This window comes from Streptomyces longisporoflavus (assembly GCF_014649775.1).
GTDB classification, from domain to species: Bacteria; Actinomycetota; Actinomycetes; order Streptomycetales; family Streptomycetaceae; genus Streptomyces; species Streptomyces longisporoflavus.
In genome coordinates this window covers 1-56,718 of sequence record NZ_BMTR01000032.1, presented here as the reverse complement: position 1 = coordinate 56,718, position 56,718 = coordinate 1, and the positions used below count along the sequence as shown (strand labels likewise).

General features: G+C 69.7%; 53 protein-coding genes. 29 read left to right on the top strand and 24 right to left on the bottom strand.

Annotated features, from left to right (window positions below; genetic code table 11):
- Nucleotides 1-65: 65 nt before the first annotated feature.
- Nucleotides 66-1,031 (bottom strand): esterase/lipase family protein, encoded by a 966-nt coding sequence (locus IE226_RS37805; protein ID WP_190086040.1) that lies wholly within the window; start codon nt 1,029-1,031, stop codon nt 66-68.
- 711 nt (nt 1,032-1,742) lie between these two features.
- Between IE226_RS37805 and IE226_RS37800 the strand changes: the two genes are divergently transcribed.
- Nucleotides 1,743-2,114: a hypothetical protein gene (locus IE226_RS37800; protein WP_190086039.1), complete on the top strand. Its 372-nt coding sequence runs from the start codon at nt 1,743-1,745 to the stop codon at nt 2,112-2,114.
- Nucleotides 2,115-2,785: 671 nt separating this feature from the next.
- Entirely contained in the window at nt 2,786-3,070 is a 285-nt protein-coding gene (locus IE226_RS37795) for a transposase (RefSeq protein ID WP_190086038.1), read from the top strand.
- A gap of 61 nt (nt 3,071-3,131) precedes the next feature.
- On the opposite strand, the gene IE226_RS37790 is transcribed toward IE226_RS37795, so the two are convergent.
- On the bottom strand, nt 3,132-3,605 hold the full coding sequence (locus IE226_RS37790) for a winged helix-turn-helix transcriptional regulator (RefSeq protein WP_190086037.1): 474 nt from the start codon (nt 3,603-3,605) through the stop codon (nt 3,132-3,134).
- A 119-nt stretch (nt 3,606-3,724) separates the two neighbouring features.
- On the opposite strand from IE226_RS37790, the gene IE226_RS37785 reads away from it, so the two are divergent.
- Both IE226_RS37785 and IE226_RS37780 read left to right on the top strand, forming a co-directional pair.
- A complete protein-coding gene (locus tag IE226_RS37785; protein WP_190086036.1) occupies nt 3,725-4,216 on the top strand; it encodes a PaaI family thioesterase in 492 nt (163 codons plus the stop codon).
- 647 nt (nt 4,217-4,863) lie between these two features.
- A complete protein-coding gene (locus tag IE226_RS37780) occupies nt 4,864-5,598 on the top strand; it encodes a dienelactone hydrolase family protein (RefSeq protein WP_190086035.1) in 735 nt (244 codons plus the stop codon).
- Nucleotides 5,599-5,852: 254 nt separating this feature from the next.
- Here IE226_RS37780 and IE226_RS37775 read toward each other — a convergent pair whose 3' ends face one another.
- A complete protein-coding gene (locus IE226_RS37775) occupies nt 5,853-6,254 on the bottom strand; it encodes a hypothetical protein (RefSeq protein WP_190086034.1) in 402 nt (133 codons plus the stop codon).
- 397 nt (nt 6,255-6,651) lie between these two features.
- Nucleotides 6,652-7,101 (bottom strand): hypothetical protein, encoded by a 450-nt coding sequence (locus tag IE226_RS37770; RefSeq protein WP_190086033.1) that lies wholly within the window; start codon nt 7,099-7,101, stop codon nt 6,652-6,654.
- A 188-nt stretch (nt 7,102-7,289) separates the two neighbouring features.
- Between IE226_RS37770 and IE226_RS37765 the strand changes: the two genes are divergently transcribed.
- On the top strand, nt 7,290-8,273 hold the full coding sequence (locus tag IE226_RS37765) for a DUF5937 family protein (RefSeq protein ID WP_190086032.1): 984 nt from the start codon (nt 7,290-7,292) through the stop codon (nt 8,271-8,273).
- Between the two features lie 69 nt (nt 8,274-8,342).
- Here IE226_RS37765 and IE226_RS37760 read toward each other — a convergent pair whose 3' ends face one another.
- A complete protein-coding gene (locus IE226_RS37760) occupies nt 8,343-8,756 on the bottom strand; it encodes a hypothetical protein (protein WP_190086031.1) in 414 nt (137 codons plus the stop codon).
- 173 nt (nt 8,757-8,929) lie between these two features.
- Here IE226_RS37760 and IE226_RS37755 point away from each other — a divergent pair, with 173 nt between their 5' ends.
- The 3 genes from IE226_RS37755 to IE226_RS37745 all read left to right on the top strand — a co-directional run bounded on the left by IE226_RS37755 (nt 8,930) and on the right by IE226_RS37745 (nt 11,790).
- Nucleotides 8,930-9,964, top strand: coding sequence for a LacI family DNA-binding transcriptional regulator (locus IE226_RS37755; RefSeq protein WP_190086030.1), 1,035 nt, complete (start codon nt 8,930-8,932; stop codon nt 9,962-9,964).
- Between the two features lie 322 nt (nt 9,965-10,286).
- The gene (gene xynA / locus IE226_RS37750; protein WP_229871793.1) at nt 10,287-10,970 is read left to right on the top strand and encodes an endo-1,4-beta-xylanase XynA; all 684 of its coding nucleotides are present in this window, start codon (nt 10,287-10,289) and stop codon (nt 10,968-10,970) included.
- A gap of 127 nt (nt 10,971-11,097) precedes the next feature.
- A complete protein-coding gene (locus tag IE226_RS37745) occupies nt 11,098-11,790 on the top strand; it encodes a polysaccharide deacetylase family protein (RefSeq protein WP_373307100.1) in 693 nt (230 codons plus the stop codon).
- Nucleotides 11,791-11,918: 128 nt separating this feature from the next.
- Here IE226_RS37745 and IE226_RS37740 read toward each other — a convergent pair whose 3' ends face one another.
- Both IE226_RS37740 and IE226_RS37735 read right to left on the bottom strand, forming a co-directional pair.
- A complete protein-coding gene (locus IE226_RS37740) occupies nt 11,919-13,037 on the bottom strand; it encodes a Gfo/Idh/MocA family protein (protein WP_190086029.1) in 1,119 nt (372 codons plus the stop codon).
- Nucleotides 13,022-13,699, bottom strand: a complete 678-nt coding sequence (locus IE226_RS37735) for a ThuA domain-containing protein (RefSeq protein WP_190086028.1) — start codon at nt 13,697-13,699, stop codon at nt 13,022-13,024. The genes IE226_RS37740 and IE226_RS37735 overlap by 16 nt, the downstream gene beginning before the upstream one ends.
- Before the next feature lie 486 nt (nt 13,700-14,185).
- Between IE226_RS37735 and IE226_RS37730 the strand changes: the two genes are divergently transcribed.
- The 8 genes from IE226_RS37730 (at nt 14,186) to IE226_RS37695 (ending at nt 24,810) form a co-directional block, all read left to right on the top strand.
- Nucleotides 14,186-15,244: a LacI family DNA-binding transcriptional regulator gene (locus IE226_RS37730; protein ID WP_229871792.1), complete on the top strand. Its 1,059-nt coding sequence runs from the start codon at nt 14,186-14,188 to the stop codon at nt 15,242-15,244.
- A gap of 128 nt (nt 15,245-15,372) precedes the next feature.
- The gene (locus IE226_RS37725; protein ID WP_190086026.1) at nt 15,373-16,671 is read left to right on the top strand and encodes an extracellular solute-binding protein; all 1,299 of its coding nucleotides are present in this window, start codon (nt 15,373-15,375) and stop codon (nt 16,669-16,671) included.
- 6 nt (nt 16,672-16,677) lie between these two features.
- Entirely contained in the window at nt 16,678-17,667 is a 990-nt protein-coding gene (locus tag IE226_RS37720; RefSeq protein WP_190086025.1) for a carbohydrate ABC transporter permease, read from the top strand.
- Entirely contained in the window at nt 17,664-18,500 is an 837-nt protein-coding gene (locus IE226_RS37715; RefSeq protein WP_190086024.1) for a carbohydrate ABC transporter permease, read from the top strand. The genes IE226_RS37720 and IE226_RS37715 overlap by 4 nt, the downstream gene beginning before the upstream one ends.
- Nucleotides 18,501-18,573: 73 nt before the next feature.
- Nucleotides 18,574-20,841 (top strand): glycoside hydrolase family 3 N-terminal domain-containing protein, encoded by a 2,268-nt coding sequence (locus tag IE226_RS37710; protein WP_190086023.1) that lies wholly within the window; start codon nt 18,574-18,576, stop codon nt 20,839-20,841.
- 65 nt (nt 20,842-20,906) lie between these two features.
- Nucleotides 20,907-22,022, top strand: a complete 1,116-nt coding sequence (locus IE226_RS37705) for an endo-1,4-beta-xylanase (protein WP_190086022.1) — start codon at nt 20,907-20,909, stop codon at nt 22,020-22,022.
- 374 nt (nt 22,023-22,396) lie between these two features.
- A complete protein-coding gene (locus IE226_RS37700; protein WP_190086021.1) occupies nt 22,397-23,362 on the top strand; it encodes a glycoside hydrolase family 6 protein in 966 nt (321 codons plus the stop codon).
- 137 nt (nt 23,363-23,499) lie between these two features.
- Nucleotides 23,500-24,810 (top strand): glycoside hydrolase family 6 protein, encoded by a 1,311-nt coding sequence (locus IE226_RS37695; RefSeq protein ID WP_190086020.1) that lies wholly within the window; start codon nt 23,500-23,502, stop codon nt 24,808-24,810.
- A gap of 153 nt (nt 24,811-24,963) precedes the next feature.
- Here IE226_RS37695 and IE226_RS37690 read toward each other — a convergent pair whose 3' ends face one another.
- The 3 genes from IE226_RS37690 to IE226_RS37680 form a co-directional block, all read right to left on the bottom strand.
- Nucleotides 24,964-25,155 carry a DUF4236 domain-containing protein gene (locus IE226_RS37690; RefSeq protein ID WP_190086019.1) on the bottom strand — a complete coding sequence of 64 codons (192 nt, stop codon included), beginning with the start codon at nt 25,153-25,155 and terminating at the stop codon, nt 24,964-24,966.
- Nucleotides 25,156-25,444: 289 nt separating this feature from the next.
- The gene (locus tag IE226_RS37685) at nt 25,445-26,002 is read right to left on the bottom strand and encodes a hypothetical protein (protein WP_229871791.1); all 558 of its coding nucleotides are present in this window, start codon (nt 26,000-26,002) and stop codon (nt 25,445-25,447) included.
- 284 nt (nt 26,003-26,286) lie between these two features.
- Complete coding sequence (locus IE226_RS37680; RefSeq protein WP_190086017.1) at nt 26,287-27,447, bottom strand: alkaline phosphatase PhoX; 1,161 nt, start codon at nt 27,445-27,447, stop codon at nt 26,287-26,289.
- A gap of 387 nt (nt 27,448-27,834) precedes the next feature.
- On the opposite strand from IE226_RS37680, the gene IE226_RS37675 reads away from it, so the two are divergent.
- A complete protein-coding gene (locus tag IE226_RS37675) occupies nt 27,835-28,674 on the top strand; it encodes a glycoside hydrolase family 19 protein (RefSeq protein WP_373307099.1) in 840 nt (279 codons plus the stop codon).
- A gap of 186 nt (nt 28,675-28,860) precedes the next feature.
- Here IE226_RS37675 and IE226_RS37670 read toward each other — a convergent pair whose 3' ends face one another.
- Both IE226_RS37670 and IE226_RS37665 read right to left on the bottom strand, forming a co-directional pair.
- Complete coding sequence (locus tag IE226_RS37670) at nt 28,861-29,850, bottom strand: zinc-binding dehydrogenase (protein ID WP_190086015.1); 990 nt, start codon at nt 29,848-29,850, stop codon at nt 28,861-28,863.
- Nucleotides 29,851-29,870: 20 nt separating this feature from the next.
- A complete protein-coding gene (locus IE226_RS37665) occupies nt 29,871-31,004 on the bottom strand; it encodes a glycosyltransferase (RefSeq protein ID WP_190086014.1) in 1,134 nt (377 codons plus the stop codon).
- A gap of 398 nt (nt 31,005-31,402) precedes the next feature.
- On the opposite strand from IE226_RS37665, the gene IE226_RS37660 reads away from it, so the two are divergent.
- On the top strand, nt 31,403-33,493 hold the full coding sequence (locus IE226_RS37660; protein ID WP_190086013.1) for an AAA family ATPase: 2,091 nt from the start codon (nt 31,403-31,405) through the stop codon (nt 33,491-33,493).
- A gap of 150 nt (nt 33,494-33,643) precedes the next feature.
- Here the strand turns inward: IE226_RS37660 and IE226_RS37655 are convergent, their stop codons facing one another.
- Nucleotides 33,644-34,276, bottom strand: coding sequence for a TetR/AcrR family transcriptional regulator (locus tag IE226_RS37655; RefSeq protein WP_190086012.1), 633 nt, complete (start codon nt 34,274-34,276; stop codon nt 33,644-33,646).
- A gap of 163 nt (nt 34,277-34,439) precedes the next feature.
- Here IE226_RS37655 and IE226_RS37650 point away from each other — a divergent pair, with 163 nt between their 5' ends.
- Nucleotides 34,440-35,171, top strand: coding sequence for an SDR family NAD(P)-dependent oxidoreductase (locus tag IE226_RS37650; protein ID WP_190086011.1), 732 nt, complete (start codon nt 34,440-34,442; stop codon nt 35,169-35,171).
- A 45-nt stretch (nt 35,172-35,216) separates the two neighbouring features.
- On the opposite strand, the gene IE226_RS37645 is transcribed toward IE226_RS37650, so the two are convergent.
- The 3 genes from IE226_RS37645 to IE226_RS45305 form a co-directional block, all read right to left on the bottom strand.
- On the bottom strand, nt 35,217-35,894 hold the full coding sequence (locus tag IE226_RS37645) for a hypothetical protein (protein WP_229871790.1): 678 nt from the start codon (nt 35,892-35,894) through the stop codon (nt 35,217-35,219).
- Between the two features lie 203 nt (nt 35,895-36,097).
- A complete protein-coding gene (locus tag IE226_RS37640) occupies nt 36,098-36,976 on the bottom strand; it encodes a helix-turn-helix transcriptional regulator (protein ID WP_190086010.1) in 879 nt (292 codons plus the stop codon).
- 206 nt (nt 36,977-37,182) lie between these two features.
- Nucleotides 37,183-37,554: a putative quinol monooxygenase gene (locus tag IE226_RS45305; protein WP_190086009.1), complete on the bottom strand. Its 372-nt coding sequence runs from the start codon at nt 37,552-37,554 to the stop codon at nt 37,183-37,185.
- 279 nt (nt 37,555-37,833) lie between these two features.
- Here IE226_RS45305 and IE226_RS37630 point away from each other — a divergent pair, with 279 nt between their 5' ends.
- The 4 genes from IE226_RS37630 (at nt 37,834) to IE226_RS37615 (ending at nt 43,291) form a co-directional block, all read left to right on the top strand.
- Nucleotides 37,834-38,832 carry a LysR family transcriptional regulator gene (locus IE226_RS37630; RefSeq protein WP_229871797.1) on the top strand — a complete coding sequence of 333 codons (999 nt, stop codon included), beginning with the start codon at nt 37,834-37,836 and terminating at the stop codon, nt 38,830-38,832.
- Nucleotides 38,833-39,513: 681 nt separating this feature from the next.
- Nucleotides 39,514-40,212 (top strand): type 1 glutamine amidotransferase domain-containing protein, encoded by a 699-nt coding sequence (locus IE226_RS37625; RefSeq protein ID WP_190086007.1) that lies wholly within the window; start codon nt 39,514-39,516, stop codon nt 40,210-40,212.
- Nucleotides 40,213-40,373: 161 nt separating this feature from the next.
- On the top strand, nt 40,374-41,882 hold the full coding sequence (locus tag IE226_RS37620; RefSeq protein ID WP_190086006.1) for an NAD-dependent succinate-semialdehyde dehydrogenase: 1,509 nt from the start codon (nt 40,374-40,376) through the stop codon (nt 41,880-41,882).
- Entirely contained in the window at nt 41,879-43,291 is a 1,413-nt protein-coding gene (locus IE226_RS37615; RefSeq protein ID WP_190086005.1) for a lyase family protein, read from the top strand. The genes IE226_RS37620 and IE226_RS37615 overlap by 4 nt, the downstream gene beginning before the upstream one ends.
- A gap of 303 nt (nt 43,292-43,594) precedes the next feature.
- On the opposite strand, the gene IE226_RS37610 is transcribed toward IE226_RS37615, so the two are convergent.
- Nucleotides 43,595-44,779, bottom strand: coding sequence for an MFS transporter (locus tag IE226_RS37610; RefSeq protein WP_229871796.1), 1,185 nt, complete (start codon nt 44,777-44,779; stop codon nt 43,595-43,597).
- A 150-nt stretch (nt 44,780-44,929) separates the two neighbouring features.
- On the opposite strand from IE226_RS37610, the gene IE226_RS37605 reads away from it, so the two are divergent.
- Together IE226_RS37605 and IE226_RS37600 are read left to right on the top strand one after the other, a co-directional pair.
- Nucleotides 44,930-45,256: an ArsR/SmtB family transcription factor gene (locus IE226_RS37605; RefSeq protein WP_190086003.1), complete on the top strand. Its 327-nt coding sequence runs from the start codon at nt 44,930-44,932 to the stop codon at nt 45,254-45,256.
- Between the two features lie 297 nt (nt 45,257-45,553).
- The gene (locus tag IE226_RS37600; protein WP_190086002.1) at nt 45,554-46,567 is read left to right on the top strand and encodes an NADPH:quinone reductase; all 1,014 of its coding nucleotides are present in this window, start codon (nt 45,554-45,556) and stop codon (nt 46,565-46,567) included.
- Between the two features lie 104 nt (nt 46,568-46,671).
- On the opposite strand, the gene IE226_RS37595 is transcribed toward IE226_RS37600, so the two are convergent.
- From IE226_RS37595 to IE226_RS37570, 6 genes are all read right to left on the bottom strand, one after another.
- On the bottom strand, nt 46,672-47,397 hold the full coding sequence (locus tag IE226_RS37595; RefSeq protein WP_190086001.1) for a dienelactone hydrolase family protein: 726 nt from the start codon (nt 47,395-47,397) through the stop codon (nt 46,672-46,674).
- Nucleotides 47,398-47,634: 237 nt separating this feature from the next.
- Complete coding sequence (locus IE226_RS37590; protein WP_190086000.1) at nt 47,635-47,856, bottom strand: hypothetical protein; 222 nt, start codon at nt 47,854-47,856, stop codon at nt 47,635-47,637.
- A 144-nt stretch (nt 47,857-48,000) separates the two neighbouring features.
- Nucleotides 48,001-48,438 (bottom strand): hypothetical protein, encoded by a 438-nt coding sequence (locus tag IE226_RS37585; protein ID WP_190085999.1) that lies wholly within the window; start codon nt 48,436-48,438, stop codon nt 48,001-48,003.
- A gap of 402 nt (nt 48,439-48,840) precedes the next feature.
- A complete protein-coding gene (locus tag IE226_RS37580) occupies nt 48,841-49,836 on the bottom strand; it encodes a bacteriocin fulvocin C-related protein (protein WP_190085998.1) in 996 nt (331 codons plus the stop codon).
- A gap of 135 nt (nt 49,837-49,971) precedes the next feature.
- Nucleotides 49,972-50,997, bottom strand: a complete 1,026-nt coding sequence (locus tag IE226_RS37575; RefSeq protein ID WP_190085997.1) for an ArsR/SmtB family transcription factor — start codon at nt 50,995-50,997, stop codon at nt 49,972-49,974.
- Nucleotides 50,998-51,800: 803 nt separating this feature from the next.
- The gene (locus IE226_RS37570; protein WP_190085996.1) at nt 51,801-52,352 is read right to left on the bottom strand and encodes a MarR family winged helix-turn-helix transcriptional regulator; all 552 of its coding nucleotides are present in this window, start codon (nt 52,350-52,352) and stop codon (nt 51,801-51,803) included.
- A 147-nt stretch (nt 52,353-52,499) separates the two neighbouring features.
- On the opposite strand from IE226_RS37570, the gene IE226_RS37565 reads away from it, so the two are divergent.
- From IE226_RS37565 to IE226_RS37550, 4 genes are all read left to right on the top strand, one after another.
- A complete protein-coding gene (locus tag IE226_RS37565) occupies nt 52,500-53,039 on the top strand; it encodes a phenolic acid decarboxylase (protein WP_268251311.1) in 540 nt (179 codons plus the stop codon).
- Between the two features lie 1,214 nt (nt 53,040-54,253).
- Complete coding sequence (locus tag IE226_RS37560) at nt 54,254-54,469, top strand: hypothetical protein (RefSeq protein ID WP_190085995.1); 216 nt, start codon at nt 54,254-54,256, stop codon at nt 54,467-54,469.
- Between the two features lie 2 nt (nt 54,470-54,471).
- Entirely contained in the window at nt 54,472-55,377 is a 906-nt protein-coding gene (locus IE226_RS37555; protein ID WP_190086045.1) for a helix-turn-helix domain-containing protein, read from the top strand.
- On the top strand, nt 55,374-56,195 hold the full coding sequence (locus IE226_RS37550; protein WP_190085994.1) for a hypothetical protein: 822 nt from the start codon (nt 55,374-55,376) through the stop codon (nt 56,193-56,195). The genes IE226_RS37555 and IE226_RS37550 overlap by 4 nt, the downstream gene beginning before the upstream one ends.
- A gap of 243 nt (nt 56,196-56,438) precedes the next feature.
- Here IE226_RS37550 and IE226_RS37545 read toward each other — a convergent pair.
- A partial coding sequence (locus IE226_RS37545) for a GNAT family N-acetyltransferase (protein WP_190085993.1) occupies nt 56,439-56,718 on the bottom strand: 280 nt, incomplete at its 5' end.

The following is a 56,718-nucleotide window of genomic DNA, read 5'->3' as shown; positions in this document are numbered from 1 at the left end:
ACGCTCTCAATGAGCACTGAGGTGGTTACCGTTCTCGTCGGCGACGGTGGTACGAAGACCGGCGGTCACCAGGCCTTGTGCCAGTACAGCGAGTTGGTGCCTGCGCGCACGGGGGCCGCCCCGGTGTCGTCATGCGTCCAGCGGGCGTTCGGGGTGTTGATGTACCTCATGCCGTATGTGCCGTCGGTGATCGCATGGAGGCTCTGGTGGTTGATCCGCGCGCTCCGGTCGTAGATCACCTTGTGGTCGGCCTCCATGCCCGTGGCGCTCCGGGCCGGCACGAAGTAGTCGAAGTCGGAGCCGAAGAGCGTCCAGTCGGTGCCGTGCGCTCCCTGCGGGTTCTGGATCTGGTTCTGCAGGAACGCCGAGTTGACCTGCATCTCGTCGCACTGATTGAAGCGGTTGAAGCGATTCCCGCACAGGGCGCTGACGGTGGTTCCGGCATGCGGAGTGCCGTACGTGACGACATCCTCGACGTACAGGTGCGGCGGGAACCAGGGGTTGCCCTTGCTGACTTCGGTGAGCGCGGACCGGATCACCAGGCCGCCCATCGAGTGCGCCATGACGTCCACCGACTTGCCTTTGGACGAGTAGGAGCGGTAGATCTTCCACGCGAGATCCTGGGCCACGTCGGTGAGTGGCGTGTTGCGGTCCCCGAGCCTGGCCTGCTTCGCCTCGTCGGGAGTGTCGTTGGTGTAATACCAGTCGCAGTTCTCGTCGCTCTGGTAGTACCCGTAGGTGCGCAGTTCGCCGGTCCAGCCCTGCGCGGTCATCGCACCCCGGGCGGCCTTCCACCAGTCGGCGCAGTCGTACCCCCAGGGCACCGGGTCGCCCAGGTAGGGCCGCTCGTGGAAGCCGTGGATCATGATGACCGGTTCGTCGACACTGTCATCGCGCGGCGGCGCGGCCTGCGCCGCCGCCGGGGTGGCCTGCCCCACCAGTACCGCCAGGGCGGCGACCAAGGCGAGGACCAGCGCGGCTGCCGCGCCGGGCCCCTGCCTGGTTCTGCACTCTATGGCTGGTAAATGCATCTCTCCTCCTCCTGGATGCTTCGGATACGGAGGCAGACACCGCCACAGGAGCGGACACCGATACGGGTACAGATACCGACACAGGTACAGGCACCGGCACGGGTACGGCTTGCCTCCGCCCAGCCGAAGCTAGAGCCAGGCCGCGAACCGGTGCATCGCCCGGTGGTTGGAGGTCCCGCCTACCGCTCTCGTCTGACAGGACCCCCGCGTCAAACCAGCGCGTTACCCGGCGTACGCCTTGAGTCGCCCATGGCCCGCCTCCCTCAGCCTCGGCGGCCGCGGGCTCGCTCGTACGCCGGGGGCTCGCTCGTGCTGACGCTCGCTGCCCCCCCACCTGATGGCGGCCGTCTCGGTCAGCTCCAGCGCCCCGGCCGGCTGGCGGTACGCCTGCAGCCGGGCTTCTGCCTCGCAGAGCCGGGCCGCCAGGGTGGCATCGACGAGCAGGTGCGGGACCTGTGTTCCGAGCTGTGCGAAGTGCCCGGTCTGGAAACCGGTGCGGGCGTAGCGGAAGTTGTCGTTCCGGGCAGGCAGCCAGGAGGAGTTCGAACTCCGGGGAGAACAGATATGCGTTCTGAGGTCCGTCGCCGGACCTGAACACCGCCTGGAGGCGGCCTTGCGATCGCGGCCGGCGGCCCGGGCGGTATCACGGCCCAGCCGGACGAGGGCGATCATGGAGGGTGAGCACGACCGGACCGTAGAACAGGGAAGCCCATGACTCTGCAGGAAGGCCAGCGGGTCAAGCTGGCCGCCGATCTCCGCCTGACCGACCCGATCGAGGTATCCGGTACGGTCATCGGCATCCTCTCCCTCGCCGCCGACACCGCAGGAACCGTAGAAGAAGTCGTCCAACACCTCCGCGAGGATGCCGACGTCCGCGAATACGAGCGGCTCACATCGCTGCTCGACTCCTACGGTGACGCCATGCCCCCGGAAAGCAGGAAACAGCTGAAGGAGAAGATCGGCGCACTGCGGCCGGCATGGGTCGCCTTCCAGGAACAGGGGCCACTGGTGACGGTACGGGTCCGCTTCGACAACGGGCTCATCCTGGACGCCTCACCACAGGACCTCTACGACCCCACGTAAGAGCAGCGGCGAAGACGGTCTTCGCTGAACTGACACCGAACCCGTAGTTGAATCTGTCCGCGAGCGACCGTGTACCAGTGGGCGCGGATGGCTGCGAGGGATTACCGCCTCTTCTCACCCGGGCTCGGGGGTGTCAGCCGACTCCATGGTGATGGGTCTGCGTCCGCCGCAGCAGGCCATCACTACGGTCGCCGTGGAGTTCAGGAAGACCAAGAACCAGGATGACCTGTCAGCCGCGCTGATGGATCCTGTACGAAGCGGCTCTTCCCCGGCTCGCAGAAGGATGTCGACACTCTCGGCCAAGCCCCCGACCGTATGGCCGCGCTTCAAGGAGTGGTGCATCCGACGCCGGAAGACGCCCGCGTGCCGGTTGGCCGGGACCAGGCCGTCCCAGACGACGAAGTCAGCCCCGGCGATCAAGGCCTCCCGTGCAGGCCCGCATGCGGGTGTCTGTTCACGGAGCAGGGCGACAAGGTCGTCGCGAGTCACATCGCGCCCCGGCGACGGGAAGACCAGTGATCGGCTATGTGTGACAACTCCGGCGCCCTTCTGGTGACAGTCCTGCTGCTTCAACCTGGTTTGTGTGCAGCCTATGCGGTGCCGTCGGTGACAACTATCGAGTTTCGGCACAGCTAGTAGGGCGTGACCGGTGTAATGACCCGGCTGTGGGTGTGAGTACGCGCCCTTGGATTGTCGACGATGCCCTGTGGGAGCTGATCAAGCCGCTGCTGCTGCCCTGGCCGGAGCGGTCGCCGGGGCATCGGCCGGTGAACGACCGGCTGTGTCTGCAGGGCATCTTCTACGTCCTGGTCAACGACATCGCCTGGCAACTCCTGCCGCTGGAGCTGGGGTTCGGTTCCGGGCAGACGTGGTGCCTCCGCCTGGACCGCTGGGAGCAGGCCGGCGTCTTTCGACGGCTTACACCGTCTTCTGCCAGAGCCTGTGTGATGTCGTGATCAACTTTGTCGATCCGGATCCGTAGCGGGCGTGAACGCTGGAGAGGTCTACGACGACCGCTCACGCCTGCCGGCGCGCGCCCGGACCCAGTTGGGCGGTGACGTCGCGGGGAGACAGCGCGGTGTGCTCCGCATCGCACTGGACGGTGACACGGACCGGCGCGCCGCAGTCGGTGTGGCGGACGTCCAGGACGGGGCCGGGGCTCTGCGCGCCGAGGGCGTGGCGCTCCCCCCACTGGCCCAGCGCCATCAGGACGGGCCACAGTTCCCAGCCCTTGCGGGTCAGCCGGTACTCGTTGCGCGAACGGCTGCCCGGCTCTTGGTAGCGGACGGCCTCCAGGACTCCGGCCGCGGTGAGCTTGCGCAGCCGGTCGCTGAGGACGGCCTCCGAGAGCCCGATGTGGCGGTGGAAGTCGTCGAAGCGGCGCACCCCGTTGACGGCGTCGCGCAGGATCAGCAGCGTCCACTTCTCCCCCACCACGTCCAGGGCGCGCTGGACCGGACAGTTCTCCGTGCTCGCCTCAAGCCACTCCATCCCGTCATCGTAGAGCCCCTGGCTTCACCATTGACAGTCAGAAGCGGACACAGCTAGCTTCACTGAGCGAAGTCAGATGGCGAGGTGGCCGGGAGCGGCCGAACGGAAGGCGCGGGACTGTGGGACGCACGCGTACATACAGCTGGGACGACCCCTCGATCCCCGCACAGTCCGCCCGCGAGCTGGCCGGCCTGGACTTCCTGCGGGCGATGCAGGCCGGGCTGATCCCACGACCGCCCATCGGCCAGACCCTCGACTTCGACCTGGACGAGGTGGAGCACGGCCGGGCAGTCTTCTCATTCTTGCCGGGCGAAGAGCACTACAACCCCATCGGCAGCGTGCACGGAGGCGTGTTCGCCACCCTGCTCGACTCGGCGGCGGGCTGCGCCGTCCAGTCCACACTCCCCCGGGGGACCGCGTACACGTCGCTCGACCTGACCGTGAAGTTCCTGCGGCCGATCACCGCGGAGACGGGCCGGGTGCGCGCCATCGGCACCGTGGTCAACGGCGGGCGCCGCACCGCCCTCGCCCAGGCCCAGCTGCTCGACGCGGACGACCGCCTGCTCGCCCACGCCACCAGCAGCTGCCTGCTCTTCCCGATTCCCGCGTAGCGTCCCGGAAGTTCGAGACGAGAACGCCCTGGGCAGGTGGGTGGGGATGGTGAGCCACTGGTGGCGGGCCGGGGCGTCGGGGTCGGCGAGGCGGGCTCGGTGCCGGTAGTCGCGGCGGGTGAACTGCACCCCGAACTTCCTGCCCCGGCTGACCACACTGCCCCCGAGCCGGGCATGCCGTGCGCGATCCACCAGCGAGCCGAACGCGAGGAACACCGGGCACAACGTCACGCCCTACGAACAGGGGCAGACCCGACCGGAGAGTCGCTCCGGCCGGCCACGTTCGGAGCGTTCGGCAGGGTGGTGTTTCGAAGCGCAGTGACAGCCGTACAGCCGCAGGATGGGCCCTGTCACGGGCAGCGTGTCGACCGGGCTGAGGTTCCCGAGGGGGCGACCGAGATCGTCCCCGCGAACGGCACCGGTGACCTGATGGGCTGGCGTCGACTCTATCCACTGGGCTACGTTGTGCAGCCATGACTACCGGGACGGCCTTGCGCCACACACGGATTGGTGACCCGGTGCTTCTCTGAGCGCCGCACGGGCCGGTGCCGGCTGGCCGTTGGATCGAGGATCTCGCGCCGCTGCGCGGGCTCCGCCTCCGTCGTATTGATCACAGGTTTGACAGATCAACCACGACAGGAGAGTTCATGCCCACCAAGATGTTGCAGATTCCTACCGCGGACGGCCGGGCCGACGCGTTCGCCGCCTTCCCAGACGGTGACGGACGGCACCCGGGGGTGCTGATGTACGCGGACGGCTTCGGGATCCGGCCCGTGCTGCGGGAGATGGCCCACGAACTGGCCGGGCACGGGTACTACGTGCTCGTCCCCAACCTCTTCTACCGGCACGGCCCGGCACCGGTGATCGAACTCCCCGAGCACATCGGAGAAGAGGCCCGGCCCGCGATCTTCGCTCAGCTGATGCCCATGATCGAGGCGCACACCACAGAACGGGTTCTGAGCGATGCCGACGCCTATCTCGAGTTCCTCACCGCGCAGCCGGAGGCCAGCGCCGGACCGGTCGCGGTGACCGGCTACTGCATCGGCGGCCTCCTGGCGACGCGCACTGCTTCGGCCCACAGCGGCCAGGTAGCCGCCCTCGCCGCTTTCCACGGCCCGGTGGGAGTCGACGGACCCGAAAGTCTCTCCAAGCTCACCGCCGAGGTCCACTTCGGCCACGCCGAGAGCGACTTGACGTCCGAGAACCTCGGTGAGCTCAACCAGGCCCTGGACTCCGCAGGTGTCAGCTACACCTCCGAGATCTATCCCGGCACGGTCCACGGCTTCACCATGTCCGACACTGATGCCTTCAGCCCCGCCGCACTGCAGCTCCACTGGGATCGCCTGCTGCCCCTTCTCGGCCGCGCTCTGACCAAGAGCTGAGGCTCCGGCCCGGAAACCGAGCCCGAAGTACACGTCGTCCCGAAGTACACGTCTCGGAGTCCTGGCAATGTTTCGGAGTCGGTGGAGGGCAGGCGACGCCCGCCCTCCACCGAGTGGAACGTGAGGCAGAACTGGCCCGTCCGGCCGGTCAGCTGTGGTAGGCGGGGCTGACCAACAGCCGACTCCCTCTCGACCAGCCTGACGGAGCCCTACTGGCGGCCGCCAGGCTTACGCAGCCCGGCCGGTCGGATGGATCAGGGCCGGCTGTACCGCTCGCATGTGAGGGCCGCGTGCGCATCGCCAAGACAGATCTCGACGGACGCGGCCCCTCCGGGCGCATTGGCAGGAAGCACGGTACTGAACTGGTATGTCACGTTGCACTGGATGCTGCTGCGCCAGGAGCCGAGCTCGTTGCCAGAGGCGCCGTACGTGCTGAACCGCAGCCTGGTGCAGTCGCCGGCCCGGAGTTTTCCGGTGGCCCCGACCGACCGGTTGTACCAAGTCAGGGTGCCTTGGACGGAGCTGGCACCGGCCGTGACATCGAAAGGGGTGCTCGGGTAGGGGGCGCTCTGCGCGCCCACGGCGGTGGGAGCGCCCAGCAAGGTGCCCGCGGTCAGCACAACGGAACCGAGAGCGGCGGCGAGATGAGTCTTCATGCGATCTCCAGGATGGGAACTTCAGGGCCCAACACGCGGTCGCGTGCGGCATCAACCGGGTGAAGCGGAACAGGGCGGTGGCGACCCGGTTCGGCAAACTCGCGGTCTGTTTCGAAGCGACGATTCTCATCGCTGTCATCAATGCACGGATGTGGCCTGCCGGTTGTGTCAGACCCACATGTCATTCCGGCCGCGGTCAGGTCAGCGGGCCGAGGGGCGACAGGGCCCACGGAAGCTGCGCGCCTGACGATCTGGGTGGGCCGACCGCGACCTCCCCGAACGGCCCATCCAGACCACCGGCGACGTCCCGGGCGACTGTCAGATCCGACGCTGTCCCGGCTGGCGCCGCCACGTGACGCTCAACTGACAAGCCATCACCACAGAGGCCGCTGCATTATCAGTGCAGGCCGTCTATGCAGTAGCCGGCGCGGTAGCAGGTCTGTCCCTTGAGGTAGTTCTGGTTCTCGTCCGTCATGTAGACCCAGATGTTGTCGGACCCACCCACGACGTTCGCGGCAAGGGCGAAGTCTGCCGGCCCGGATCGATTGCACCAGGTGCTGCTGCTCTTGAAGTCCAGTGAGGTGCTGCCGGCGAACGCCCGCGCGTAGACCCGCCGACAATTGCTGGCCTTGAACGACGCGTCGACGCTGACCGACCGGTTGGACCAGCTGGCCGTGCCTTTGTAGTAGCTCGCCCCATACTCGATCGAGACGGTGGCGGAAGCGGCGGCGGCCGTCGCGGGTGTCGTCGCGAGGGCAATCCCGGCAACCGACGCGGCTGCGGTCACGGCCACGCCGACCTTCCTCGTGCGGCTCTTCACCTTCGAGGTGTCCTTCAATCTCACCATGACAACCACTCCCAGGTTCTTCGGGTGACGGGTGCGCAACCTCACCGTCGTGCGGAGGCGACCGCCTCAGATCGGGCAGTGAACGTTGCTGCCGTTGTTCGGCAACACGACTCCACCACGTGAGGACCTCGCGACGGAAAGCATTCGAGCCAGTTCAAATCCATCGCGACGACTGCTAGCGTCGGGCGGTGCTCACCCTGCGTGTAGACGCCAATACAGTGTCCAGGACACGGTTGGCCCCTTCCCCTGCTTCGGAATCCATAGCGTGGCTGAAACTAACCGCCGCGTCGGGACGGCACCCGGTCTTCGGAGATCCTGGACCACTCGCCCGCGCGTCACTTGCCCATCCGGACGTTGCCCTGCTCGCAGACCTGTTGCCGCAAAACGGCGACACCTACAGACCCGACCTGCTCACCCCGCAGCCAGGAACGGACGCACAGCGCCGCGACACGATCGACGAGCAGATCGCGCAAATCGAGGCCGCAGCGCAGGACGACCTCGAAAGCCAGGTCTTGGCCCTCACCCGGGCCCACTGGAACAGGCCGCTGCCGGCCACCACCCGCCGGATCGCGGAGTCGGGGCAGATGCAGCGCCGTCTCGCCAACGGTCTCGCCCGGTTCTGGCGCGATACCTTGGCCGAGGGCTGGCCCGAACTGCACTCGATCATCCATCAGGACATCGCCCACCGCGCGACAACCATCGCCACCCATGGCGTCGGCCGGACGCTTGGAGCACTCCACCCCGACATGGCTTGGGCAGGGGACGCGATCACCCTCGCCAAGCCGTGGGATGCCGAAATCGATGTCGCAGGCCGGGACTTGGTCCTCACCCCCAGCGTGCTCAACTGGCCCGACGTCATCATCCAGGTCGACACCCCCGGTCAGTTCGTCTTCTACTACCCCGCCCAGCGGATCGGAGCCGACCGGGATCGCAGGTCCGGAAAGATCGCGCAAGTGGTCGGCAACGCCCGCGCCACCTTGCTCGCGGACCTCGAAACCGCCCGGTCCACCGCGGAACTCGCCGCCCGAACCGGATACACCCCGGGCACTGTCTCCTACCATCTCAGCGCCCTGCACCGCGCACGCCTCGTCACCAAGGTCAGAGACGGTCGCTACGTCCTGTACCAGCGGACCGCGCATGCGGCAGGTCTGCTGGAAGAGGCCCGTTGCTAGCACGGCGACCGCGAACGTTGGCCGGGTCTGGTGGCATGCCGGTGATTGTGTGTGAGCAGTTCCTCGTGATCACGGGTGCTGGTCGTTCTTTTCCCCGGATGCGAGCCGGGTTCGGAAGAGTCCGGGGCGGGTGGCGGCCTTCGGGGTCGCGAGCGGTAACGCGTCCGGGCGCGTGACGATGTCCTTGCCGTCCGCCGAGAGCACCAGCAGCGTCTCAGCAGTGCACCGGGGGCGGATCCTGGTGCGGGAGAAGGCGTCGGTGTGCGCCGCGTTCGCCATCTGGTCTTCGACCGGCCGTTTGCCGATCACCGGCCCGCAGCGTCGTGTGATCGCTTCGGTCGCGGTGTCGAAGGAGGCCCGTACCGATACCAGAACGGCCAGCCGGGCCAGCGAGTACGAGCGCCGCCACCCGGGCAGCGACTGGGCCGTATCGGCCGCGTAGGTGGGGGCGGCTTTGGGGCGTCGCCATGCGCACCGGCTCACGACCGCAGTTCCGAGCAGCGTGGTCAGCCGGCGCTCGTGGCCCTGTTCGAGGCGGGTGCGGGCCAGGAGGCCGGGACCGATCGTTTCGAGGGCGGCGGCGGTGGGCCAGCAGGGCGGTCGCGGGCGGATGAGTGGTCAACACTGCAACAGAAGAGGGCGGTTGACCGTGCCTTATGCTCCTGAGCATGCGAGATGACGAGGGTTTGGGTCGCATCACTCTGGCGCAGGTGGCCCGGGAGGCGGGGGTCTCCATTTCGACTGTTTCGAAGGTGCTCAACGGGCGGCGCGACGTGGCGACTCCGACCCGCGTGAAGGTGGAGCGCATCCTGGACGAGAACGCCTACCGGCGCACCACCCGGGCCGCTCGCGAGGCGCCGCTCATTGAGCTCGTCTTCCACGAGTTGGAGAGCGTGTGGGCACTGGAGCTCATCCGCGGGGTGGAGAAGGTGGCGAAGGCCAGCGGTGCGAGTGTGGTGCTCACCGAGAGCGGTACGCGCCATGCGCCGGGGCCCGAATGGATCGAGGGTGTGCTGCGGCGCAGGCCGCGCGGTGTGGTCCTGGTCTTCTCGAGTCTCCCCAGCGAGGTGAAACAGCAGTTGCGCTCGCGCACCATCCCGTTCGTCGTCATCGACCCGGCCGGAGATCCCGACCCGGACGTGCCCTCGGTGGGCTCGGCGAACTGGAACGGCGGCCTGGCCGCCACGCGGCATCTGGTCCAGCTCGGCCACCGGCGCATCGGCATCATCACGGGCCCCGAGGACATGCTCTGCTCGCTGGCCCGGCTCGACGGGTACCGTTCGGCGCTCAGCATGGCCGGACTGCCGGCAGACCCCGGACTCGTCCGGTACGGCGACTTCCACGTCGAGGGCGGTCGTGAGCGGGCGGCAGAACTGCTCGGTCTGGACGATCCGCCGACCGCGATCTTCGCGGGCAGCGACCTTCAGGCCCTCGGCGTCCTGGAGGCGGCCCGGCTGCGGGACCTGCGTGTCCCGCACGATCTGTCGGTGGTCGGTTATGACGACGTTCCCCTGGCCCGGTGGTCGAGTCCCCCGCTCACGACGGTGCACCAACCCCTGCGAGAGATGGCCGAGGGGGCGGCGCAGATGCTGATGCGCCTGCGGTCGGAGGAGCCGGTGGCGACCAGAGTGGAGCTGGCGACGAGTCTGGTCGTGCGCGAGAGCACGGCGGAGTGCCGACAAGGCCGATGACGGCCATGTCGTCCGGTTGGGGCTGGTAGCCGCACGGCGGGACTCGTGATGCTCCGAAAAACTTTCGGAGAGCTTATTGAGGTGATTACCCGTCACCCTGGCTGAATCTCACCTCGGGGCGTCAAATCTGTTGCTGTACAGCCCAGTTATGCCTGTGGCCAGGTGCGATGGTGCACAGTGGCGGGTGATCGCGGGACTAAAGTTTCGCTCGCATTGCCGAAACAGTTGACAGTGTGCAGGCCCGCCACCAACCTATCGACGTCGACACGCACCTCAATGGCTGTGCAGCCTCTCGCTGGCCCCACCAGGAGGAAGCATGAACATGAGCGACCTGCCCCCCGCATCCCCGATGAGCCGCCGCACTTTCATCGGCACTACCGGCGCCCTGGCACTCGGCGCCTCCGCGCTCGCGCTGCCGGGCACCGCGTACGCGGACACGACCATCACGACCAACCAGACCGGCACCAACAACGGTTACTACTACTCGTTCTGGACCGACGCCCCCGGAACGGTCTCCATGACCCTGTCCTCCGGCGGCAGGTACAGCACCTCGTGGCGCAACACCGGGAACTTCGTGGCCGGCAAGGGCTGGGCCAACGGCTCCCGCAGGACCGTGAACTACTCGGGCTCCTTCTCCCCCTCCGGCAACGCCTATCTGACGCTCTACGGATGGACGTCGAACCCGCTCGTCGAGTACTACATCGTCGACAACTGGGGCACCTACCGGCCCACCGGCACGTACAAGGGCACCGTCACCAGTGACGGCGGCACCTACGACATCTACCGGACCACGCGGTACAACGCCCCGTCCGTCGAGGGCACGCGCACCTTCGACCAGTACTGGAGCGTTCGGCAGTCGAAGCGCACGGGCGGAAGCATCACCAGCGGCAACCACTTCGACGCCTGGGGCCGAGCCGGGATGCCCCTGGGCAGCTTCAGGTACTACATGATCATGGCGACCGAGGGCTACCAGAGCAGCGGAAGCTCCAACATCACGGTGTACTGAGCGAGTTGGACAGCCCTTTTCGGTGATGATTGCGGCGGTCGCGCCGCGAGCCGCCCATGGACCGGCAGCGCGCGACCGCCGCCATCTCCAGGTGTCGCAACAGATTCCCGAGCCGGAGGACCCACTGATGACAATGCGCTCACCTCGCTCGCTGCGTTCCCTGACAGCAGGGCTGGCCGTCGCCACCATGGCCGGCGCATGCACCCTCACCGTCAACAGCGCCGCCTCGGCGCAAGCCGCCCCCTGCACCGGATACGTCGGCCTCACCTTCGACGACGGCCCGTCCGCCGGCACGCCGGCTCTGCTCGACGTGCTCAAGCGGAACGGGCTGCGCGCCACGATGTTCAACCAGGGACAGTACGCAGCCGCCAACCCCTCCCAGGTCCGCGCGCAGGTCGCCGCCGGCATGTGGGTCGGCAACCACAGCTACAGCCACCCCCACCTGACCCGGCTCAGCCAGTCACAGATCGACTCGGAGATCTCCCGCACCCAGCAGGCCATCGCCAACGGCGGAGGGGGCACACCCCGGCTGTTCCGTCCGCCGTACGGCGAGACCAACGCGACGGTGCAGTCCACCGCGGCCAAGTACGGCCTGACCCAGGTCATCTGGGACGTCGACTCACAGGACTGGAACGGCGCCAGTACCGATGCGATCGTGCAGGCCGCCGCCCGGCTCACCAACGGCCAGATCATCCTCATGCACGACTGGCCCGCCAACACGCGCGCCGCGATCCCGCGCATCGCACAAGGGCTGGCGGCTCGCGGCCTGTGCGCCGGCATGATCTCTCCGCAGACCGGCCGCGCAACAGCTCCGGCCTGACCGCCGCAAGCCCGAGGTCCTGCACGACGGTGCATCCCCCTGCGGCACGTGGCGTGCCGCAGGGGGATGTTCGCGAGAGGCCGGCTATCGGAGCCCGACCGCCTCGGCGTCGGATGTCCGGCGCCGGCTCACCCGGCCCCGGGCTGCGCGTGGGCGGGGACGGCGGCGGGCCGCTCCCCCGCACTCATGACGGAGATGCTCCGCCCGGTCTCGGACGCGGTGAGCAGCGACTCCATGATGTCCAGTACGTGGTAGGCGAGGTGGCCGCTCGCACGGTGCGGGGTGCCGGTGGCCAGGGAGCGGGCGAGATCCGCGATGCCGTAGCCGCGGCCGGCTCCCGCGTAGCCGCCCTGGACGGGGACGTCCTCCCATTGTCGGGCCCCGGCCCTGAAGAGGCGCACCGGCCCGTCGAAGCCGTTGGGGTCGGGAACGGACAGGGAGCCGTCGGTGCCGTACACCTCGATGCGCGGCAGGAGGCCGGCCCAGACGTCGAAGGACATCACCAGCGTGGTCAGAGCCCCGCACTCGTGCTCCAGGACGCCCGTGACGTGGGTGGCCACCTCCACCGGGAACGCGGTACCGGCCCGCGGACCGCCGGCGACGGTGCGCACCGGACGCGAGGTGGATGCCATGCCGACCACGGTGCGCACCGGACCGAGCAGCGTGACCAGGGCGGTGAGGTAGTACGGGCCCATGTCGAACAGGGGGCCGCCACCGGGCCGGTAGTAGAACTCCGGGGCGGGGTGCCAGAGTTCATGGCCCGGCGTGACCATGAAGGCGGTGGCGGCGACGGGCATGCCGAGCTGCCCCGCGTCCAGGACCGCGCGGGCGGACTGCACCCCTGTGCCCAGGACCGTGTCCGGAGCACAACCCACGCGCACGCCCGCGCTGTCGGCCGTGGCCAGCACCGAGCGGGCCTCGGTGGTGGTCGCGGCCAGCGGCTTCTCGCCGTAGACGTGCTTGCCCGCGGCGATCGCGGCACGGGCCACGTCGGCGTGCGCGGCGGGGACGGTCAGGTTGAGGACGAGGTCGACGTCCTCGGCCGTGTACAGCTCCGTCGGGGTGGTGGCGCGAGCGCCGGGGACCGTGGCCGCGACGGCTGAGGCGCGGGTCTCGTCCAGGTCGGCGACCGCGGTGACGGGCAGGTCCGGCAGGGCCGCAAGCGTCCGCAGATACGCCCCGCTGATCTGTCCGGCGCCGACCACCCCGATGCGCAGGGGTGAGCGGGCCCTCACCGCGTCGCCCATGTCATGCCCTTTCTGATCATCGCGTCGGTCTGGGGTACCTCCAGGTCGGCGAGGCTGTGTCCGAGTGTGGTGACGAAGACCCGGCCCTCGCCCCAGCGCCGTGTCCAGGTCACCGGTACCGGTGTGCCCAGGAGTTCGGGGTGGTCGGGGTCGTGGCCGTACCGGGAGGTTGCGAGCACCTCGATCGCCGGGTCGACGTGCAGGTAGTACTGCTCGGTGGTGACGGTGAAGGCGTCGATGCCGGCCAGCACGGGGTGGTCCGCCTTGCCCGGCACGGGGACCACCTCGAAGGTGCTGAACTCCCGCGCATGGTGCACGAACTGAGCGCCGGTCATCAGGTGGTAGCGCGTCTCGGTGCGGAAGGCGTCGATGATGCCGCCGTGCCAGCCGGCCAGACCGGTGCCCGCGCGGACGGCCCGGCTGAGACCTTCCACCTGGGGGCCGGTGATCTCACCCATCGTCCAGCACTGCACCACGAGATCGGTCGCGGCGAGCAGGTCCGCGTCGAGGTAGCTGTCCAGGGTGTCGGAGACCGTCACCGCGTAGCCGTCCTCCTTGAGGGCGGTGACATGACGGTCCGAGGCGGCGACGGGGGCGTGCCCCTCCCAGCCGCCGCGGACCACCAGCGCCCGCTTACAGGCCGTGATCTGGGAAGGGGCCATGGGTCGTGCTCCCTGGGGTGTCGGTTGCGTCGGCGAGGAGGCGTAGGCCACGCCGGGCCTTGCGTCGCGCGCGCGGGCAGCGGTCCTTGCACGGTCGGGGAATGGTGCGCCGAGAACTTCCGGGAATCCTCCGGCAACGTCGCCGCAACTTAAGGCCGTTCCCCGCCCCTGTCAACGGGGCCGCCGCCTGCTTGGCACCTGTCCCCCGCTCCGGCGAACCAGCCGGAACCGCCCCGGCGCGGAAGGCCCGCGCGCATCCGTACGACGATCACGAGGAGGGCGCAGTCGTGTCCGCGTGGCGCCAACTTGCCTGGCCGGCCGCCGTTCTGGAGGCCGGTCGCGCAGAGGTCCTGGATCGTGTGTCCGGCCGGTCATGCGGGCCGGGGGCTTGACCGGCGTGTGGTCGACGGCATGTCCTACGGTTTCCGGAAGGAATCCGGAAGGCATCCGGAGATTTCGGATGGCGAGTCGACGGAGGTGGGGAACGTGGCCGGGGAAGGCGCTCAGCGCAAGGCGACCACGCGGAGCCCGGACGGGCCGGCCAGGGTGACGATCGCCGGGATCGCGCGGGAGGCCGGGGTCTCGGTCCCGACCGTCTCGCGGGTCGTGAACGGACGTTCCGACGTGTCACCGGCCACTCGCGCCCGGGTGGAGGAGCTGTTGCGCCGGCACGGCTACCGGCGCCGGCCGCCCGCGCCCGGGGACCGTGCGGCGCTGCTCGATCTGGTCTTCAACGACCTGGACAGCCCGTGGGCCGTGGAGATCATCCGCGGTGTGGAGGAGGTCGCGCACGAGGCGGAGGTGGGCACGGTGGTCTCCGCGATCCATGACCGGGCGGGCGCGGCGCGGCAGTGGATGACCAATCTGCGGGCCCGCGCCTCCGATGGCGTGATCCTGGTGACGTCGGTCCTGGAGCCCGGGCTGCACGAGGAGTTGCAGCGCCTGGGCGTGCCGCTGGTGGTGATCGACCCGGCAGGGTCGCCCGCGACCGAGGCGCCGATGGTCGGCGCCACCAACTGGGCGGGCGGGATGGCGGCGACCGAGCACCTGCTCGACCTCGGGCACCGGCGGATCGGGTTCATAGAGGGCCCGCCCCGGCTGCTGTGCTCGCGGGCCAGGCTGGATGGTTACCGGGCCGCGCTCGACGTGGCGGGTGTGCGGGTCGACGACGAGCTGATCGTGCCCGGCGATTTCTACCATGCGTCCGGATTCACCGGCTGCAACCGGCTGTTGGACCTCACCGAGCCGCCTACCGCCGTTTTCGCCTCCAGTGACCAGATGGCACTGGGTGCGATCGAGGCCCTGCGCCGGCGCGGTCTGCGGGCGCCCGAGGACATGAGCGTCGTCGGTTTCGACGACCTGCCGGAGGTGCGCTGGAGCGCGCCGCCGCTCACCACGGTGCGCCAACCCCTGTACGACATGGGCAAGTTGGCGGCCCGCACTGTTCTCGATCTCGCGCGGGCCGTCGCCCCCGCGTCGCCGCGCATCGAGCTGGCGACGGAACTCGTGGTCAGAGCCAGTACGGCGGCCCCGCGCGACCGGTAGCGCGGCAGGCACCCGGATCGGGGGTGTCAACGGCCTTTTTTGTTAAGGCCGTTGACACCCCCGCTCTGTGTCCGTAACTTCCGTGGCCATCTACCGATAGTTTTCGGATCACTTCCGGAAGGTGCGTCATGCCAGCCTCCGATTTCTCCCGCCGACGCTTCCTCGGCGCCGCCTCCGCCGCCGGTCTCGGGGCGGCCGCGCTCACCGCCTGCGGCGGCTCCGACTCCGGCAGCGGAAAGGACAGTTCGGGCCGGACCATCGTGGAATGGTGGAACATCCAGACCACCGAGCCGTCCAAAACCGTCTGGCCCGAGCGGGCCAAGGCGTTCGAGGCCAAGAACCCCGACGTGCGGATCAAGCTCGTCACGCTGGAGAACGACGCCTACAAGTCGAAGATGACGGCGCTGACCAGCTCCGGGAAACTTCCGGACATCTACCACACCTGGGGCGGCGGTGTTCTGCGCCAGCAGGTCGACGCGGGCCTCGTCGAGGACCTCACCCCGTCCATCGAACCGTGGGCCGACACGCTCGTGCCCGCCTCGGTCAAGGCCTACCAGTTCGACAGCAAGACGTACGCGGTGCCCTTCGACATCGGCGCCGTGGGCTTCTGGTACAACAAGGCGCTCTTCAAGAAGGCCGGCATCAGCGCCCCGCCCACCACCTGGGACGACTACCTGGACACGGTCAGGAAGCTGAAGGCCGCGGGCATCACACCCATCGCCCTCGCGGGCAAGGAGAAATGGCCCGGCATGTACTTCTGGGCGTATCTGTCGATGCGGATCGCCGGGGTCGAGGGCATGCAGAAGGCCGCCGACGCCAAGGACTTCACCGGTGACGACTTCGTCAAGGCGGGCGAGCACCTCAAGGACCTGGTGGCGCTCAAGCCGTTCCAGAAGGGCTTCCTCGGCGACGCCTACTCCACCCCCACCGGAGAGGCCGCCGCCATGGGCAACGGCAAGGCGGGCATGGAGCTGATGGGCCAGTGGGCACCCGTCGTGCAGGCCGACGCGGGCAAGGGCATCGGCAAGGACCTCGGCTTCTTCGCCTTTCCCTCGGTGGCCGGCGGCAAGGGCGAGCTCACCGACGTGTTCGGCGGAGGCGGCGGCTACGCGGTCCGCAAGGGCGCGCCGAAGGCCGCCACGGACTTCCTGAAGTTCTTCATGACCCCCGAGTCCGACCGCATCCTGGTCTCCAAGGCCGACACGATCCCCGTCGTCAAGGAGGCCACCAGCGCTTTGACCGACCCCAACCTCACGGCGGTCTCCGACATGCTCGGCAAGTCCACCGGCTTCCAGCTCTACCTCGACCAGGCCTACCCGCCGGCCGTCGGCCAGGAGGTCAACGACTCCGTCGCCGCCCTCATCGCCGGCTCCAAGTCCCCCGATCAGGTGACCCGGTCCATCACTCAGGTCGCCAAGAGCCAGTAAGAGACGATGACTTCGACCTACGTAAAGGACACGGCCGAAGCCGTCGCCGAGCCGTCGCGGCCGGGCCCCGCCAACCGGCGTCCGCTCGCCCGGCGCGTCACCGACTGGCTGACGGCCGTCTCCTTCACCCTGCCCGCCCTTCTCCTGTTCGGCGCGCTCGTGCTCGCCCCGATCCTGTACGCGCTCTACGTCAGCCTCTTCAACTGGGGCGGATTCGGCTCCCCCTCGGACTACACGGGACTGGACAACTACAGCCGCCTCGTCAAGGACCCGGTCTTCCTCGGCGACCTGTGGCGCGGCCTGCTCCTCGTCGGCTTCTCGGTGCTCGTCCAGCTGCCGTTCGCCCTCGCCATGGCGGTCCTGCTCAATCAGAAGCTGCGCGGCCGGGCCGTCTACCGGATGCTGTTCTTCGCCCCGTACGTCCTGTCCGAGGTGATCACCGGCGTCCTGTTCTCCATGATCTTCGCGCCGGACGCCGGGCTCGCCGACAAAGTGCTCGGCGCGGTCGGCCTCGACGGGCTCGGCGGGCTGTGGTTCGCCGACCAGTCGACGGTCATGCCGACCCTGTTCCTCGTGATGACCTGGAAGTACTTCGGCTTCCACATGATGCTCTACCTGGCAGGACTCCAAAGCATCCCGGCCGAACTGCACGAGGCGGCCCGCATCGACGGGGCAAGCGCCTGGCAGCGCTTCCGCTACATCACCCTGCCCCTGCTCGGACCGACCGTCCGCATCAGCGCGTTCCTGTCCGTCATCGGCGCCATCCAGCTGTTCGACCTGGTGTGGGTGATCTCGCAGGGCGGCCCCGACCACGCCTCCGAGACGATGGCCATCACCCTGTTCCAATTCGGCTTCAAGCGCTACGAGATCGGCTACGCCAGCGCGATCAGCATCGCGCTGTTCCTCATCAGCCTCGTCTTCGCCCTCGCCTACCAGCGCTTCGTGCTGCGCCGGGACACCGAAGGAGCCCTCACCAACATGCGAGCCACCCGATGACCGCGCCCGGCCGCCGCCGCTTCGGCAAGGCACCCCTGTACGTGATCGTATGGCTGGTCGGCATCGGCATGGTGACACCGCTGCTGTACGCCCTCGTATCCGGCTTCAAGTCCACCGACCAGCTCTCCAGCAACCCCTTCGGCCTGCCGTCGCCCTGGGTGACCTCCAACTACACGGACATCCTCGCCTCGGGACCCTTCTGGCGGATGCTCGGCGCCTCCACCCTGGTCGCCATCGGCACGACCCTGCTGACGGTCGGGGCGGCGGCCCTCGCCGCGTTCTCCCTGGCCCGCTTCGCCTACCGCGGGCGGGAGGCGCTCTTCACGCTCTTCACGATGGGGCTGATGTTCCCCTTCGCCGTGGCGATCCTGCCGCTGTTCATCCTGCTGCGCACCTTCGGACTCCTCGACAACCCGTGGGGCGTGATCCTGCCGCAGGCGGCATTCGGGCTGCCCATCACCATCGTCATCCTGCGCGGCTTCTTCCGGCAGATCCCCGGTGAGCTGGAGGAGGCGGCCACCCTCGACGGATGCTCCCCCTTCGGCTTCTTCTGGCGGATCCTGCTGCCCATGGCACGCCCGGCACTGGGCACCGTCTCCGTCCTCGCCGTGGTGAGCAGCTGGAACAACTTCCTGCTGCCGCTGCTCGTGTTCAGCAACGAGACCTGGTGGACCATCCCCGTCGGCGTCCAGCAGTTCCAGGGCCAGTACGCCACCGACATCGCCCGCGTCTTCGCCTACCTCGTCCTGGCCATGGTGCCAGCCCTCGCCTTCTACGCCGTCGCCGAACGGCAGCTGGTCGGCGGCATCACCGTCGGCGCGACCAAAGGCTGACACCGCACCACCGCACCACCGGACCGCCAGGCCCCGCCACCACCGCCTGCACACACCGCACTTGAGGAGTTCCATGGTCAAGCCCTGGCAGGACACCACCCTGCCCGCCAAGGTCCGGGCGGCGGACCTGCTCGCCCGGATGACCACCGAGGAGAAGACCGCCCAGCTGTCCAGCGTGTGGCTGGGGGCCGACATCGACACCGACAGCGCCGCCGTCGCACCGGGGCAGCACACCTACGTCGCCGAGAGCACGGTCCTCGACGCCCTGCTGCCGCACGGCCTGGGCCATCTGACCCGCCCCTTCGGCACCGTCCCGGTCGAGCCCGCGGTGGGCGCGGCACGCCTCGCCGACCTGCAGCGCCGGGTCCGTTCCGCGAACCGCTTCGCCCTGCCCGCACTCGCCCACGAGGAGTGCCTGACCGGCTTCGCCGCCTGGCAGGCCACCATCTTCCCGACGCCGCTCGCCTGGGGCGCCACCTTCGACCCGGCCCTGATCACCGAGATGGCCGAATCCATCGGCACATCAATGCGCACGGTCGGCATCCACCAGGGCCTCGCCCCCGTCCTCGACGTCGTCCGCGACCCCCGCTGGGGCCGCACCGAGGAGTCCATCGGCGAGGACCCCTACCTGGTCGGCACCATCGGCAGCGCCTACGTGCGCGGCCTGGAGGCCGCGGGGATCGTCGCCACCCTCAAGCACTTCGCCGGGTACTCGGCCTCGCGCGGCGCCCGCAACCACGCGCCCGCCTCCATCGGACCGCGCGAACTCGCCGACATCTTCCTGCCCCCGTTCGAGATGGCACTGCGCGAAGGCGGCGCCCGCTCCGTGATGGCCTCCTACAACGACATCGACGGACTTCCCGGTCACGCCCACACCGGCCTGCTCACCCACCTCCTGCGCGACACATGGCAGTTCACCGGCACCGTCGTCGCCGACTACTTCGGCATCGCGTTCCTGGAGTCCGCCCACCAGGTGGCCGCGACGGAGGGGGACGCCGCGCGGATCGCCCTCGCGGCCGGCGTCGACGTAGAACTGCCCGCCGCGCGCTGCCTGCCCGCGGCCGACCACCTTCCCGAGGACCTGATCGACCGCGCCGCATTGCGCGTCCTGACGCAAAAGTGCGAACTGGGCCTCCTGGACCGGGACTGGGAGCCGGTCACGGGATCCGCTGGAACTGCTGGAACTACGGGAGACACCGAAGACGCGCTCATCGACCTGAACCCCCCTCAGATGCGGGACCTGGCGCGGGCTGTGGCGCAGGAGTCGGTCGTCCTGCTCGCCAACGACGCGGGGCTGCTGCCGCTGGCCGCCGAGGGGCTGCGCATCGCCCTGGCCGGCCCCCTCGCCCACGAACAGGCCGCCATGCTCGGCTGCTACACGTTCCCGCGGCACGTCGGCGTCAACCACCCAGAACTGCCCGCCGGCGTCGACGTCCCGACGCTCGCCGAGGCGCTTCGCGCCGAACTGCCCGGCGCCCTCTTCGTCGACGACCCAACGCAGGCCGACATCTGCCTCACCGTGGTCGGCGACCGCTCGGGTCTCTTCGGGCGCGGCTCGTCCGGCGAGGGCTGCGACACCGAGGACCTCGAACTCCCCTACCAGCAGGGCGCGTTGCTGGACGAGGTGTTCGCCACCGGGACACCGACCGTCGTCATCGTCCTCAGCGGGCGGCCCTACGCCCTGGGCCGCTGGGCCGACCGAGCCGCCGCCGTCGTCCAGGCCTTCTTCCCGGGGCAGGAGGGCGGCGCCGCCGTCGCCGGAGTCCTCTCAGGACGGGTCGAGCCCTCGGGACGCCTCCCCGTCGGCGTACCGCGCGGCCCCGGCGGCCAGCCCGCCCCCTATCTCGCGCCGCCGCTCGGCCGTCGAGGCGACGCAAGCAGCGTGGACCCCACCGCCCTCTACCCGTTCGGGCACGGCCTGTCCTACACCACGTTCGCCTGGGACGCCCCGCAGTGCGACACCCCCGAACTGCCCACCGACGGCGATACCACCCTGCGCCTCACCGTCCACAACACCGGCGAGCGGCCCGGCACCGAGGTCGTCCAGCTCTACCTCCACGACCCGGTCGGCACCGTCGCACGCCCCGAGGTCCGGCTCGTCGGCTACGCCCGCGTCCCACTCGAGGCCGGGGCGTCCGCCGAGGTCCACGCCACCTTCCCGGCGGACCTCGCCGCGTACACCGGAGCCGACGGCCGCCGCGTCGTGGAACCCGGCGCCCTCGAACTACGAGTCTCCGCCTCCAGCGAACGCGTCCATCACACCGTGCCGCTCACCCTGACGGGTGCGGAACGGGAGGTCGGGCACGAGCGGCGGATGCGGTGCGAGATACGCGTCAAGTGACGCGCAGAAACAGCACAGCGCACGGTCAACCAGCGTTCCCCATCCACGAGTTGAGGAGTAGCACCATGCGCACACTCACCCCCCGCGCCCCTGCCCGTACCCGCGTCAGAGCCGCCGCCTTCGCGTCGGCGGCGGCCCTGCTGCTCGGCCTCGCCGGTGTACCCGACGCACACGCCTACGCCGACCCGCACGCCGACGCCGGCAGCCGGCACCGCCCCGCCACGCTCGACAGCCTGGCCGAGCGCACCGGCCGCTACTACGGCTCCGCCGTCGACAACCCCGAACTCGGCGACACCGCGTACGCCGACCTGCTCGGCACCGAGTTCGGCAGCACCACGCCCGGCAACGGCATGAAGTGGTACGCCACCGAACCCCAGCGGGGCGTCTTCGACTTCACGGCGGGCGACGAGATCGTCGCATACGCACAGGCCCACAAGCTGAAGGTCCGCGGCCACACCCTCCTATGGCACAGCCAGCTTCCCGGCTGGCTGGAGAATGGCACCTGGAGCGCCCGCGAGCTGCGCGCCATCCTCAAGAAGCACATCACGACCGAGGTGCGGCACTACAAGGGCAAGGTCTTCGCCTGGGACGTCGCCAACGAGATCATGAACGAGGACGGCACGTATCGCGAGAACATCTTCTACAAGACCCTCGGCCCGGGTTACATCGCCGACGCCCTGCGCTGGGCCCACGCCGCCGACCCCCGCGTGAAGCTCTACCTCAACGACTACAACGTCGAGGGAATCGGCGCGAAGTCGGACGCGTACTACACACTCATCAAGCAGCTCAAGGCCGACAAGGTGCCGATCGACGGATTCGGCATGCAGGCCCACCTCGCCCTGCAGTACGGCTTCCCGCATGACATGAAAGGCAACATCCAGCGCTTCGCCGACCTCGGCCTCGATGTCGCCATCACCGAGCTCGACATCCGCATGATCCTCCCGGCGGACGCGGCCAAACTGGCCCAACAGGCCGACTGGTACGGCCAGGTGACCAAGGCCTGCCTCGCCGTCCGCCGCTGCGTCGGCATCACCCTGTGGGGCTACTCCGACCGCCACTCGTGGATTCCGGCGGTCTTCGAGGGCCAGGGCGCGGCGCTGCCCTGGGACGAGAACCTCCGGCGCAAGCCCGCCTACGACGCGATCGCACAAGCGCTCGCGACCGCGAAGCGGGGGAAGTGACGGCGCCGGTGACGGTGGCGCGCGGGCGCAGAACGCACGCCGCCGTCCCGCAGCCCCGTCGAGCCGGGGATGGCGACTTCCCGCCCGCCGCAGGGCCCTCTTTCCGTCACATGACGCGAAGTTGACCGAGAACCCTTGACACCTTCCGCCCCTCGCCAACACGATGCCGCCCATACCCATGGGCTTCGGACGCACATGGGGCCCGCTTCCGATTGGGAGCGCTCCCATGAACTCCGACCTCAACGGTTTACGTCCTCGGGCCCGGAGCCACCGTCGCCCGGGGACGTCGCACCCCGTACTTCCTCAGCGCGCCGCACGCACACCGTTCAGATCCAAGCGCGTGCGGTGCGTCCCCCGTCAGGAAGAGGTTCCCCATGTTCAGATACCGACGTGCCCTGCTCGCGCTGCTGCTCGCCTTCCCGCTCGCGCTGGCAGCCCCCGGACTCGCCCACGCCGACAGTCCGGTGGCGATGACCAGCGGGTTCTACGTCGACCCCCACTCCTCCCCCGCGGCGTGGGCCGCCGCCAACCCCGGTGACGGCCGCGCCGCCGCGATCAGGAACAACATCGCGGCCAAGCCGATGGCCCGCTGGTTCGGCAACTGGAGCGGCACCATCGGCACGGCCACGGGCGCGTTCGTCGGGGCGGCCGACGCCGTGGACAAACTTCCGGTCCTGGTCGCCTACAACATCCCCAACCGCGACATCTGCGGCGGGCACTCGGGCGGCGGCGCGGGCTCGGCAGACGCGTACAAGACGTGGATCGCCGCCTTCGCCGGCGGCATCGGCAGCCGTCCGGCCGTCGTCATCCTGGAGCCGGACGCCCTGGGAGACACGAGCTGCATGACACCAGCGCAGATCGCCGAGCGCAACGCGCTGCTCAACAACGCCATCGACCAGTTCAACCAGAAGGCTCCCAACACCTGGGTCTACCTGGACGCCGGGAACCCGGCCTGGCTGGCGGCCCCCACGATGGCGCAGCACCTCGCCGACGCGGGAGTGCGCAAGGCGCACGGCTTCTCGCTGAACGTCTCGAACTACCTGACCACCGGCGAGAACACCGCGTACGGCAACGCGATCAACGCGAAGCTGAGCTCGTCCTACGGCTACACCAAGCCCTACGCCGTCGACACCAGCCGCAACGGATACGGCTCCAACGGCGCATGGTGCAACCCGGCAGGCCGCAAGCTCGGCACCCCGACCCAACTCGGCGGCGGAGCCGAAATGCTGCTGTGGGTCAAGACGCCCGGCGAATCCGACGGCAACTGCGGTGTGGGCGGCGGATCGGTGGCCGGTCAGTTCCTTCCCGAGGTCGCCTACAAGATGATCTACGGCTACTGACCTCACCATCCGTCCGGGCTGCTGCCCCTTTCACTGCCGTGGCCGTGCCCGTCGATGCATCCCGTCCCCGTCTCTGCCCCCGTCCTCGTCTCTGCACCGTCCCGTTCCTGTCCCGTCCGTCCCGACCAGGAGCACACATGAGATCCGGTATCCGGCCCATCAGACGCATGGCCCTGCTCGCCTCGGCCGCCCTGCTGACCTGCGCGGCGGCCCCGGCCGTACAGGCGCAGGGGGCACCCGCCGAACAGGCACAACCGGCCGAACAGGCACAACAGAAGGTCATCACCCCGACCACGCGCTTCTACGTCGACCCGCACAGCAAGGCCGCCAAGCAGGCGAAGACCGACCTCCGCAAGGGAGATCGGGCCAATGCCCTGAACATGGCCAAGCTGGCCGGCCAGCCGCAGGCCCAGTGGTTCACAGAAGGCACACCCGCCCAGGTCGGAAAGGAGGTGCGCAAACTCGTCCACGCCGCCGCGGTCACCCGCCGCGTGCCGGTCCTGGTCGCATACAACGTCCCCGGCCGCGACTGCAGCCTCTACTCCGGCGGTGGAGCCGCCTCCTCGGCGGCGTACCGTCAGTGGATCGACGCCTTCGCCGACGGCATCGGCAACCGCAAGGCCGCCGTCGTCCTGGAGCCCGACGGCCTCGCGGCCCTCCCCAAGGACTGCGCCGGCGACATCGACCCCACCGGCGAACTCACCGCCTACCGCATGGCGGACATCGCCTACGCCGTGCGCACCCTGAAGAGCGGGCCGAACACCGCTGTATATCTCGACGCGGGCAACAGCCAGTGGAAGTCGGTCGGTGACATCACGCAGCGACTCCTGGACGCCGGCCTCGAGCAGAGCGACGGCTTTTCCCTCAACGTGTCCAACTACCAGCCCACCGACCAGACTTCGCGCTACGGAACCTGGATAGCCAAGTGCGCGTGGTACGCCACCAAGGGACCGGAGTCGGGCCGCGGCCACGCCGACTGGTGCGCCAGTCAGTACTACTCGCCCGCCGCGCCCAACGACGGCACCCCGGGCAACTCCGTCTCCTCCACCGACCCATCGACCTGGCACTGGACCGACGACTGGTTCGACCAGAACACGGGCGGCGCGTCGACCGATGAACTGGCCCGCTTCGTGGTGGACACCAGCCGCAACGGGCTGGGGGCCTGGACGCCGCCCCCGGGCAAGTACACCGGCGACCCCGAGACATGGTGCAACCCTCCCGGCCGCGGCATAGGACCTCGCCCCACCGCCAGTACCAAGGTCCCGCTCGTCGATGCTTACCTGTACGTGAAGACCATCGGCGAGTCCGACGGCAGCTGCACACGCAACACCGGCGGCACCATCGACCCCGAGTACGGCATCGTCGACCCGGCCGCCGGCGTCTGGTGGCCCGAACAGGCCCACACCCTCGCCCGCAACGCCGTACCGGGCCTGGAATTCCCCCGGTAACTCCCGAAAGCCAGCGACGAGTTGGGGACATCACCCGTGATGTCGGGGAGGTGGATCACAAGAACCGCGTCGGCGTCGTGCTCTCCAGGTTCGCCCTGCACGACGCCGACGTATCGGTCGACGGCAGCCGAGTCCATGTCTTCTGCTCTTCTCCTACCGTCGCTTCGTCGTGCGGCGCCAGCCGAACGGGCCCGGCAGGTCCATCGACGTGGTGCGCCGGCCGGTACTGCTGTGGGTGCGGCGGGGGCCGTGCCGGCCACCTGTGGTGAGGGACCACGAGCGCTTGTTGATGTTGAGCTGTACGCCGGGAAGTATCCGGAAGCTCTTTCGGAAGGTGAGCGGCATGGAGTCCTCCTAGTGTCCGTCTCCGGGTACCCGCAAAGGGCCGTCCCTCACGTACGCGGCGGCTCCCGAGCCCATGCCCCCGGTGATCGCTCGGGGGCTGCTGTCGCGCGCCGATGGGGCGGTCTGCCGTTTGATGAGGGGCCGGCGGTTACGGAGTGCTGCAAAGGTCGCCGAAGACGACGCGCACGCTCCACTGGTCCGTCCTGGCGAGAGCCTGAGCACTTCCTCACGACCCCGTGCATCCCCGCTGGGACGATCCCGGCAGCGACGCACCGGTACTACAGCTTCCTCAGTACGGCGCCATCACCAAGTCGCCGATCACCCGCAACCCGACTCGGGCTGCCAGCCATGGTGCACGCTCGGCCTCCACCTGCTTGACGTGGACGAAAACGGTGTAGTCGGCCGCAGGCTCCTCAAGGTCCAGATCGCGGGTGTGGAAACACAGCGTGACGAATGCTCCGCGGGATCCCCCCACTCCCAGACCTACCTCGGGAGCCTCGGGCCAAGCGGTGAAGTCCCACCGCACCGTCGCCGGGCTGTCGCCGACCGCCTGGAGGAATGGCTTCACCATTTCCGGTGCCCCGGCCCAGCGTCGCAGCCGGATGGGCAAGAAGGCCGATGGATCATCCCTACGCTCCGACGAGCCGTCCCTATCCCCTTCCGCCCACCACTCGGCGTCCGGCAGCACGGCCAGCACCGCCGAAAGCGGGCGAGTCGAGGAGATCCGCACATCGAAATCGACTTCGAGGTCTCCCAGGTCAGCGATCTCAAGCAGCCTCCCGACGGCGCACAAACCTTCGGAGAGGTCCGCAGTTCTCAGGATGGGCTGCGCGTAGGAGCTGGACACGACAACTAGTCTGCCAGTGAACGGCATCGCCCAGCCTGAGTGGTGCGCCTGCTGGTTGAGCCGACAGCCGGGCGATGCCCCTGGTAGATGGGTTTTCGACCAAGAGAAACGTGTCCACCAGAGGCTTCGCACACAGCGTCACCTCCCTCCTCGTCGTCTCAGCGCGGACCACGACCGCAGCAAGCTGATCAATTGCTCGAGCCGGAACAGCCCCTGACGTTCAGGAGTCGTGCGCCCGCCCCAAAACGTCGGCGGTCATGAGCGGCTCGTGGCAGAAGGGGCGGTCAGCTGCGGAAGGGGCCCGTGACCTCGTAGGTGATGCCGCCGGAGGAGCTGCCGCTCGTACCACGCTGGCTGGAGAAGTACAGGCGCTTGCCGTCCGGCGAGAAGGCCGGGCCGCAGATCTCCGAGGAGGACTGGCCGCCGATCCGCAGGAACGGCGCGACCACGTCGTCCGGCGTGATGATGCAGATCTCCATGTTCCCGCCGTCCTCCGCGACGTACAGGTCACCGGAGGACGAGCCGGTGACGTTGTCGACGCCGGTCAGCGGGGCTCCGCCGCCTACGACCAGGGAGTCGTCATAGGCCAGCTCATAGGTGCCGGCGGCCACGTTGAGCTGCCAGACCCGGCCGTCTCCCTTGGTGGTGAACCACACGGTGTCGTTGGCGTAGTGGCAGCCCTCTCCGCCGTTGAACAGCTTGGCACCTGAGACCTGGTCACGAGTCGGGGTGGGCGAGCCGTCCGGGTCGGGCACGGTCGCCCAGGTGAAGCTGCCTGAGGTGGCCGTTCCGGCCTTGAGGACCTGGAGCGTGCCCGCCGACAGGTTGCCCCACGTGGACGGAACGAACCGGTAGAAGCAGCCGCCCGACGCGTCCTCCGTGAGGTAGATGACCTTGCGGACCGGGTCGGCGGCCGCCGCCTCGTGGTTGAAGCGGCCCATGGCATCGCGGCGTACGGCGGCCTTCACGCCCCACGGGTCGGTTTCGTAGACGTAGCCGGTGCTGACCTCCTCGCAGGACAGCCAGGTGTTCCAGGGGGTGGCCCCGCCGGCGCAGTTGCGGTTGGTGTTGGAGAGGATCCGGTACGAGGCGGTGACGGAGCCCGTCGAGTTGAACTTGATCGCGCCGGCGCCGCCGGTGGAGGAGATCTCCGAGTTGGAGACGTAGATCCAGCCCGTGCCGTCGGCGAAACAGGCACCGCCGTCGGGGGCGTCGTGCCAGGTGTAGGTGGTGGAACCGACCTTCTGGCCGGACCGGGCGATCACCCTGCTGGTGAAGCCGCCGGGCAGCTGGATGCCGTTGGAGTCTGCCGCGCCGAGCGCGCCGTACGGGCCGGGGCCTTTCTGGGCCGGCGCCGCGTAGGCCGCGCCCTGCATGAGCGTGTACCCGAATGCCGCTGCTGTGCCGCCGACGACTGCTCCACGCAGGAAACCACGACGTTCCACTTGATCACTCCAGGGGTTGGTGACCGTCCCGCCGCACCGGTCGGGCGGCGGGGTCGCGAGGGGTGCTAGCGGAAGGTAGGAGTCCCGGATTGACGGGGCGTCAACAACCGGTGAAGTGGAAGCGTCTGCTGCCGGCCTGTTCCCCTTGAACCGCAGGAGCGCTTTCCTCGTGCACCGTGATGTGGTTGGTGCGGGCGGCGGTGAGCGGCGAATTCCGGTCAGCCGTGCACCAGGATTGGTCCAGACCTTGACAGGTCCAGACCAATCCGCTTGAGTCACCGACACCCCCATGGCGGCGTACACCCCGCCTCCGGCCCGCCCGACAGGAGATGTCGCGTGATCAAACGTCTCATCAGTTTCGCAGCAGCGATAGGTACGCTCTGCGCGATGATCGTCCTTGGCCCGGCCGCCGCCACGGCGTCCGCCGCCGCGTGCGCAACCCCGTGGAACTCCTCGTCCGTCTACACGGGCGGCAACACCGCCTCGTACAACGGGCACAACTGGACCGCCAAGTGGTGGACCCAGAACGAGACGCCGGGTCGCAGCGACGTCTGGGCCGACGCGGGCACCTGCGGTGGTGGCACCGACCCGGGCAACCCCGACCCGTCAGGATTCCTGGTCAGCGAGGCGCAGTTCAACCAGATGTTCCCGAGCCGGAACTCGTTCTACACCTACAAGGGCCTGACCGACGCCCTCAAGGCGTACCCGGCCTTCGCCAACACCGGCAGCGACACCATCAAGCGCCAGGAGGCAGCGGCGTTTCTCGCCAACGTCCACCACGAGACCGGCGGGCTGGTCCACATCGTCGAGCAGAACCAGGCCAACTACCCGCACTACTGCGACGCCGGCCAGCCCTACGGCTGCCCCGCGGGACAGGCCGCGTACTACGGCCGCGGCCCGATCCAGCTCAGCTGGAACTTCAACTACAAGGCGGCGGGCGACGCGCTGGGCATCGACCTCCTGCGCAACCCCTACCTGGTGGAGCGCGACCCGGCCATCGCCTGGAAGACCGGTCTTTGGTACTGGAACACGCAGTCGGGACCGGGCACCATGACGCCGCACAACGCCATGGTCAACAGCCGCGGTTTCGGTGAGACCATCCGCGCCATCAACGGCAGCCTGGAGTGCAACGGCGGCAACCCCGGCCAGGTCCAGAGCCGGGTCGACCGCTACAAGCAGTTCACCCAGATCCTCGGCACCACGCCGGGCTCCAACCTGAGCTGCTGACCTTCCTTCCGCGCGCACGACGGCCGGGCGGCCCTGGTCCCGTATCAGGTCCGCCCGGCTCCGCGCCTCGCGCCGTGCTCCGGTGGCAGCAGCCGACCGGAGCGCCGGATGCCGGGCCTGCCCGGCCGCGAACTCGGTGCCGGATCAGCCACCCGTCACCTCAACATTGCAGGGGCCGCCCGGACCTCACCCGGGAAGCAGCACCACCTTGCCCGTGGTGGCGCGGGACTCCAGCGCGCGATGTGCCCGCGCCGCGTCCGTCAAGGCGTACGTGGTGAGAGCCGGGCGCAGCCGTCCCGCGGCCGCCTCTTCGAGGGCGCGCCGTTCCAGCGCGCGGATGCCGCCCGGCAGCGCGAACAGGGTCGGGCCCGCCACGAACTGCGAGGAGATGCCGCGCCGGGTGAGCTCCTTTGCGGGGAGGGCCGCGAAGCTGCCCGGGTCGGAGGCCCACCCGTAGTACAGATGCCTGCCTCCGGAGGTGAGGCTGCGCATGACGGTGACGCCCGTCCGGCCGCCGACGCCGTCGAACACCACGCTCGCACCATCCGGGCCCACGGCCTGCGCCAGCCGCTCGGCCCAGCCGTCGGCCGTGTAGTCCACCGCCGCGTCCGCGCCCTCGGCGAGAACGCGCTCCCTCTTGCGCCGGCCGCCGACGAGTCCGACCACGACGGCTCCCGCCCGCCGGGCCGCCTGCACCAGCAGGATGCCCATCCCGCCGGCCGCGGCGGTGACCACGACCGTGTCACGGGCGGTGAGCTGCGCCTGGTCCAGGACGCCGACCACCGTACGGCCGGTACCGATCATGGCGACCGCCGCCGCGGCGGTGAGCGAGGCAGGCAGTGCGTGCAGCGACGCCGTGTCCGCCACCGCGAACTCGGCGTATCCACCGGAGCGTTCATGACCGAGGTAGGCCACCACCCTGCGGCCCAGCCAGGAGGGATCGACCTCCGCGCCGATGGACTGGACGGTACCGGCGGCCTCGCGCCCCGGTGTCATCGGCAGCTCCAGCAACGGCAGTCCGAGGTCCGAGCCCGCTCGCAGGACCGTGTCCATCAGATGGACCCCGGCGGCATCGACCTTGATCAATACCTCGCCCGCGCCCGGTTCGGGCCGGTCCACCCGTTCGTGACGCAGCATGTCGGCGGGGCCGTAGGCGTACTGGCGTATCGCGTACATGTGAAGACCGTCCTTTGCGTTCAGCGCCCGGTCGGCGCGATGCGGGCGAGCAGCATGCCGAGGACGTCCTGCGCCGTGTGCATCTCGGCGATCAGCTGCGAGGCGGTGGTCGCGGACTTGGCGTACAACGGGTCGGCGAGTACGCGGCCGACGGCCTCTCCGATGGCTCGCGGTTCCGTCACGACCACGGCCGCCCCGATGTTGGCGGTGCGTTCCGCGTTGACGGGCTTGTCGAGTCCCAGGGGCAGGATCACCATCGGGGTGCCCGAGCCGAGCGCCGCAAGGACCGTTCCCGCGCCGCCGGAGGAGACCACCACATCGACGCCGTCGAGCAGGCGGCTCATGGGGACGAACCCGGCCAAGCGCACGCGCGAGGTGTCCACGCTGAGGCTGTCCGTGCCGGCGGCCGGGTTGACCGCCACGATGGTGTTGACGTCGTGCGCGCCCAGCGAGTCGACGATCGCGGCCAGGGTGTCCGCATCATCGACGATGGTGCCCAGGGTGACCAGGACGCGCGGCAGATGGTCACGGCCGGGGAACTCTGGCCGCGACCAGGAGCCCGTCTCCGTCTCCGATTCGTGGGCCTCCGGGCGCAGGGCGATCCGGTCCGGCGCCGCCGTCCAGTCGTCCTGCTGGAGACACGCGGGCCAGGGGTCGACCGTGGCCACCGGCTCGGTGGGAGTGATGCCGCGCTTGCGCATCCGTTCCGCGGCACAGGCCTGCATCGCCTCGCGTTGAGAGGCTTCGACGGCGATGCCGACGGCGTGGGAGGCCCACGGCACCCCCAGCCCGGCGGCCACCGCGGGCCCCAGGTAGTCCACGTAGTCGGACACGACCAGGTCGGGACGGAACTCCCGCGCCGCCGCGAGGGCCTCGTCGATCCCGAGGTCCACCCGGGCGCCGCCGAAGAATTCTCCGACCGTCGCCGCGCTCGTGTCCGTCGCCGCGTTCGCCCCCGTACGCCGGTGCACCTCCTGCATGATCTCCTCCAGGCTCGCCCCGGCGGGCAGGACCTTCGCCGGCGCGACCACGTCGGCCATGGAGCCGTGGGTGAGCACGGCGGTGTCGTGCCCCTCCTTTCGTGCCGCCCGCTCAAGGGGCAGCAGCGGCAGGAGGTGCCCGTAGGCGGGCGTGCCGGAGAACAGAATGCGCATGATGGTTCGGTCTTCCTGTCGGATCGGGAGATCAGGTGTCGGGGCGCCGCTGAGGCCGTTCCCTGTCGCGGAGACGGGGGGCGCGGACACGCGCCACGGCACGCGACAGCCGGGTCGCCGAGGGGCGGCCGGGGCGGTGCACGGGGCGTGACTCTCGATCATTGTGCGAGGTCGGGACCGTGAAACAGTGCTCATACGGTGCTCACTCGACGCCAACATCATCCGCTTTAGCTCATCGCCCACCTGCCCCGGAGGACCGCTCGACCTCGGTGATCGTGCGGCTTCTATGCTGGTGACGGTGCCGCGCTTCCCGGCGAGGGGTGCGCGATTGCCTTCCCGGGACCGAAGCCAGCACCAAGACCAGCACCAGGACCAGAACCGGGACCAGCAAGGCCTTGATGAACGCGAACGGCATGCCGAGACTCGGTGACCGGCTGAAGAAGACCCGTCGAGACTCTTTCGTCGGTCGCGACGGGGAACTCCGGCGTTTCGGCAGAGCGTTGGACGGCGGCCCCGACGCTCCTCGCGTACTGTTCCTGCACGGCCCGGGAGGCGTGGGCAAATCCGCCCTTCTGCGGCGCTTCGCCGACGAGGCGGAGCTGAGGAACCGCCCCGTCGTCCAGGTCGACGGACGTACCGCTCCGGCCGACGCGCAGGGCTTTGGCCGCGCTGTCCGTCCCGCGTCCCGGGATCCGCGTGCCGTGCTCCTCATCGACACCTTCGAGGACCGCGGGCATCTGGAGACGTGGCTGTTCGACGAGTGCCTGCCGTACCTGCCGGACGGCACGGTCACCGTCGTCGCGGGCCGTCAGCCGCCCGACCCGGTCCGGCGCGCCGACCCCGCGTGGGCCGACCTCCTCGATGTCGTGCAGGTGACCGCCCTCGATCCGGCCGAGAGCCGCCTCTTCCTCCTGCGGCGCGGGATCCCCGAGCCCCTGCACCAGGACATCCTCTCCTTCACCGGCGGACATCCGCTGGCCCTCGCCCTGGCCGCCGCCGCGGCGGTACGACACACCGGTCCGGTGCCCGGCGCCGACTACGCGGTCGCCGGGGCGCCCGGCCAGGATGTCATCGCCGCGCTGCTGCGCCATCTCGTGGGCGATCCCCCCACCCGGGCCCACCGGGCCGCCCTGGAAGTGTGCGCGCACGCCCACATCACCACCGAACAGTTGCTGCGCGCCGTTCTCGGGGAGCAGGGGCGCGAACTGTTCGCCTGGCTCAGGAAGCAGCCCTACATCGAAACCACGACGGCGGGCGTCCACCCGCATGACGTGGTCAGAGAGGCACTCGAAGCAGATCTGCGCTGGCGTGACCCGGACGGTTTCGCCGACCTGCACACCAGGCTCAGGGAGCACCTGCTGGAGCGGGTTCGCACGGCCGTGCCCGCCCGCTTCCTCCATGCGGTGGGGGAACTCCAATTCCTGTACCGCAGAGACGGGTTCATGTCCGATACGCACCGCTGGCACCCGTACGGACTGGTGGAGGACCTGCTCTGTCACCCCGGCCACGAACCCGCGGTCGTGGAGCTGGTCCGGCACCGGGAGGGAACGGACTCGGCGCGCACCGCCGCCCACTGGCTCGCCCGACAGCCCGAGGCGTTCCGTGTTCAGAAGGTGCCGCCCGGCGACGACGTCGCCGGCTGCTCGGCGTGGCTCAAGCTGACGGCGTTCGAGGGCGAGTCGCACGATCCGGTCGCGGCCGTGGCCTGGGAGCACGTCCGTCGGCACGGCCCGCTGCGGACGGGAGAACACATCTCCATGGCGCGCTTCCACGTCGGTCGCGGCACCTACCAGCGGCCTTCACCCGTGATGGACCTGGCGCTGTGGCGCATGTTCGGCGAGATCATCCGGGACGAGAAGCTCGCCTGGACCTTCATCGTCATGCGGGACGACGGATTCTGGGACAAGCACCTGCTCCACTGCGACATGCGGCCCGTGGACACCACGGTGGAGATCGGAGGCCATCGCTACCGCCTCTTCGCCCACGACTGGCGCCCCCTGCCCACGGCCTCCTGGCTGGCGGAAAAGACGGACGGGATGCTCGGCACCGCTCTCTCCGCGACAGCGGGAACGGGAACGGAGTCCGCGGGCAGGCAGGGCGGTGACACTCTCGTGGTGACGCACGCCGAGTTCACCGCCGCGGCCCGCTCCGCGCTGCGCACGCTGCGCTGGCCCGACGAGCTGGCCCTCAACCCCCTGCAGAACAGCCGCCTTGTACGGGTCCACGCCATGCCGCTGGAGGACGTCCTCCGCAACGCCATCCACCATCTCCCGCTGGAGCGGGGAGGCGAGAAAGGCCACCGCGCCGCCCTGGCCGCGTTCGTCGAAGGGGCCTCGACCCAGGAAGCCGCCGCCCGGCGGCTGGGCCTGCCGTTCAGTACCTACCGGCGCCATCTCGCCGGCGCGGTCGAGCGGATCACCGACATCATGTGGCGCCACGAGATCGACGGGACACCTCTGCGGCGACCGGGGGCGCCTTTTACCGGGTGAGTGTCGAGTGCCCGATTCTTGTTGATCCGGTCCCTCGAGAACCACTTGGTCTTCTGGTAGCCGGCCTTCGACGGAACCGCCATGAGACCCCCCGTGTCGTCGGGCACGAGTACCCGGCGTACCCCGGCCACGTAGTGCTCCTCGACCGTGCTAAGCCTTCTCGCCGAGGCTTGTGAGGGCGTCCTGGACCTGCTGGCGGGTCAGTCGGCCGGCGGGCACAGAGGTGCGGGCGGCTTCGGTGCGCAGGCCGTCCAGGAGGTAGGCGACCTGGCGGCGCCAGGCGGTGGGGGCGGTGTCCGCGGTCGCGCGAGCCAGCAGGGCGTTGGCGGCGAACGCGAACACGAGGTCCGCGTTGGTGAAGTCGGGGCGCAGAGCGCCGGCTTCATGGGCCCGTCCGACGATCCGTTGCGCGGCGTCCATGCTCTGGGCGCAGGCCGTCATGAGGCGTTCGGCCCCCGGGTAGCGGCCGCTGACCACGTCGGCGACGGCGGGGTCGGTGGCCTGGAGTTCGCAGAGCTTCTCGACGTAGTGCGCGAAGCCGTCCCAGGGGTCCGCGCAGGCGAGGGCTTGCTGGGCGACCTCGTCCAGGCGGCTCGTGGCATGTTCGGTCACCACCTCGTCGATGAGCGCCTCACGCGTGCCGAAGAGGTTGTAGAGGGTGCCGTGACTCACCCCTGCCCGCCGGGCGATCTCCTTGAGCGGCACCTGCAGTCCGCGCTCCCGGAAGAGCTCGGCGGCGGCTGCGCGCAGCTTTTCCGCGTTCCGTTGCGCGTCGGCTCGCATGCGTTGATTCCCTCCCGGTTCCGGCCCGGCTTTCCCTGTCGCCGGCGCGGCCCAGTCTGCCCGTCGATTTAACTTGACCCCGCGGTCAAGCTACATGTTACCTTCGAAACGAAAGTTGACCACGCTGTCAAGTTCTCGGACAGCCGAGCAAGGAGCGCCCCTCATGTCCAAAGTCATCGCCGTCCTCGGGGCCGGGACCGGCCTCGGTGTCTCCGTCGCCCGCCGCTTCGGCCGCGAGGGTTTCCGTGTCGCCTTGGTGGCGCGCCGCCGCGAACGCCTGGACGCCCTCGTCGAGCAGCTGGCCGCGGACGGTATCGAGGCCGCCGGGTTCACCGCGGACCTGTCCCGGCCCGCCGACGTGCCGGCGCTGATCGCGCGCATCCGCGAGCGCTTCGGTCGTATCGACGTGATCGAGTACGGGCCGGTCAGCACCGAACTGAGCCTCACTCCAGCCGCGCAGACGGACGCCGCCCTTCTGGAGAAGGGCCTGCCCGTGTTCCTGCTGACGCCCGTGGAGGTCGTGCGCGCAGTGCTGCCGGAATGGACGGATCGAGGAGACGGCGCCTTCCTCCTGACCACCGGCGCCACGGCAGTCCATCCCATGCCGGGACTCAGCGGCCTCGCGCCCCTCGGCGCCGCCGCCCGCAACTACCTCTACTCACTGCACGGTGAACTCGCCGACGCGGGCATCTATGCGGGAACCCTCTCGGTCGGCGCCGGCATCGCCCGCAGCGAGCTGTACACCCGCCTCACCCAGACCGAAAGCACACAGAGCGCGGATGCTGCAAAGCCGGCGCCGGAGTTCCCGGTCGCCGACCCCGACGATCTCGCCGAGCAGTACTGGGACATGTACACCAAGCGCGACCGGATCGAGCAGCTTCACCCCCGGCCCTGAAGCCGTGCCGCGAGTCGCCGGCGCACGGAGCCGCGCCGGACACAGCTAGGGCCTCTTGCCGCCGGTCTTTTCAAGTTCACGCAAGATAGCTGCTTCGTCCTGTCCCCGCACGGTCTCTTCCAGACTGTGGCCGTCCCGCTGGGCGAACCGCTCGCCCTTGGCGAAGTCGTCCTCGCCCAGCACCTGGCCGCACCACTCCCCTCGCCCCGCTACATGGTCGTCGAAAGGCACGGCGGCGCCCTCGCCGAGGACGACCCACTGGTCGGCGTCCCAGCGCAGGGCAAGGACATAGGTGTGACCGGTCTCCAGCCGGGGAGCCTCCGGAGCCGTACTCTTGATCCGTTTGCCGTTCCGGTACACCGACCAGCCGGGAGCGGTCATCTCGAACGCGCTCCCCAGCTCATGCCGCGGGGTGTGAGCGGACCACAGCACCTTCTCCTTCGAGAGTGACACCGTCCGCTCGACCGTGTACTGCACCGACCCCTGGTCGAAGTCCTGCCTGTTGGTGTCCCGCTCGGCGGTCGGCACCGCCACCACCACATGATCAGCGCCCGCCTTCCAGTCCGCCGCGGCCTGCGAGGGGTAGGGGTCGTTGACCGCGCCGCAGCCCGCTACGGTGCGGAGCCCTTCCCGGCCGACCAGCACAGCCGCGGTGATGCCGACCGCGGCCAGCATCGCTATGGCAGGTCTGGCGGACAGTGAGGGTGGGACCGTGAACTTCAACTCTGAACTCCCGTTCTCGAACAGTACGGTGTTATTCGGTTTGTATCTGCATTGATCACTTTCCCTGCTGTTTGGTTCCGAGAGGCAGCAGCAAGAAGCGGCCTGCGGAGACGTGGCCGCGCAGGAAAACAGGGCCCGCGCCTGTTGTCGGACCACACGGCGCCCCGGGCGCCCGCTCCCGCAGATGGATGGCGCTCCCCGGATCAGTCGCGCGACTGATCCGGGGAGGTCGACGGTTCCGCCAGGGTCCATGACGCCAGCAGGCTCAGCGCCTGGGCGGACGCCGACTCGGGTTCGGCGGTGTAGAGGAACAGGGTGGTCTCGCTGTCTCCGGGCAGTGCGAGAGTTTCGTATTCAACGGTGAGTTCGCCGACCAAGGGGTGCCGCAGCCGCTTGGAACCGTGCGTGCGCTGGTGCACGCGGTGCTGCTGCCACCAGTGGTCGAAGTCGTCACTCAGTTCCCGCAGCTCGGCGACGAGCGCCTGCGTGGCCTGCCGCTCCGATGCGTGGACCGCGTCCAGGCGCAGGTTCTCCACCGCGGCGCGGGCCTGCACTTCCCAGTCGACGAACAGGTCGCGCGCGTCCTGGTCGAGGAAGAGCCAGCGGGTGTAGTTGCGTTCGGTGGCCGGCATGGCGTCGAAGTCCGCGAACAGGGCTCTGGCCATCCGGTTCGCTCCCAGGACGGCGGACCGGCGTCCCAGGATGAGGGCGGGAACGGCGCTGTCCAGGGAGTCGAGGAGCCGGTGGAGCCCGGGGCGCAGGCGCTGGACGCCGGGCGTACGTGCCGGGGGGCGGGTGGTGGTGATGCCGACTAGATTCCTGAGGTGGGCAAGGCCTGCCTCGTCCAGGCTCAGGGCGTGCCCGATGGCCTCGACGACGGCAGGGGACGGATTGATGGGGCGGCCCTGCTCAAGACGGGCGTAGTAGTCGGCGGAGACCCCCGCCAGGAGGGCGACCTCCTCTCGCCGCAGTCCCGGCACACGCCGCACCCGTCCGTCCGGTGGCAGCCCCGCCTGCTCGGGGTCGCACTGGGCGCGGGAACGCTTGAGGAAATCGGCGAGTTCGCGGTTGACGGAAGCCATAGGAACAAGTCTGTGGCACGAAAAGCGCTGATGGCCGCCCAAACTGGGTCTGTCAGTCCTAGTCAGCAGCGGCCCGGGACTGACAGGGCGGACTGACACAGGGCATGGCCCCGCAGGGCGTGTCCGCGGCGGGTTCACGCCTGAGGCAGCGCCGGAACAGCAGCCCTGTTCCGGCTTCCCGTCCAGCCCTTACGGAAGAGGAACACTCACGCCTGCCACCATCGCTCCCGCCACCTGGTCCGACACCGGCGCGGAAGCGTGGAAACCGTCAGCGCGGGGTGTCCTGGTCGGCGGTACCGTGACCGAGCGGGGTGAACACCTGGATCTCGGGTGCGCCGGTGAGCAGTTCGATCAGCCGGCCCAGGGACTCGGGATTGTGGCTGTCCAGGTCCTGCTGTGAGGCCCACTTCTCGATGAGGACCAGAGTCAGCGGAATCGCCCACGGCCTCGTGGGCCTCGTGGGACAGGCAGCCCGGTTCCTGGCGGGAGCGTTCCACCACCGAAGTGATGAGCTTTCGGGCCTCGTCCGCCCGGTCGGCCCGAAGCCTCGCCGTCCCGACCACGATCACAGATGTCATTGGTTGTGCCCCTTGCTGTACACACCGGTCCGTCCGGCGCACAGTCAGCGAACCATCCGGCCCGCCGGTGGGGAAGTTCCGATCCGGCATGGGCGCCCATGCCCGCCGGGCATAGGTCCGAGCATGTGGCACCGCCGGTCCGCGCACAGGACGCAGGACGGTCCGGCCTCTGTCACGACCCGCCCGAAGGGCCGCGGGAGCCCGATTCCCGTGATGGCGGCGCGGGCTCGGCCGATATGCCCGGGTAGCGCAGCAATTTAGGCTGCATGAGTGACAGACATGGACCTTCGGCACATCAGGTACTTCCTCGCCGTGGCGCATGAGGGCAACTTCACGCGCGCCGCCCGGCAACTGGCCATGACGCAACCGGCCCTGTCCCGCGCCATACGGTCACTGGAGCACATGGTGGGCGCCGAACTCTTCGCCCGCGGGCCGCGCTCCGTCGAACTGACCGATGTCGGACGGGTGCTGATGACCGAGGTCTCCGGACTCGACGAGCGTGTCGCCAGCGCGCTCCGCGAGGCCCAGCGCGCGGCCCGGGACACCAGCCCGCCCCTTCGGTTGTCGGTACGCGGCTGTGACGGAGGACTGGCGGGCCGCCTCGTCGAGGAGTGCGCGGCCCGCCTGCCCGGCCAGAGAGTGGACCTGGTGTTCACCGAACCGCTGGCGCAGTCCGCAGCGGTCCGCTCGGGAGGGTGCGAACTGGCTCTGATCCGGGTGCCATACGGCGCATGGGGGCTGGCGAGCGAGACATTGCTGACAGAACCCCGTGTCGCGCTCCTGCCCACGGATCACCCGCTCGCCCACCGCGCCGAGGTGCACATGGACGAACTGGCCGGGGAGACGGTGGTGATGGGGCCGGTGGCCAGTGAGCAGGAGCGTGCTTATGGGGCCGGCGCTGACCTGCACGAGCGTCCGTGGCGCGAAGGGCCCGCGATACGCGACTCCCTGGAGATTCTGTCGACGGTGGGTTTCGGGCAGGCGATCGCGTTCGTCCCCGGGTCCGTGCTGCCGGCGGACACCCACCCATGGGGCATCAAGGTGGTGCGCGTACGGGACCTCTCGCCCAGCAGCTTGCAGTTGGTCTGGCACGAGTCCAGCACCTCCCGGGCCGTCGCACGGTTCGTCCGGCTCGCGTTGGAGGTGTCGGACGTGGTGATGGCCCGCCACCGCGCGTCGGTTTCGGCAGTCCCGGCAGCGGCAGTCCGCAATGCCGCCCCTGACCGGGCGACTTCCGTCGGTGGGTCCGCGGCGGGCACCGCCCTCGAAACCGGCTGATGGGGACGGGCGTGGAGCAGGCCTGACACGCTGGAAGCGCCCGGGACCGCCCGGCGGTGCCCGGCCGCCCCCGCTCGGTCATCGCCGCGCGGAGTGGGCTGAATGGGAGGGCCGTCGCGTACTTCGGCCTGGACACGTGCGGCCAGCACGGCCAGGCCGACCGCCGCGGGCAGCCAGGTCCCCGGGTAGGCCCAGCCGTCGTCGGTGGCGTGCACCACTGCGAACACGAGCAAGCCGGTACCCGCCAAGGAAGCGGCGAGGGGCGTCATGCGCCATTCTCCGGCGCCGTTCGCCGGCGTCTTCGGCCGGTCGTGCCACCTCTTCGCATCGCAGACCGGGCACGCGACGCACGCGGGTGCCCGACGGTAGGTCTGGGCGCGCCGAGTCGCACGGTGCACGGGCCCGGCACGGGAAATCGGCGAGTTCGCGGTTCGAGGTGGCCGTGAGGCCATGACGCCATGACGCCAATGTGGTTCGCCGCGGTCATCGCCGTCCCGACAAGGACTGTCGGTCCTAGGCGGGCGGACCTATGCAGGTCAGGGTCAGTGATGGCCGCCTTGAGGCGGTCGGGCCAGGGGGACAGTGGATGCAGCGCCGGATCAGTCGATCCGGTCGCCGGTCCCGCAGATGACCGGCTGATCGCCACAAGCCGTACAGGCTCGAGAAGTTGAGGAAGAAGTCATGAGTCGCATCCTGATCGTCATGTCCGCCGCCGCCGTGTGGGAGCGCACCGACGGCTCGCAGTACCCCACGGGCTACTGGGCCGAGGAACTGGCCGCGCCGCACGAGGCGTTCGTGAGCGCCGGCCACACCGTTGACTTCGCCTCCCCCGGAGGCGTGCTGCAGCCGCTGGACGAGCACAGCGCCGACCCGGCGGTCGCCGGTGAGGACTGTGCCCGGCACGTGGCCCACGCCCAGAAGGCGCTCAGCGACTTCGGGCCGCTGCTGAAGCTGGACGAGGTCTCGGCCGCCGACTACGACGCCGTGGTGCTGCCGGGCGGGCACGGCCCCGTGGTCGACCTCTTCCAGGACTCGGACTTGGGCCGGCTGCTGGTCGAGACCGACCGCGCCGGGAAGGTCGTCGGTGCGGTCTGCCACGGTCCGGCCGCGTTGCTCTCCGCGGTGGACGAGCAGGGCAAGTGGATCTTCGCAGGCCGGCGGATGACCGCGTTCACCGATGAGGAGGAGCAGCTGTTCGGCACCGCGGACAACGCTCCGTGGCTGCTGGCGAGCCGTCTGCGCGAGATGGGCGCCCGACACGAGCAGGGTGACGCCTACCAGGCGTTCACCGTTCAGGACGGCAACCTCTTCACCGGCCAGAACCCGGCCTCCAGCACCCCGATGGCCGACGCGATCAACGCCGCGCTGGCAGCGGGCTGATCCCTCGCCCCGGGGACACCGGCCACCGACCCCGGGGCGCCGGCACCCGGCCGCCGCCGCGCATTCTCCAGGCAGCGGCGGCCCGGGCGGCCACTCCTCCTGCGCTCTTCCTCCGACGACTCGCTCGCTTCCCTCCTTCGACGACAGGTGAGAAATCCACCATGACGGACCGCACACCCCGCTCCCACGGCGTTGACGCCCTCCCCCAGGGGCTGCTGATCGACGGAAGATGGCGGCCCGCGGCGGGCGACACCACCTTCCCCGTGGAGAACCCCGCGACGGGCGAACCGCTGGCCCGGGTCGCCGATGCCGGCACCGCGGACGCGCTCGACGCCCTCGGCGCGGCCGTCGGCGCCCAGTCGCAGTGGGCCGCGACATCACCGGGGCAGCGCAGCCGCATTCTGCGCCGTACCCACGACCTGCTGCTGGAACGCCGTGAGGACTTCGCGGGGCTCATCACCCTGGAGATGGGCAAGTCCCTAGACGAGGCCCGGGCGGAAGTCGATTACGCGGCCGGGTACTTGCGCTGGTTCGCCGAGGAAGCCGTACGCGTCGACGGGACATGGAAGGTCAGCGAGGACGCGTCGGCGCGGGTCCTGGTCACGCGCCAGCCCGTCGGACCGTGCCTGCTGATCACACCGTGGAACGCGCCGCTTGCCATGCCGGCCCGTAAGATCGCCCCCGCCGTGGCCGCCGGCTGCACGATGGTCCTCAAACCCGCCCCGCAGACGCCGCTGACCAGCATCGCGCTGGCCGCCCTCCTGGTCGAGGCCGGTCTGCCCGCCGGGGTTCTGAACCTTCTTCCCACCACCGGCGCCGCCGCGGTGTCCGAGGCGCTGATGAGAGATCCGCGGCTGCGCAAGGTGTCCTTCACCGGTTCCACCGCGGTCGGCCGGCTGCTGCTGGCCCAGGCATCCGCCAACGTACTGCGCACCTCGATGGAGCTGGGCGGCAACGCCCCGTTCATCGTGTGCGCCGACGCCGACCTGGACGCGGCGGTGGACGGCGCCATGACCGCCAAGCTGCGCAACATCGGCGAAGCGTGCATCGCGGCGAACCGCTTCCTCGTCCACGCCGACGTCGCGCGGGAGTTCACCGAGCGTCTCGTGGACCGGATGAGCGGCCTGACCCTCGGCAACGGCACGGAACCCGGTATCGACCTCGGCCCGCTGATCGACCGTACCCAGCGCGACCGTGTCGCCCGCCTGGTGGACGAGACCGTCGCCGACGGCGCGCGGCTGCACACCGGCGGCAGCGTCCCCGACCTGCCCGGCTACTTCTATCCGCCGACCGTGCTCACCGACATCCCCGCCGACGCGCGCATCAACCGCGAGGAGATCTTCGGCCCCGTCGCCGCCATCCGGACCTTCGCCGGCGACGACGAGGCCCTCGCGCTGGCCAACGCCACCGAGTTCGGTCTCGTCGCCTACCTCTACACCCGCGACCTCGGCCGGGCGCTGCGGATGAGCGAACGGATCGAGAGCGGCATGGTCGGCCTCAACCGCGGCTACGTCTCCGACCCCGGAGCGCCCTTCGGCGGCATCAAGCACTCAGGTGTCGGCCGCGAGGGCGGCAACTCCGGCATCGAGGAATACCTGGAACAGAAATACATCGCCATCGACACCCCCGCCGACGCCGGCACCCCCGCTCTCCCCCGGGACCGCTCATGAACACCCCCTCGCTGCCGGACCCCTACCTCTTCTCCCTGACCAGCCGGCTCGCGACCGACCCCGGACAACACACCCTGTTCGGCGAGGACGCCACCCTCGACAGCTGGCTCGCCGCCGAACGGGCTCTCGCCCGGGCCCAGGCCGACGTCGGAGTGCTCACCCACGCGGAGGCCGCGGCCATCCGCGACGCGGCACAGCCGCACCACATCGACCGCGAAGAGCTGTGGCGCACCGCCCGCACCGTCGGCTACCCCATCCTGGGTCTGGTCCGGCAGATCAGCCGCCGGCTCCCGCCGGGACCCGACGGCCGGGTGCACTACGGCGCCACCACGCAGGACATCATGGACACCGGTCTCGCCCTGCAGATGGTCCGCTCACTGGCCGCTCTCGAACGACAGATCGCCGAACTCGGCGACGTTCTGGCCGACCGTGTCACCGAGCACGCCTCCACCGTGATGGCGGCCCGCACCCACGGCCAGCAGGCCGTACCCACCACGTTCGGCGCCACCTTGGCCACCCTCCTGGCACAGTTCACGCGTCACCGGCAGCGCCTGGCCGAGGCCGCGCCGCGCGTCGGCGTGATCTCCCTGTCCGGAGCCGGCGGCACCGCGGCGGCGTTCGGCCCGCACGCGGCAGCCGTCAGAAGCGGCATGGCCCGGCTGCTCGGCCTGCGCGACACCGCGACCCCCTGGCACGCGGCCCGCGACGGGGTCGCCGAATTCGGCTGGCTGTGCTCGTTGCTCACCGCGACATGCGCGCGCCTGGCCCGCAACATCGTCGACCTCTCCCGGACCGAGATCGCCGAGGTCTTCGAGCCCTACGGCGACCACCGCGGCGCATCCTCGACCATGCCGCAGAAGGTCAACCCGATCACCTCGGAGAGCATCATCGGACTGAGCGGCACGGCCGGCGCTCTCACCTCCGCGCTGCTCCGAGCGCAGGAGGCGGGGCACGAGCGCGCCGCCGGGGAATGGCACACCGAATGGCGGGTCCTGCCCGAACTCGCCGTCACCGCCGGAACGGCCCTCACCGAGACGACCACCCTCCTGCGCGGACTGCGGGTCGACGCCCGCCGCATGCGCGCCAACCTCGACCTCGACGGCGGCCTCGTCATGGCGGAATCACACATGATCACGCTGGCCGGACCCGTCGGCCGGGAACGCGCGCACGACCTTGTCCACGAAGCGGCGACCCGCACCCGTACCACCGGCACACACCTCACGCGGACACTGCGCGAGGTGCTGACCGAGCACAGCCTCGACACACTCCTGCCCGGCCTTCACGCCGAGCCGGAGAACTACCTCGGACAGGCACACCAGATCACCGAAACCACCACCCGCCTCTGGCACACCCACACCACACCACTCCCCGACCCGCCCGTCCCCCTCGCCCGCCTCGCTTCCGACTGACCGAGTCTTTGACGTGCTCCCCGGCCTGAAGTCCAGGCGTTCCGGGCTGGGTCGTGTGCCCCTTCCGGGAGCTTCCTGCCGGCCAGTCGTGATGACAAACCCGAGCGGGCGGCGCCCACCTTCTTCGGCGAGGTGGATCGCCCGGGATCTTTGGGACACGGGTGAAGGCGCCGGCTGCGTACTGGTGAGCGCGGCAGGTCGTGGAACCGGCGCTGCCCATGCTCCGGTCGATCCGGACCTCCCCCGACGACGTGCTTCGCAAGCTGCCCGGCGCCGCGCGCCGGGCAGCTTCGAGGTCACCGGTCAGTCGACCTCGCTCATCCGGGGCGCCTCGGCCGTCGACGCCGGCGTCACCGCAGGCTGTCCTCCTCGACGCCCCAGTACGCGCTCGACGACCACGGCAGAGGCGCAGAGAAGGGCGGCGAGCACGGAGAAGACGGGGAAGATCACGGTGTCGCTCCAGACCGTGGCGCCGATGCCTACGAGGAGTGTGGGCGTGATGAGCGCGCCGTACGCGAGCAGGTAGAACATGGACATGACAGCTCCGCGCCGCTCGGCGGGAATGTGAGCGGTCAGGTGGCGCAGGGAGCCGCCGAAGGCGAGCCCGTAGGCGCCGCCCTGGAGTGCGACGGTGACGATGATGACGGCGGCGTTGCCGGTCGCGAAGCCGGCCACCCCGGCCAGCATGAGCACGGCGAGCGCCGAGTCGCCGACGAGCGCGACCGTGCGGGCCGGGTAACGCGCGCTGACGACCTGGGCGCAGGCGGCGGACAGGGTCACGGCCGCAATGACGACACCCCCGAAGAACGGCCCGCCGACATGCGCCGCGTGGGCGGCGATCGAGGGTTCCAGCGAGAAGCAGACCCCGAGCACGGCCCAGGCGGCACCGGCGCCGATCACGGCGAAGACGAAGCGTCCGCGGATCTCCTTGGGTACGTGCGGGCGGGGGATTCCCAGAGGCGCGGCCCCGACCGAGGGGTGCGGCTCCCGCATCACCAGGAGGAGCACGAACAGGACGAGGGCGATGAACGCATCGGCGAGGTAGGGCAGGAACAGGGGATGGAAGCCGGTCTGGGCGAGGCCCGCGGTACCGAGCGCGGCGGCGGCGATGCCGACGTTGAACGCGATGGCGGTGAGGGTCCCGCTGCGGGCCGCCCGCTCGGGACTCACGTCCAGCAGAGCGGCCCCGCCGACGACGACGATCGCGCCGATCCCCAGGCCGTTGAGCATCCGCGCCACGACGAGGTGCCCGGGACCCGCGGCGAAGACGAAGACGGCCAGCCCGGCGAGCAGCAGCAGGACCGCGCCGAGAAGCACGGGCCGACGGCCGTACCGGTCGGACAGGGGTCCGGAGACGAGGATCGCGACGACCGCGACAGCCCCGTACGCGGCGAAGATGACGGTGGTGAGGAAGGGCGGGTAGTCCCATTTCTCGGCGTACAGGGAGTAGAGCGGTGAGGGGATGGCGGACGTCGCCTGCCCGAGCATGAGAAGCACGAGGAGGGTCGCATAGCTCCATGGCTGGGGACGCCGCCCATGGGAAAGTGCCGGCACAAGAACTCCTGGGAAGTATGATGTGTGTCGTACTTCGTGGATGCTAGGGAGAAGTATGATGCACGTCAAACTTGGAGTTGTCTGATGCCGCCCTGGGAGATCCCCTCCGACCAGCTGCCGCCCGTCGCCCCGGTCCAGAAACTGCTGCGCGCACTCGCGGATCCCGTACGCCTGGAAATGGTCCGCCGACTGGCCGTGGACCCCGCCGCCGAAGCCCCCTGCTCGGACCTCTACGAGGGCCTGAACAAGTCCACCGCGACCCACCACTTCAAGGTCCTGGTCGAGGCAGGCGTCCTCCACCCGGTCATGGTCGGCCCTTCCCGCGGACACCGCCTCCGCCGCAGCACCCTCCAGGAAGCGGCACCAGGGCTGCTGGACGCGCTGATGGCGGCGATGGCACGAGAGGGCTGACAATCCCGGGACCGGACGCGGCAGCACAGCAGGCCCGGTCGCGACGGAGCATGCGAGTCGGTGCAGCTCGCGAAGCCGCTTGGCCGCTCCCCCGGCCACGACCGTCATCGGTTCCGTTGCCACCCAGTGCGGGCTGCGGCTGCGGGTCTCGAGGGGTACCGGCCGGTGCGAGTGACCGCTACGCATTCGTCGCCGGGCGGGCCATGGGTCGCTGCCGCGGTGCCAGGGCCCCGGCAGGGCTCGCGGGACTTCCGTAATACCGCGGGCGTCCAGGAATGAACCAAGGATGGGTGAGAGATGAAGTCCGTCGTTCGGACGGCTGCCGGCGGGCCCGAGGTCCTCCGGTTGGTCGAGCGTCCGGTCCCCGAGCCCGGCCCCGGGGAGGTACGGGTCCGTGTGCACGTCTCGGGCGTCAACCCGACCGACTGGCGAAGCCGCCAGCGCCCGCTGCCTCCAGGCATGAACGAGCAGGTGCCCCACCAGGACGGCGCGGGGGTGATCGATGCTGTCGGTTCGCAGGTCGATCCGGCACGAGTCGGACAGCGGGTATGGATCTGGGAGGCCGCGTGGGACCGGCCCTGGGGAACGGCACAGCAGTACACGCTCGTGGCCGAACGGCACGCCGTCGCGCTGCCCGACCACGCTCCGTTCGAACTCGGCGCCGCCCTGGGCATCCCGGCCCTGACCGCCCATCGCACACTGACCGTGCACGACGGCGGACCGGGGCAGATCGCGCCCGGCACGCTGCGGGGCACGACCGTCCTGGTGGCGGGTGGCGCCGGCGCGGTCGGCAACGCGGCCATCCAGCTCGCCCGCTGGGGCGGAGCCCGCGTGATCACCACGGTCAGCAGCCCGGCCAAAGCCGCGCTGGCGCGCACGGCCGGCGCCCACCACGTCGTCGACTACCGCGCGCAGGACGCGACCGCGGAGATCCGCGCCCTCGCTCCCGAGGGCGTCGACATCGTGGTGGAAGTCGCACCGGGCACCAACGCCGCTCTCGATATTGCGGTGACCGCCCCGGGCGCCGTGGTGGCCTACTACTCCGGCAGCGAAGACGAACAGCTCTCCGTCCCGGTGCTCTCCTCACTGGCGGCGAACCTGCGCTGGCAGAGCGTCTACGTCTACACCGTGCCGCCCGCCGCGAAGCAGCAGGCGCTCACCGACGTCGCCGCAGCCGTGGACGCACGCGCCCTGCGGGTGGGCGAGGACGCCGGAATGCCGCTGCACCGCTTCCCGCTGGAGCACATCTCCGACGCCCACACCGCACTCGAACGGGGCCTGGTCGGAAAGGTCCTGCTCGACATCCCGTGACGGCGGGAACGCGCGTCGCCGGCGTCCTGCGCCGCAGAAGCGGTGGGACCGCGTACGTGCTGGTCAGTGGGTGTCAGTTAGTGCCCGAGGTCGCACTGACCAGATCACTCCGTCACGGGCAGGCACTCGGCGAGCAAGTCGACGACGTCATGCCAGACTCGCTGTGCATGCCGCGGGTGGTATCCGACGCCGGGGAGCACGGTGTGGTCGACCGTCGGGTGGTGGAAGGCATGCAAGGCGCCGCCGTAGACCACCAGGCGCCAGTCGACGCCCGCGGACTGCATCTCGGCCGTGAATGCGTCCCGTTGCTCGGGCGGCATGATCGGGTCTTCCGACCCGACCCCGGCCCACACCGGGCAGCGGATGCGCGCCGCCTCGCCCGGTCGGCCGGTGATCAGACCGTTGACGGTGCCGATCGCGCGCAGGTTGACGCCGTCGCGCCCGAGTTCCAGCGCGATCGCGCCGCCGGTGCCATAGCCGACGGCGGCGATCCGGTCGGGGTCGACCCGCGGTTCGGCGCGCAGCACATCGAGCGCCGCGTGGCCGATGCCCCGCATCCGGTCGGGGTCGGCGAGCAACGGCATGCAACGAGCCAGCATCTCCTCGGGGTCGTCCAAATAGCGTCCGCCGTGGATGTCGAAGGCAAGCGCCACGTACCCCAGTTCGGCAAGGGTCTCGGCCCGCCGGCGCTCGACGTCGCTGAGCCCCGTGCCCTCAGGCCCCAGCAGCACTGCGGGCCGGCGGTCGATACCGGCCGGAAGCGCGAGGTGCCCGAGCATCGTCAGACCGTCGGCCGGGTACTCGACCGTGCGCGTGGTAATCGTCGTCATGACACTGGACGGTAGTGATCGACGGGCACGTTCGCCTGGTGTTCTGCCGCTGGCAGAACAGCGCGGACGAACCCCGAACCCGACCGCTGACAGACGATCAAGATTGCAGACAGCCGCCCGTGACCAGCACGAGCACCCACCAACCCCCCGCCGCACCAGCAGCCGCACCAGCCAAAACCAATTCGGTGGATCTCCAGGAAAGATCCATGTCGAGAGCGCCCAGCCGGTCCGCTGCGGCTATCTGATGACCGATGACCAGTAGTCGACGAGGACGGGTGCGATCGCCCGGCGACGACGACGGAAGTCCTCGAGCCGCCGCAGGCCCTTGATGCCCCGTCCGTCGACCGCTTCGAGGAGCGCCGCCAGGTCGGGTTCGGTGCCGCTCGCCTCATATATCTCGGCCCAGGCCGCGTAGGTGCGGAACCCCACTTGGTAGCGGCCGACCGTGTTCGCTTTCACCGGCCGGCCGTGCGGGTTGTTGATGCCCTGGTCCGTGAGATGCGCGGCGAGCTCCTCGCGGCAGGGCTCGCCCCGTGGGCGTGCAGGAACTCGTAGCCGAGGTAATAGCGATCCACGGCGGTCGGCTGCACCACCTCATGCGGGTCAAGTTCGTCCAGGGGCGGGCCGTCGCCCGGGCCGGGCTGCTGCTCCCCCGGCGAACCGGAGGGAGCGGGCGCCTGCACTTCGGGCTCTGCTGCGGCCCGCGGGCCGCGTACTCCGACGGCCTGCTCCGAGGCATCGTCGGTATCCGGCACCGCGCGCGTCCGGCTCCACGTCCGCCGCGGATTCGACGTCCTGCTGGTAGCGCTGGCGCAGTCCCGGCAGGAGGGGGTCGAGTGCCTGCTCGCTCAGCGGGCCGCCACCGCGGCCGATGACGCCGTACACGTCCAGCAGGTAGAGACCGAACTGCCGGGCGTTGGGGTAGTCGCCGAGCTCGGCGGCGTAGGCGCAGAAAGCGGCGTAGTACCGCTCGTCGTCCAGCTCACGGGCCGCGGGCCTTTCGTGCCGCGCAGTGAACCAGGAGTCCGGCTGCCGGCCCACTCCCCGGGGCCCGGCCTCCGCCAAACTCGGTCACGACAACACCGTCCTGGTCCGCTGCCAACGGCGCAGACCAGGACGAGAACTGGCACTGCCTCACCTCCACCGAGATCGCCGTCACCGACCACCCTGACGACGAGGACTCCGCGCCCTACTCAGTCACCGCAGCACGTCTGTGCACGCACGCCCTGGCCTGGCCTGGCAGCACCAAGCACCCTGCCCGTCCGTGCAGCCATGCAGATACAGGAGCCACCCGGCTACCCGCGAACCAACGACAGCGGGGAGGGCCTCCAGGAGGCCTCTTCGTCAAGGCGTTCATCCAGGAAAGCACGTTTGGTTCAGTCAGGACGGTTCGCGGGGCCACCGCCTCCTGCCGCGAACCGTCCTCTCAGCGTTGCCCTGCCTTCACCCGAAGCAGGCGCCATTGCAGGAGTATTCCCACCGGGTCCCGCACCCGGACGCACTCCACACACAACAACACGGGTTGTTGCCACACGCGCATCCCGTGTCCACGTAACAGCAGGCCACGCAGGGGTCACCGCTGCACCACTGGTCCACCGTGCTGCAGGCGCACCCATTAGCTGCTGTTCCTTGTTCGCCGGCCGGTCCGAGGTGGGCGATGAGGGCCTTGGCTTCTTTCTCCCCGAAGGCCTCGATGACCGTGCTCTTGAGCTTCTGCAGTGTGCGGTCGGTGGGGTCGCCGCGTTCGATCTTCCCGGAGAAAAGGGTGGTGGCGGTCAGGGTCGCGAGGGCTTCGTCGATGACGTCGACTTGCGTAGAACTGAGGGCGGGATGGGACGAGCGGTAGGCACTGAGGTGCTCGCGCCAGAGACTGCTTCGGGTCTCGGGAGTCGAGGCCGTGTAGATGGCCCGGCGATAGGCCACCGAGTAGCTCGTGACTTCCGCATACCCGGTCGGCAAGCTGTCCTTGTTGCGTTCGAGCCACGCCTCGACATCGGCGTTTTGCACCGCGGGCGCCGCCGCGGATGCACGGCCGGTGAGCACGAGGCCGCCGGCAGCCACCGTTCCCGCCGCGAGAGTGAGGAACCGCTTACGGGGCATGCCCTTGGACGTCTTCCCACCGGAACCGGCGCGTGACATCTCACCAAGGGCCTGCAGGACACGCAGAGTGGGCCCCGCCCCCAGGCGGCGAGTCAGAGGAAGGGCCATCCCGATGCCCGTCCACCCGCGGACACCGCCGCCACCGACCTTCAACAGCGTGGGCCTCCAGGCAGGATCACCCCCCAGGGCCGTCTCACGCCAGGCCCGGACATCCGGATGACTGAGAGGAAGGATCTCCAGGCGGTCACCGACACAATCCGAAACGGTCGAAGCCACCTGCCGACACGTACCGCAAGAAGCATCGAAAGCAAGCAGCCAACGCACATCGTTCCCGGTCATCAGAACACTCCTCGCTGATCGCGGCCCCCCGGAGAAGCGGCGAGGCCGACTCCTGCTGGCCCGTCAGTCTGGTGCATCGTTCCACCGCTATCCAGACCCTTCGATCGTGCTCGAAAGGTTCCGACCGGCAGGTGGTCAGCTGTCGTTCATGCTCCGCTCGTCGCAGGGCCGACCCTGCAGAAGGGCGTGCCCCAAGGGGCTGAGGCTGTGCAGCACAGACTTGCCCACTCGGTAGGTGCTCAACAGGCCGGCCCTGCGCAGAACTCCGGCGTGGTGGCTGGCGGTGGCCGGTGAGATGTTGGCGTCGTGGGCGAGTTCCATAGTGGTTCTGCCCCCGTCCACGATTGACTCGAGAACTTTGGCGCGTGTTTTCCCGATGAGTGAGTGAAGTGCTCGTGACGGCGCAGTGTGCGTGGCGTCAATTCCTTCGGGAGCGGCTTCCAGCGCGTGGGCGTGCGTCATGGGGTACACGACCGCGCACGGTAACGCTGGGTCTTTTAACAGGGTAGGCCGCCGCCAGCAGAAGAAGGACGGGATCACCAACAGTCCGCGGCCGTTCAGAAAGAGGTCACGATCAACGTCCGGACCGGTGACCTCCAAGACCGGCGGGTGCCAGACGAGTCCGGGGTGCAGCCCGCGCAGGAGCCCATGGAGATCCCCGTGGGCCAAGTACCGGTTATGGGCGCTGCGTTCAGCTTCCAGGCGAGTCCTGACACTCTCCCACCACGGGCTCAGCGCGGTCCGAAAGTAGGTACGGAACAGGCTTGTCACGTGCGCCAAGGCGTCGCGATCACCGTCGGCCAGCGGCCTGGTCCACGCGGGAAGGCGCCCGCCGCCGGCCGACAGGGTGAGCAAGTCTTTGCGGAGCCGGAGACGGCTGGTGGACAACAGCGCGCCGATTCCGGCGTCCAAGCTGCCCGAGCCGCCCGCCGGTGTGAGAAAGTCCGCGGAGTACCCCACGGGCGGTGCCAGGCGCAGGAGTTCACGCGTATGAGTGGGCAGCCTCCGGCGTACATCGTTCCGCCAGTGACGGAACAGGATGGCCGCTTCCTGCGTTTGCAGCATGTGCATGCTCAGCAATGACTCCCACATGGGGTCCGGAGTCTGCGCCAGCCTGATCTGAGCCAGGTCCTCGTCCGTGAAGTGGATGCGTACGGTCACTTGCTCGCCTCCGTCCGTCGTGACGACTTCGCGGCCCCCGCAGGCTCCGCATGCCTTTCTTTGTAGTGGAAGCGGGAGTCTGCGCCGCATCGGCGCGCGGCCCTTCCAACCGAAGGAGCACCGTGCCTCCGCAAACGTGAAGTTGCTCGCCGCATGGACTCCGAAGCAGATTCGCACCACTGTTCGCACAATGCGATCAGGGTCCGGACGCCTGCTCGAGCGCGCAGCAGTTGGGCTCCGGCCCGCGCCGCAGGCTTCCGGCCCGGCCCGAGCCGTGACAGACACACATCTTTCCGCGACCGGCTGGAGCCGCATCACACACATCACGGCTCCAGCCTCCGCCCTCCCGGACGTGGCGGCCAACAGGGCTCATTGCGCAGCTCTGCCGCCCGGAGGACACCGCGCGAGGGACCGGCGGAGGGGAGCTCCGGACCCGCGCGCCCCGGCCGCCGCCGCACCCGCGACGCGGCGGACGACCACTTCAGCCTCCCGCCACGGACACCGCATGTCCCCGAACCTGTCATATTCACCAGCGGATTCCGCCCACGGCGCCTGACGCTGCCGTCGGGGCAGCGGTCGGACGCGGTCCTGCGACATCGGCTCACGCGCCTGCGCCAGACCAAGGACGGCTCGCAACGCGAACTGGCTCGGACGGGGCGCGCGTGCCCAGGCGGTGCACATCAGTAACCGGCTTGCAGAGGCTCCGAGTTCGGCGCCCGTGAGATCGTTTTCTGCTCCTGCCCGGCTGGGCTTAGATCACTGACCGCACCAGATGTTCAGGCCGGGCGCGGCGGGGCGCCGCCTCACCGGGCGGGCGGGCCTGCCCCTGCGCCGTCCACGGCCTCCAGCGCGGCGACCAGCCGGTCGAGGGCGGGCAGTGCACGGTCGAGAGCCAGCCGGTCGGCGTCGGGCAGCCCCTCGACGACTTGGGCGAGGGCCGTGGTGCTGGCCCGGTCGTAGCGCTGCAGGAGTTCCTGGGCCTCCCCCGACGCGGTGAGAACCACGGTCCGCTGGTCGTGCTCGGGACGGACCCGCTCCACCAGCCGTTCGGCGGCCATCGCCCGGACGACGTTGCTCACGGTGGACGGCGCCACCCGCAGCCGGGCGGCCGCCGCTCCGGGGCTGAGCCCCTCGGGCGACGAGGACAGTGCCCGCAGCAGTTCGATCTGTGCCTCCGGCAGATCCGGCAGCCCCTCGGCGTTGCGGGTGGCGCGCAGCACGGCACGCCGCAGCGGCCCCAGCAGTCCGCCCAGTCTGGCGGCCACTTTGACCGCTCCCGGTGTCCCGGATTCGCCCGGTGTCCTGGGTGTGTCCGTGCCGCCCTTGCCGCCAGCTGTCCTGTCCGTGTCACGCATGACTTCATTGTGACCCCCGACAGAAGATTTTTGCGACAAACATATTTTGCTGCACAATGGGTTTGGGAGCGGCTTACCCGGACCGTCCCGGATCCCCGCCCGGCGGGCAGCCCTCCCCGAGCACCGAGCACAGCAAGGAGCACGGACATGACCACTCAGCACGACACCCCGACGACCGTCGAGAAGCCCGTTCCGCCGCAGAACCTCTCCGGCATCACCGGGCACCGGTTCATCTACACGTACGCGAACGGCTGGCAGTACGAGATGTACGTTAAGAACGCCACGACCATCGACTACCGCATCCACACCGGCATGGTCGGCGGCCGCTGGGTGAAGGACCAGGAGGTCGACCTCGTACAGCTCACCGACGACGTCTACAAGGTCTCCTGGAACGAGCCGACCGGCACCTCGGTCGTCGTCAACGTACTGCCGGGCCGGCGTGTCCTGCACGGCACCATCTTCTTCCCGCAGTGGATCGAGCAGGACGGCAGCAGGACGGTTCTCTACCAGAACGAGCACCTGGACGAGATGCGCGCCTATCGGGACGCCGGCCCCACCTATCCCATCTACGTCGTTCCGGAGTTCGCCCGTATCACCCTCTTCGAGCACGTCGGCGAGAACGACGAGAGCGTCGTCGCGGTTGGCCCCGAGGACCTGCCCGAGGGCTTCGCCGACCGCGTCAACTGAGAGGACACCACCTGCATGACACCCCCTCCCCCGCGGCGCCGCCTCTCCGCTTCTTCGTCCGCCTGTCGGTGCGCATGGTCGCTCCGTACGGCCTCGGGGAGGCGCCCGACGGCCACCGCAGAGGTCGCGCCGGAGCGTTGCGCCGGGCCTGGCAATCATCCCGCAGTCCACACCCGATGGGCTCTGCTATGCGGAACGGTGGCGCGGAAGATCGTGGAGCCGTGGGGTGATGCAGTGCGCAGCGCAGAGTGTCCGACGGAGATGCGCCGAGCCCGCTATCGCCCGGTCTGTGCGGGGGCCTGACGGCCCGCCAGGAGCGGCTGGCGCGGACGAGGTCAGGTCTGATCGGTGGCGGTAGCGCAGTGGCGGTCCTGCCGGTCGAGAGGGATTGCAGCGGGGACGCGTACTGGGTGCCCGTGTCGAACGGCTCGTAGCGGGCTGGGATGACCATGCTGGTGCACTGCTCCAGCGGCGCGACGACAGTGTTGTAGGCGGGGCGGTGTTTGTACTGGATGAAGATCCAGCCAGCACTTACCGCGCCAACCCGGTTGCGTCGCCGACCGGGCGGCGAACCCGCGCTGCATGCGTCGCCCGCCACCATCATTCTGCGTGCACGGCCCACAAAAGCAGCGCGCCGTCCCGCCAGGCCACCACCCGCGTCAAAGCCGCCAGCGTCCGCTGTGAGGGCCGGTCCGGCGTAGCGGTCCTGTGAACAGCGGTGAGCTGGTGGCCGTGGTGCCGGACGGCGCGGCCCGGAAAGTGCCGGCGGGTAACTGCACGATCCTGGCGGGGCGTTCACCGCCTCGCCAAGCTGCCTTACCCCACGGCCTCGGAGTCGTCTGCCGGCCGTGTTCTGAGGACTGAGGGCCCCCTCGCGGCAAACAAGGGGGCCGTCCCGGACAGGGATCCTGCAGCCGGAGCGCGTGACGCGCTCCCCTTCTTCCTCTCCATTGGGCCGTGGAGCGGCGAGGCAGCGCAAGCGGAACGGGAAACATCGACCTTTCCGGGCCACAGCGCGCACGAACGCGCGAAAGACGCCTTCAAATCGTCCGTTCTGCCCGACCGCGGGCGCTGCAATTGTTCCCGGATCACCCATGCGGGCCTCGCCGCGCTCGCCCGCGCTCCATGCTGAGGCTGGCTTCTCGATCTGGGGGACGCGGCAAACGTCCGAGGAGCTGCAACCACGGACTTGGAAACGCAGCCAAAGGAAGCCCATGACAGGCAGAACTGCCGTTGCCATAACGGCGCTCGTGTCACTCGTCGCCCTGTGCGCGGTGATGACCGCGCTGGGACAGACCGCCGCCGCGGTCCTCGCCCTCATTCCCTCCATCGCCCTGGGCGTACAGCAGATACTGCAGGCCTATACCCAGCACGTCGAAGGCCGTCGCACGACCGTCGGCCCGGGCGACGCCGAGGAGCGCCAGCAGTGACCATGCCGACGCCGCCGACCGGCCCGGGCAGCCCGGCGCCGGCCAGGCCGGGCCGCAAGCTGGGGCCGATCGCCGCTGACGCCAGTGCCTCCCACCGGGCCTGGCTGGAGCCGTTACGCGAGTTCTATCTGGCCAGCGGTATGACCATAGAGCAGCTCGGCCACCGCATGGGCTGGTCCCGCTCAAAGATCAGCGAATTACTGCGTGCGGTGGGCCGCTACCCGCGCTGGGAATGCCTGCGCGCCCTGCTCCGTGCCCTGGCCGTGCCCGATTCCTCGGTCGTCGTGCTGCGCGGGCTGTGGGTCGGGGCCGCGCGGGAGCTGAACAAGCGCACCGTGTGGATCAACGGCTGTGTTGCCAAGGACTTCCCGCATCCCGACAGTGAGCGGCCCGTGCATTTCAGCGCCTTCCAGGAGCTGTACCGCGACATCTACTTCCGTTACGCCCACACCTTCCTGCGCCGCCCGGTGGTGGCGGAGCGCGCCGTCTACGACGCGTTCTTCCTGCTCCACGTCCTCTGGGACGAAGCGCTGTCCAGTGAGAATCCCGAGCGGTTCGCCTGGCGCGTGCTGCGCGAGACCGTCATGGAGCGCACGCCCCACCCCGGCGGCTGTCCCGACCTGGTGGACGCCGCCTTCGACTCCGTCGCCCTGCGCCGCGCGAACGACCACGCCACCGAACTACACCAGGTCGAAGAGTCGCTGAACCTGTTCCGGGCGGTGCGCCACCTGCCGCCCGACCAGCTTGACGTGATCGTCCTGATGCATCTGCGCGGCATGCCCGACCTCGACGTCGCCCGCGTCCTGGGCCGTCCCGTGGGCGTGATCCGCTCCACCGAGCGCCATGCCAAGCGCAGCCTGAACGACTGCCTCTTCCCCACCCGCTCAACCCCGGAGGGACCACGGTGACCTCACCCATTGATCACCTGCTCGCCCGAGCCCGCCTCGTCGACAGCCCCCGCCCCGCTGCCGGCCCACGGTGCCCGTACAACATCACGGCCGCACCCCGGGACCGCCGTCCGGCCGGGCGCGGCCCCTGGGACGACCGCACCGCCCAGGCCACCGCGGATCTGCGCACCCTGTGCGAGACCGTCGCCACGCGTGCCGCCCTGGAGACCCTCGCCCGCGGTTTCCTCACTGCCACCCTGCCCGCCGACCCGGACGTCGCCTGCGTACTGGGCTGCCTCCTCCAGCTCGGCCAGGCACCCGACGCCGCGCGCTTTTGGTGGCAGTTCGCCGCAGGCGCCGGCGACCACACCGCTGCCTACTGTCTCGCTCTCCAGCACCGTTCACAGGGCGAGGAAACCGCCGCCCTCCTCTGGCTGGAGCAGATCCCCGGCGCCAGCGACCCCGACGAACGCGTCCGCGCCGAGCCCGGCCGGCTCCCCGCCATCAAGCGGCCCGCCAGCCTGCCCACCACCCTGCGCATCCTGCGCAGGCTCAGTCCCGACCGCCGATTCCGCACCCGCCAGCCCGACATCGCCGACGTCATCACCTACGTCGCCTCCGCCATCGAATTCGTCGACGACGACCTGGAACTGCCCCTGCCCGTTGCCGACTTCACCGCCCGGATCCGCTCCCTGACCACCCCGGGGCTGACCCCCGCCACTCCCCCGCCCCCGCACACGGATCCAGACCCCCTGCCCGCCCGCCACCGCGGCGGCACGGCCATTCGCTCCGCCCAACGCCGCATCGACTGGGACGTGAAACTCATCGGCGCTACCTGAGCCGCCTGCCCGCAACAGGCAGGCGCGCCTGCCGCGGGAAAGGGCCCGGTGGCATCAGCGCGATCGGCTCGCCGTCAGCGCGTGCGGAAGGTCGCAGGCCGTATGGGCCGGGGCGAACAGGCTCGCCGTGCGGTCCCACAGAACAACGAAGGGAACCTTGACCTACCTACCCCCACGTCCTCGCAGGGGGCTCGACTGAGAGGTCAGCCACGCGGCCTGTCCGATACCGCCGCACGATCACTTTCAGGCGGCTCGGCTGACGTCCAGCCGCTCGGACGACGGCTCGTATCCAGCTGCCCTGTAGGTGGCGACGGCGGCAGCGTTCGAACTCGGGGTGCTGACGCGTGCGCTTGATGCACCGAGTTCACGCAGCGCCGCCGCTGCGGCGACGCTGATCGCCGTCCCGTAGCCGCGACCGCGATGGTCGGCGTGCACGCCCACCGGCTCCAGCAGACCGGGCTTGCCGGGCCCGGCCGACCAGACCGTCGCCGCGGCCACCGCGTTGTCCTGGTCGTCGTAGCCG

What these genes read in the sequence shown, in the direction of transcription:
- IE226_RS37775 (WP_190086034.1), bottom strand. Translation starts at nt 6,254, where the DNA reads ATGAAGACTCATCTCGCCGCCGCTCTCGGTTCCGTTGTGCTGACCGCG.
- IE226_RS37700 (WP_190086021.1), top strand. Translation starts at nt 22,397, where the DNA reads ATGTTCAGATACCGACGTGCCCTGCTCGCGCTGCTGCTCGCCTTCCCG.
- IE226_RS37725 (WP_190086026.1), top strand. Translation starts at nt 15,373, where the DNA reads ATGCCAGCCTCCGATTTCTCCCGCCGACGCTTCCTCGGCGCCGCCTCC.
- IE226_RS37625 (WP_190086007.1), top strand. Translation starts at nt 39,514, where the DNA reads ATGAGTCGCATCCTGATCGTCATGTCCGCCGCCGCCGTGTGGGAGCGC.
- IE226_RS37580 (WP_190085998.1), bottom strand. Translation starts at nt 49,836, where the DNA reads ATGACCGGGAACGATGTGCGTTGGCTGCTTGCTTTCGATGCTTCTTGC.
- IE226_RS37605 (WP_190086003.1), top strand. Translation starts at nt 44,930, where the DNA reads ATGCCGCCCTGGGAGATCCCCTCCGACCAGCTGCCGCCCGTCGCCCCG.
- IE226_RS37695 (WP_190086020.1), top strand. Translation starts at nt 23,500, where the DNA reads ATGAGATCCGGTATCCGGCCCATCAGACGCATGGCCCTGCTCGCCTCG.
- IE226_RS37665 (WP_190086014.1), bottom strand. Translation starts at nt 31,004, where the DNA reads ATGCGCATTCTGTTCTCCGGCACGCCCGCCTACGGGCACCTCCTGCCG.
- IE226_RS37705 (WP_190086022.1), top strand. Translation starts at nt 20,907, where the DNA reads ATGCGCACACTCACCCCCCGCGCCCCTGCCCGTACCCGCGTCAGAGCC.
- IE226_RS37780 (WP_190086035.1), top strand. Translation starts at nt 4,864, where the DNA reads ATGCCCACCAAGATGTTGCAGATTCCTACCGCGGACGGCCGGGCCGAC.
- IE226_RS37595 (WP_190086001.1), bottom strand. Translation starts at nt 47,397, where the DNA reads ATGACGACGATTACCACGCGCACGGTCGAGTACCCGGCCGACGGTCTG.
- IE226_RS37715 (WP_190086024.1), top strand. Translation starts at nt 17,664, where the DNA reads ATGACCGCGCCCGGCCGCCGCCGCTTCGGCAAGGCACCCCTGTACGTG.
- IE226_RS37745 (WP_373307100.1), top strand. Translation starts at nt 11,098, where the DNA reads ATGACAATGCGCTCACCTCGCTCGCTGCGTTCCCTGACAGCAGGGCTG.
- IE226_RS37610 (WP_229871796.1), bottom strand. Translation starts at nt 44,779, where the DNA reads ATGCTCGGGCAGGCGACGTCCGCCATCCCCTCACCGCTCTACTCCCTG.
- IE226_RS37790 (WP_190086037.1), bottom strand. Translation starts at nt 3,605, where the DNA reads ATGGAGTGGCTTGAGGCGAGCACGGAGAACTGTCCGGTCCAGCGCGCC.
- IE226_RS37640 (WP_190086010.1), bottom strand. Translation starts at nt 36,976, where the DNA reads ATGGCTTCCGTCAACCGCGAACTCGCCGATTTCCTCAAGCGTTCCCGC.
- IE226_RS37805 (WP_190086040.1), bottom strand. Translation starts at nt 1,031, where the DNA reads ATGCATTTACCAGCCATAGAGTGCAGAACCAGGCAGGGGCCCGGCGCG.
- IE226_RS37770 (WP_190086033.1), bottom strand. Translation starts at nt 7,101, where the DNA reads ATGGTGAGATTGAAGGACACCTCGAAGGTGAAGAGCCGCACGAGGAAG.
- IE226_RS37600 (WP_190086002.1), top strand. Translation starts at nt 45,554, where the DNA reads ATGAAGTCCGTCGTTCGGACGGCTGCCGGCGGGCCCGAGGTCCTCCGG.
- IE226_RS37565 (WP_268251311.1), top strand. Translation starts at nt 52,500, where the DNA reads ATGACCACTCAGCACGACACCCCGACGACCGTCGAGAAGCCCGTTCCG.
- IE226_RS37655 (WP_190086012.1), bottom strand. Translation starts at nt 34,276, where the DNA reads ATGCGAGCCGACGCGCAACGGAACGCGGAAAAGCTGCGCGCAGCCGCC.
- IE226_RS37800 (WP_190086039.1), top strand. Translation starts at nt 1,743, where the DNA reads ATGACTCTGCAGGAAGGCCAGCGGGTCAAGCTGGCCGCCGATCTCCGC.
- IE226_RS37690 (WP_190086019.1), bottom strand. Translation starts at nt 25,155, where the DNA reads ATGCCGCTCACCTTCCGAAAGAGCTTCCGGATACTTCCCGGCGTACAG.
- IE226_RS37740 (WP_190086029.1), bottom strand. Translation starts at nt 13,037, where the DNA reads ATGGGCGACGCGGTGAGGGCCCGCTCACCCCTGCGCATCGGGGTGGTC.
- IE226_RS37555 (WP_190086045.1), top strand. Translation starts at nt 54,472, where the DNA reads ATGCCGACGCCGCCGACCGGCCCGGGCAGCCCGGCGCCGGCCAGGCCG.
- IE226_RS37660 (WP_190086013.1), top strand. Translation starts at nt 31,403, where the DNA reads ATGAACGCGAACGGCATGCCGAGACTCGGTGACCGGCTGAAGAAGACC.
- IE226_RS37755 (WP_190086030.1), top strand. Translation starts at nt 8,930, where the DNA reads ATGCTCCTGAGCATGCGAGATGACGAGGGTTTGGGTCGCATCACTCTG.
- IE226_RS45305 (WP_190086009.1), bottom strand. Translation starts at nt 37,554, where the DNA reads ATGACATCTGTGATCGTGGTCGGGACGGCGAGGCTTCGGGCCGACCGG.
- IE226_RS37735 (WP_190086028.1), bottom strand. Translation starts at nt 13,699, where the DNA reads ATGGCCCCTTCCCAGATCACGGCCTGTAAGCGGGCGCTGGTGGTCCGC.
- IE226_RS37720 (WP_190086025.1), top strand. Translation starts at nt 16,678, where the DNA reads ATGACTTCGACCTACGTAAAGGACACGGCCGAAGCCGTCGCCGAGCCG.
- IE226_RS37615 (WP_190086005.1), top strand. Translation starts at nt 41,879, where the DNA reads ATGAACACCCCCTCGCTGCCGGACCCCTACCTCTTCTCCCTGACCAGC.
- IE226_RS37675 (WP_373307099.1), top strand. Translation starts at nt 27,835, where the DNA reads ATGATCGTCCTTGGCCCGGCCGCCGCCACGGCGTCCGCCGCCGCGTGC.
- xynA (WP_229871793.1), top strand. Translation starts at nt 10,287, where the DNA reads ATGAGCGACCTGCCCCCCGCATCCCCGATGAGCCGCCGCACTTTCATC.
- IE226_RS37670 (WP_190086015.1), bottom strand. Translation starts at nt 29,850, where the DNA reads ATGTACGCGATACGCCAGTACGCCTACGGCCCCGCCGACATGCTGCGT.
- IE226_RS37560 (WP_190085995.1), top strand. Translation starts at nt 54,254, where the DNA reads ATGACAGGCAGAACTGCCGTTGCCATAACGGCGCTCGTGTCACTCGTC.
- IE226_RS37570 (WP_190085996.1), bottom strand. Translation starts at nt 52,352, where the DNA reads ATGCGTGACACGGACAGGACAGCTGGCGGCAAGGGCGGCACGGACACA.
- IE226_RS37650 (WP_190086011.1), top strand. Translation starts at nt 34,440, where the DNA reads ATGTCCAAAGTCATCGCCGTCCTCGGGGCCGGGACCGGCCTCGGTGTC.
- IE226_RS37710 (WP_190086023.1), top strand. Translation starts at nt 18,574, where the DNA reads ATGGTCAAGCCCTGGCAGGACACCACCCTGCCCGCCAAGGTCCGGGCG.
- IE226_RS37630 (WP_229871797.1), top strand. Translation starts at nt 37,834, where the DNA reads ATGGACCTTCGGCACATCAGGTACTTCCTCGCCGTGGCGCATGAGGGC.
- IE226_RS37620 (WP_190086006.1), top strand. Translation starts at nt 40,374, where the DNA reads ATGACGGACCGCACACCCCGCTCCCACGGCGTTGACGCCCTCCCCCAG.